43 protein-coding genes, 1 tRNA gene and 5 pseudogenes (1 of these 49 cut by a window edge) are annotated in these 52,209 nt (G+C 61.6%); 25 read left to right on the top strand and 24 right to left on the bottom strand.

Annotation, left to right across the window (positions count from 1 at the left end):
* Positions 1 to 153 precede the first annotated feature (153 nt).
* A complete protein-coding gene (locus NEI07_RS19065; protein ID WP_256036843.1) occupies positions 154 to 1,782 on the top strand; it encodes a CTP synthase in 1,629 nt (542 codons plus the stop codon).
* A gap of 260 nt (positions 1,783 to 2,042) precedes the next feature.
* Here the strand turns inward: NEI07_RS19065 and NEI07_RS19060 are convergent, their stop codons facing one another.
* Positions 2,043 to 2,441, bottom strand: coding sequence for a carboxymuconolactone decarboxylase family protein (locus NEI07_RS19060; RefSeq protein ID WP_256036841.1), 399 nt, complete (start codon positions 2,439 to 2,441; stop codon positions 2,043 to 2,045).
* Positions 2,442 to 2,971: 530 nt separating this feature from the next.
* Here NEI07_RS19060 and NEI07_RS19055 point away from each other — a divergent pair.
* The 5 genes from NEI07_RS19055 (at position 2,972) to NEI07_RS19035 (ending at position 6,976) form a co-directional block, all read left to right on the top strand.
* Positions 2,972 to 3,277, top strand: coding sequence for a hypothetical protein (locus NEI07_RS19055; RefSeq protein WP_256036839.1), 306 nt, complete (start codon positions 2,972 to 2,974; stop codon positions 3,275 to 3,277).
* Between the two features lie 205 nt (positions 3,278 to 3,482).
* Complete coding sequence (locus NEI07_RS19050; RefSeq protein WP_256036837.1) at positions 3,483 to 3,932, top strand: baeRF12 domain-containing protein; 450 nt, start codon at positions 3,483 to 3,485, stop codon at positions 3,930 to 3,932.
* Positions 3,933 to 4,175: 243 nt separating this feature from the next.
* Complete coding sequence (locus NEI07_RS19045) at positions 4,176 to 5,393, top strand: alpha/beta hydrolase (protein ID WP_256036834.1); 1,218 nt, start codon at positions 4,176 to 4,178, stop codon at positions 5,391 to 5,393.
* Positions 5,394 to 5,529: 136 nt separating this feature from the next.
* Positions 5,530 to 6,426, top strand: coding sequence for a hypothetical protein (locus tag NEI07_RS19040; protein WP_256036832.1), 897 nt, complete (start codon positions 5,530 to 5,532; stop codon positions 6,424 to 6,426).
* A gap of 49 nt (positions 6,427 to 6,475) precedes the next feature.
* Complete coding sequence (locus NEI07_RS19035) at positions 6,476 to 6,976, top strand: TspO/MBR family protein (protein WP_256036830.1); 501 nt, start codon at positions 6,476 to 6,478, stop codon at positions 6,974 to 6,976.
* On the opposite strand, the gene NEI07_RS19030 is transcribed toward NEI07_RS19035, so the two are convergent.
* The 5 genes from NEI07_RS19030 to NEI07_RS19010 form a co-directional block, all read right to left on the bottom strand.
* The gene (locus NEI07_RS19030; RefSeq protein ID WP_256036828.1) at positions 6,973 to 8,070 is read right to left on the bottom strand and encodes an alpha/beta hydrolase domain-containing protein; all 1,098 of its coding nucleotides are present in this window, start codon (positions 8,068 to 8,070) and stop codon (positions 6,973 to 6,975) included. The genes NEI07_RS19035 and NEI07_RS19030 overlap by 4 nt on opposite strands.
* A gap of 4 nt (positions 8,071 to 8,074) precedes the next feature.
* Positions 8,075 to 8,749 (bottom strand): UdgX family uracil-DNA binding protein, encoded by a 675-nt coding sequence (locus tag NEI07_RS19025; RefSeq protein WP_256036826.1) that lies wholly within the window; start codon positions 8,747 to 8,749, stop codon positions 8,075 to 8,077.
* A 134-nt stretch (positions 8,750 to 8,883) separates the two neighbouring features.
* Positions 8,884 to 10,641: a di-heme-cytochrome C peroxidase gene (locus tag NEI07_RS19020; protein WP_256036825.1), complete on the bottom strand. Its 1,758-nt coding sequence runs from the start codon at positions 10,639 to 10,641 to the stop codon at positions 8,884 to 8,886.
* Positions 10,642 to 10,776: 135 nt separating this feature from the next.
* Positions 10,777 to 11,322 (bottom strand): RBBP9/YdeN family alpha/beta hydrolase, encoded by a 546-nt coding sequence (locus NEI07_RS19015; protein WP_256036823.1) that lies wholly within the window; start codon positions 11,320 to 11,322, stop codon positions 10,777 to 10,779.
* Complete coding sequence (locus tag NEI07_RS19010) at positions 11,322 to 13,004, bottom strand: lysine--tRNA ligase (RefSeq protein WP_256036822.1); 1,683 nt, start codon at positions 13,002 to 13,004, stop codon at positions 11,322 to 11,324. The genes NEI07_RS19015 and NEI07_RS19010 overlap by 1 nt, the downstream gene beginning before the upstream one ends.
* A 226-nt stretch (positions 13,005 to 13,230) precedes the next feature.
* Between NEI07_RS19010 and NEI07_RS19005 the strand changes: the two genes are divergently transcribed.
* The 3 genes and pseudogenes from NEI07_RS19005 to NEI07_RS18995 all read left to right on the top strand — a co-directional run bounded on the left by NEI07_RS19005 (position 13,231) and on the right by NEI07_RS18995 (position 16,424).
* A complete protein-coding gene (locus NEI07_RS19005; protein WP_256036821.1) occupies positions 13,231 to 14,574 on the top strand; it encodes a carbohydrate porin in 1,344 nt (447 codons plus the stop codon).
* Positions 14,575 to 14,672: 98 nt separating this feature from the next.
* Positions 14,673 to 14,848: pseudogene (locus NEI07_RS19000) on the top strand (IS630 family transposase); the annotation flags it as partial.
* Between the two features lie 838 nt (positions 14,849 to 15,686).
* Positions 15,687 to 16,424, top strand: coding sequence for a YkgJ family cysteine cluster protein (locus tag NEI07_RS18995; RefSeq protein WP_256036820.1), 738 nt, complete (start codon positions 15,687 to 15,689; stop codon positions 16,422 to 16,424).
* Positions 16,425 to 16,459: 35 nt separating this feature from the next.
* Here the strand turns inward: NEI07_RS18995 and NEI07_RS18990 are convergent, their stop codons facing one another.
* The 5 genes from NEI07_RS18990 to NEI07_RS18970 all read right to left on the bottom strand — a co-directional run bounded on the left by NEI07_RS18990 (position 16,460) and on the right by NEI07_RS18970 (position 23,262).
* Positions 16,460 to 17,857 carry an ABC transporter ATP-binding protein gene (locus NEI07_RS18990; protein WP_256036819.1) on the bottom strand — a complete coding sequence of 466 codons (1,398 nt, stop codon included), beginning with the start codon at positions 17,855 to 17,857 and terminating at the stop codon, positions 16,460 to 16,462.
* On the bottom strand, positions 17,854 to 19,161 hold the full coding sequence (locus NEI07_RS18985; protein WP_256036818.1) for an ABC transporter permease: 1,308 nt from the start codon (positions 19,159 to 19,161) through the stop codon (positions 17,854 to 17,856). The genes NEI07_RS18990 and NEI07_RS18985 overlap by 4 nt, the downstream gene beginning before the upstream one ends.
* A 141-nt stretch (positions 19,162 to 19,302) precedes the next feature.
* Positions 19,303 to 20,955 (bottom strand): hypothetical protein, encoded by a 1,653-nt coding sequence (locus NEI07_RS18980; protein ID WP_256036817.1) that lies wholly within the window; start codon positions 20,953 to 20,955, stop codon positions 19,303 to 19,305.
* Positions 20,956 to 21,070: 115 nt separating this feature from the next.
* Complete coding sequence (gene nagA / locus NEI07_RS18975) at positions 21,071 to 22,234, bottom strand: N-acetylglucosamine-6-phosphate deacetylase (protein ID WP_256036816.1); 1,164 nt, start codon at positions 22,232 to 22,234, stop codon at positions 21,071 to 21,073.
* Complete coding sequence (locus NEI07_RS18970) at positions 22,231 to 23,262, bottom strand: SIS domain-containing protein (protein ID WP_256036814.1); 1,032 nt, start codon at positions 23,260 to 23,262, stop codon at positions 22,231 to 22,233. Before NEI07_RS18970 ends, nagA begins: the two co-directional genes overlap by 4 nt.
* A gap of 166 nt (positions 23,263 to 23,428) precedes the next feature.
* On the opposite strand from NEI07_RS18970, the gene NEI07_RS18965 reads away from it, so the two are divergent.
* Positions 23,429 to 24,388, top strand: a complete 960-nt coding sequence (locus tag NEI07_RS18965) for an N-acetylmuramic acid 6-phosphate etherase (RefSeq protein WP_256036812.1) — start codon at positions 23,429 to 23,431, stop codon at positions 24,386 to 24,388.
* A 25-nt stretch (positions 24,389 to 24,413) separates the two neighbouring features.
* On the opposite strand, the gene NEI07_RS18960 is transcribed toward NEI07_RS18965, so the two are convergent.
* Both NEI07_RS18960 and NEI07_RS18955 read right to left on the bottom strand, forming a co-directional pair.
* Entirely contained in the window at positions 24,414 to 25,058 is a 645-nt protein-coding gene (locus NEI07_RS18960) for a glycoside hydrolase family 3 N-terminal domain-containing protein (RefSeq protein WP_256036810.1), read from the bottom strand.
* Positions 25,059 to 25,530: 472 nt separating this feature from the next.
* Complete coding sequence (locus NEI07_RS18955; protein ID WP_256036807.1) at positions 25,531 to 26,688, bottom strand: DUF3047 domain-containing protein; 1,158 nt, start codon at positions 26,686 to 26,688, stop codon at positions 25,531 to 25,533.
* Positions 26,689 to 26,930: 242 nt separating this feature from the next.
* On the opposite strand from NEI07_RS18955, the gene NEI07_RS18950 reads away from it, so the two are divergent.
* From NEI07_RS18950 to NEI07_RS18925, 6 genes are all read left to right on the top strand, one after another.
* Positions 26,931 to 27,944 (top strand): AraC family transcriptional regulator, encoded by a 1,014-nt coding sequence (locus NEI07_RS18950; RefSeq protein WP_256036805.1) that lies wholly within the window; start codon positions 26,931 to 26,933, stop codon positions 27,942 to 27,944.
* A 180-nt stretch (positions 27,945 to 28,124) separates the two neighbouring features.
* Entirely contained in the window at positions 28,125 to 29,000 is an 876-nt protein-coding gene (locus NEI07_RS18945; RefSeq protein WP_256036804.1) for a phosphoribulokinase, read from the top strand.
* A gap of 98 nt (positions 29,001 to 29,098) precedes the next feature.
* Positions 29,099 to 31,021, top strand: coding sequence for a transketolase (tkt, locus tag NEI07_RS18940; RefSeq protein ID WP_407659948.1), 1,923 nt, complete (start codon positions 29,099 to 29,101; stop codon positions 31,019 to 31,021).
* An 18-nt stretch (positions 31,022 to 31,039) separates the two neighbouring features.
* Positions 31,040 to 32,122: a class II fructose-bisphosphate aldolase gene (gene fba / locus NEI07_RS18935; protein ID WP_256036802.1), complete on the top strand. Its 1,083-nt coding sequence runs from the start codon at positions 31,040 to 31,042 to the stop codon at positions 32,120 to 32,122.
* 4 nt (positions 32,123 to 32,126) lie between these two features.
* Positions 32,127 to 32,807, top strand: coding sequence for a ribulose-phosphate 3-epimerase (gene rpe / locus NEI07_RS18930; RefSeq protein ID WP_256036801.1), 681 nt, complete (start codon positions 32,127 to 32,129; stop codon positions 32,805 to 32,807).
* A 59-nt stretch (positions 32,808 to 32,866) separates the two neighbouring features.
* Positions 32,867 to 32,941 (top strand) — tRNA-Gln (locus NEI07_RS18925).
* A gap of 338 nt (positions 32,942 to 33,279) precedes the next feature.
* Here the strand turns inward: NEI07_RS18925 and NEI07_RS18920 are convergent.
* The 3 genes and pseudogenes from NEI07_RS18920 to NEI07_RS18910 all read right to left on the bottom strand — a co-directional run bounded on the left by NEI07_RS18920 (position 33,280) and on the right by NEI07_RS18910 (position 35,281).
* Positions 33,280 to 33,579 carry a hypothetical protein gene (locus NEI07_RS18920; RefSeq protein WP_256036800.1) on the bottom strand — a complete coding sequence of 100 codons (300 nt, stop codon included), beginning with the start codon at positions 33,577 to 33,579 and terminating at the stop codon, positions 33,280 to 33,282.
* Positions 33,580 to 33,703: 124 nt separating this feature from the next.
* Positions 33,704 to 34,000, bottom strand: a pseudogene (locus NEI07_RS18915) (NUMOD1 domain-containing DNA-binding protein); the annotation flags it as partial.
* Positions 34,001 to 34,678: 678 nt separating this feature from the next.
* Positions 34,679 to 35,281 (bottom strand): tetratricopeptide repeat protein, encoded by a 603-nt coding sequence (locus NEI07_RS18910; protein WP_256036799.1) that lies wholly within the window; start codon positions 35,279 to 35,281, stop codon positions 34,679 to 34,681.
* Between the two features lie 725 nt (positions 35,282 to 36,006).
* Between NEI07_RS18910 and NEI07_RS18905 the strand changes: the two genes are divergently transcribed.
* The gene (locus NEI07_RS18905) at positions 36,007 to 36,528 is read left to right on the top strand and encodes a pyridoxal-phosphate dependent enzyme (protein WP_256036798.1); all 522 of its coding nucleotides are present in this window, start codon (positions 36,007 to 36,009) and stop codon (positions 36,526 to 36,528) included.
* Between the two features lie 118 nt (positions 36,529 to 36,646).
* Positions 36,647 to 38,524 (top strand): sigma 54-interacting transcriptional regulator, encoded by a 1,878-nt coding sequence (locus tag NEI07_RS18900; protein ID WP_256036797.1) that lies wholly within the window; start codon positions 36,647 to 36,649, stop codon positions 38,522 to 38,524.
* A gap of 7 nt (positions 38,525 to 38,531) precedes the next feature.
* Here NEI07_RS18900 and NEI07_RS18895 read toward each other — a convergent pair whose 3' ends face one another.
* From NEI07_RS18895 to sfnG, 4 genes and pseudogenes are all read right to left on the bottom strand, one after another.
* Positions 38,532 to 39,386, bottom strand: coding sequence for an OmpW/AlkL family protein (locus NEI07_RS18895; RefSeq protein WP_256036794.1), 855 nt, complete (start codon positions 39,384 to 39,386; stop codon positions 38,532 to 38,534).
* 47 nt (positions 39,387 to 39,433) lie between these two features.
* Positions 39,434 to 40,000 (bottom strand): acyl-CoA dehydrogenase family protein, encoded by a 567-nt coding sequence (locus NEI07_RS18890; protein WP_407659947.1) that lies wholly within the window; start codon positions 39,998 to 40,000, stop codon positions 39,434 to 39,436.
* Positions 39,995 to 40,162: pseudogene (locus tag NEI07_RS18885) on the bottom strand (acyl-CoA dehydrogenase family protein); the annotation flags it as partial. The gene NEI07_RS18890 and the pseudogene NEI07_RS18885, both read right to left, overlap by 6 nt.
* 14 nt (positions 40,163 to 40,176) lie before the next feature.
* A pseudogene (sfnG, locus tag NEI07_RS18880) lies at positions 40,177 to 41,070 on the bottom strand (dimethylsulfone monooxygenase SfnG); the annotation flags it as partial.
* A gap of 111 nt (positions 41,071 to 41,181) precedes the next feature.
* On the opposite strand from sfnG, the gene NEI07_RS18875 reads away from it, so the two are divergent.
* The 5 genes from NEI07_RS18875 to msuE all read left to right on the top strand — a co-directional run bounded on the left by NEI07_RS18875 (position 41,182) and on the right by msuE (position 46,578).
* Positions 41,182 to 42,222 carry an amidohydrolase family protein gene (locus NEI07_RS18875; protein ID WP_256036790.1) on the top strand — a complete coding sequence of 347 codons (1,041 nt, stop codon included), beginning with the start codon at positions 41,182 to 41,184 and terminating at the stop codon, positions 42,220 to 42,222.
* Positions 42,223 to 42,375: 153 nt separating this feature from the next.
* Positions 42,376 to 43,539, top strand: coding sequence for an FMNH2-dependent alkanesulfonate monooxygenase (ssuD, locus tag NEI07_RS18870; protein WP_256036789.1), 1,164 nt, complete (start codon positions 42,376 to 42,378; stop codon positions 43,537 to 43,539).
* Positions 43,540 to 43,548: 9 nt separating this feature from the next.
* Positions 43,549 to 44,727, top strand: coding sequence for an acyl-CoA dehydrogenase family protein (locus NEI07_RS18865; protein ID WP_256036788.1), 1,179 nt, complete (start codon positions 43,549 to 43,551; stop codon positions 44,725 to 44,727).
* 19 nt (positions 44,728 to 44,746) lie between these two features.
* Positions 44,747 to 45,982: a GTP cyclohydrolase II gene (gene ribA / locus NEI07_RS18860; protein ID WP_256036787.1), complete on the top strand. Its 1,236-nt coding sequence runs from the start codon at positions 44,747 to 44,749 to the stop codon at positions 45,980 to 45,982.
* Between the two features lie 44 nt (positions 45,983 to 46,026).
* Complete coding sequence (gene msuE / locus NEI07_RS18855; RefSeq protein WP_256036786.1) at positions 46,027 to 46,578, top strand: FMN reductase; 552 nt, start codon at positions 46,027 to 46,029, stop codon at positions 46,576 to 46,578.
* Positions 46,579 to 46,661: 83 nt separating this feature from the next.
* On the opposite strand, the gene NEI07_RS18850 is transcribed toward msuE, so the two are convergent.
* From NEI07_RS18850 to NEI07_RS18840, 3 genes and pseudogenes are all read right to left on the bottom strand, one after another.
* Positions 46,662 to 47,375, bottom strand: a complete 714-nt coding sequence (locus tag NEI07_RS18850) for a spermidine synthase family protein (RefSeq protein ID WP_256036784.1) — start codon at positions 47,373 to 47,375, stop codon at positions 46,662 to 46,664.
* 102 nt (positions 47,376 to 47,477) lie between these two features.
* Positions 47,478 to 47,762 (bottom strand): annotated as a pseudogene (locus NEI07_RS18845) (TolC family protein); the annotation flags it as partial.
* A gap of 165 nt (positions 47,763 to 47,927) precedes the next feature.
* A complete protein-coding gene (locus NEI07_RS18840; RefSeq protein WP_256036782.1) occupies positions 47,928 to 48,113 on the bottom strand; it encodes a hypothetical protein in 186 nt (61 codons plus the stop codon).
* Between the two features lie 184 nt (positions 48,114 to 48,297).
* Here NEI07_RS18840 and NEI07_RS18835 point away from each other — a divergent pair, with 184 nt between their 5' ends.
* On the top strand, positions 48,298 to 50,019 hold the full coding sequence (locus tag NEI07_RS18835; protein WP_256036780.1) for a L,D-transpeptidase family protein: 1,722 nt from the start codon (positions 48,298 to 48,300) through the stop codon (positions 50,017 to 50,019).
* Between the two features lie 659 nt (positions 50,020 to 50,678).
* Here the strand turns inward: NEI07_RS18835 and NEI07_RS18830 are convergent.
* Positions 50,679 to 51,239, bottom strand: coding sequence for a cytochrome b (locus tag NEI07_RS18830; RefSeq protein ID WP_256036778.1), 561 nt, complete (start codon positions 51,237 to 51,239; stop codon positions 50,679 to 50,681).
* 513 nt (positions 51,240 to 51,752) lie between these two features.
* On the opposite strand from NEI07_RS18830, the gene NEI07_RS19650 reads away from it, so the two are divergent.
* Positions 51,753 to 52,209 carry the 5' portion of a response regulator gene (locus NEI07_RS19650; RefSeq protein ID WP_256036776.1) on the top strand. It continues 578 nt past the right edge of the window, so the window shows 457 of its 1,035 coding nt (coding positions 1-457); it begins with the start codon at positions 51,753 to 51,755; the stop codon falls past the right edge of the window.

Genomic DNA, 52,209 nt, shown 5'->3' with positions numbered 1-52,209 from the left:
GGAAACCGAGCCCGCGCCTTCGACGATCTGGAAAGCGCCGACCCAGTAGCGGGCGTCAAATCCGCCATCCGATGATCTTGGCTGGGGGCGACGCCCCCGGCCCGATAGAATCCGCTATCAGAATCGCTGGAAAGGCGTTAGGCGTTAGGTCCCATGGCGCGGTACATCTTCATCACCGGCGGCGTGGTCTCCTCACTTGGCAAGGGTTTGGCGTCGGCGGTGCTCGGCGCGCTGTTGCAAGCGCGCGGCTATACGGTCCGGCTACGCAAGCTCGATCCCTATCTCAATGTCGATCCGGGCACGATGTCGCCCTATCAGCACGGCGAGGTCTTCGTCACAGACGACGGCGCGGAGACCGATCTCGACCTTGGACATTATGAGCGCTTCACCGGCCGCCCGGCCTCGAAGCAAGATAATGTCACCACCGGCCGCATCTACCAGGACATCATCAGCAAGGAGCGGCGCGGCGATTATCTCGGCGCGACGATCCAGGTCATTCCGCATGTGACCAACGCCATCAAGGAGTTCGTCGTTGATGGCAATGAGAACGTCGATTTCGCGTTGATCGAGATCGGCGGCACGGTCGGCGATATCGAAGGCCTGCCGTTCTTCGAGGCGATCCGCCAGCTCAAGAACGATCTGCCGCCGCATCACTGCATCTATATCCATTTGACGCTGCTGCCTTACATTCCGAGCGCCGGCGAGCTGAAGACCAAGCCCACGCAGCATTCGGTGAAGGAGCTGCGCTCGATCGGCATTCAGCCCGACATTCTGCTTTGCCGCACCGATCGCGAGATCCCGCGCGAGGAGCGCCGCAAGCTCGGACTCTTCTGCAATGTGCGCGAACAGGCGGTGATCGAGGCGCGCGACGCCGCCAACATCTATGACGTGCCGCGCGCCTATCACGCCGCGGGGCTGGACGCGCAGGTGCTCGCCGCCTTCGGCATTGAGCCTGCGCCCAAGCCCGACATGAGCCGCTGGAACGCGGTGACGCAGCGCATCAACAATCCCGAAGGCGAAGTCACCATCGCGGTCGTCGGCAAATACACCGAGATGAAGGACGCCTATAAGAGCCTCATCGAGGCGCTTGCCCATGGGGGCCTGGCGAACCGCGTGAAGGTCAATCTCGACTGGATCGAATCGGAAGTCTTCGAGGGGAGCGATCCCGCCGCGCATCTTGAACATGTGCACGGCATTCTCGTTCCCGGCGGCTTCGGCCAGCGGGGCGCCGAAGGCAAGATCCTCGCGGCGCGTTTCGCGCGCGAGCGCGGCGTGCCCTATTTCGGCATCTGCTTTGGCATGCAGATGGCGGTGATCGAGGCCGCGCGCGCGCTCGCGGGAATCGAAAAAGCGAATTCGACCGAGTTCGGCCCCTGCGCGGAGCCGGTCGTCGGCCTGATGACCGAATGGCTCAAGGGCAACGAACTGGAGAAACGCGGCGTCGGCGAGGGGCTCGGCGGCACCATGCGGCTTGGCGCTTTTCCGGCGCTGTTGAAGCCGGGGTCGCGCATCGCGGGCATTTACGGCGACACGGAAATCTCCGAGCGCCACCGCCATCGCTATGAGGTGAACTTCGCCTATCGCGAGCGGCTGGAGGATTGCGGGCTGTTGTTTGCGGGCTCTTCGCCCGACGGGCTATTGCCCGAGACGGTCGAAATTCCCGAGCACCCCTGGTTCATCGGCGTGCAATATCACCCCGAATTAAAGTCGCGGCCGTTTGAGCCGCATCCGCTGTTTGCAAGTTTTATCGCCGCGGCGAAGGCGCAGAGTAGGTTGGTGTAGCTAGACGAGATAGAGCGTCCCGTTTGGCCGACCGGTCATGATGTAAGCCAGCCGGCCTGCATGGGAGCATGGTGATGGGTCGCGTCGGAGAGACAACCCGCCGTCATGGCCGGGCTTGTCCCGGCCATCCACGCCGAGAGGCTGCGCAAATGCTGCGGAGTTCGCGCAGCGGCGACAAGTGGATGCCCGCGACAAGCGCGGGCATGACGCGGTGAGGGTACTATCAGGCGAGTGAGGACAGGAGCTGTCTCCAACTCCGCTCACCCCACCTCATAATCCTCATCGATCGGCACGCCGAGCGCCGTGACGAGCCGGTTCGTCTCCGACGCCATGCCGACGATCGCCAGCAGTTCGCGATATTCCGCTTCGCTCATGCCCTTCGCGCGGGCGCTCGCCGTGTGCGAATGGATGCAATAGGGACAGGCATGGGCGATGGAGACGGCGATGTAGATCATCTCCTTGACCTTCGGGTCCAAGACGCCCGGACCCATCACCTGCTTGATGCTCTCCCAGGTGCGTTTCAGCGTCGCCGGATCATGCGCCAGCGCGCGCCAGAAATTATTGACGAAATCGCTTTTGCGCGTCGCGCGAATGTCGTCGAAGACGGCCCGCGCTTCGGGCGAGAGCTCTTCGTCGCTGAGCAGTCGAACCGTGGCCATGATTTTTTCCGTTTGATACGAAGCCAGCGAGAGGTCATTTGCTGGGAGGGTTGGCGGCTGCGGGCCATGTGCGCGGGCCCGGATTGACATGATAGTTCACGCCGCAGCCCGAGAGCGCCAAGGCGATCGTGACCCACAAGAGCATCGATTTAACGAGCGCCATCCGCATTTGTCGTCCCCAGTGGCGTTTAAGCTCCCATTTTGTCAGAAAAACTCCATCGGCGCGCGCTGAATCGCTTCGTTTTCAGCCTCGAACGATGGCGCGCGTTTTGCGTCCGCGTGGCCGCGACACGCGCGCACGTGACATGGAGACACGTGACATGGAGAAGAGACGCACGGACATAGCGACGAGCCCGCGCTGACGGCTTTTTCTGCCTCATTTCAAGGCGCTGCGACAATTTCACCGGGCCGCGCCCGATTGACGCGCGATATGCTGCAACGCACAATGTTCGCCATATGCCTGCGCTACACGATTCGACCGGCGGGGCGTGCGTCCGTCGAATTTTCCGCGCGGCGTCGAGGAGGTCACGATGGAATCGGTCAAACAGTGGTTTCAGGACTGGTCGGACGCGTGTGAATACGCGAAGGAATGCGCTCCCGACTTTTCCTTCCTGTCATCTTTCGCCTTTGGCGAACCCTACACGGCGCTCATCAGCATCGCCGGCGTCTGCTGGCTGATCTGGGCGCTCAATGAGCGCGCGATCGAACGGAAGGCCGCTGTCCTGCAGGCGAGAGCCGTAAAGGCCGAAAGCCGCTCGGGATCGCTCGACGCCGCGCTGCGGGAGATGAATCGGGCGCCTGGCAAGGCGGACAAGGAAGAAAAGCTCGCGGCGTGACGCAGCGAAGCGCGGATTGAACGCGCCCGGCCGCGCGCTATCCTTGCGTTAGAGCGCTCCTCGCAAAAGGGGGCGCGTAACGGCTGTCGGGCTTGTGACCGAACTCCCGCGAGGATACGTAGACGCTTGCATGAGGCGACGGCTTCGGCCGCCGCAACCGAGCGGCCTCGCCTGACGCCAAGAAGATGGAAGGCGAGGGAGCGTCATGAGCGGATTTTCCGTCGGCAATGGCGCCTGGGTTCTGGTCGGAGACGGCCGCCGGGCGCTTTTTTTTCAAAATCACGGCGACGCCGAGCTTCTTGACCTTCGCGTCGTCGAAACGCGCATCGACGACAATCCGCCGACGCATGAGCAGGGAACGGATCGTCCCGGCCGAAGCTTCACGTCCTTCTCGCCCGGCCGCAGCGCCGTGCAAAACGCCGACTGGCATGAACTCGAGGAGGAGCGCTTCGCCCGCGCCATAGCGGACCGCATCAATCAGGCGGCGGAGTCGGGCGAATTGAACGCGATCGCCATTGTCGCGCCGCCAAAGGCGCTCGGCGAAATTCGCAAGGAGCTGTCCGTCAAGGCGCAAAGCAAGGTCGTGGGCGAACTCGCCAAGGACCTGACCCGCCATCCGCTCAAGGATATCGAAAAGGCGCTGACCCGCGGTTGAAAGGCAGGGGAAAGTTTTTGAGGCTTTCCCCTGCGCAGTCGGAGGCGATTCGTCCCAGCCCCGCCTCCGACGCTCGCCTCTCGTGCGAGCCTGTCGATATTGCCGCATTCTTCCCAAGAAATCAGTGCGATTTTGCACAGCGCGGCGAAACCGTCGCATTTGAGCCGCAATGATGAGGGACGGAACGTGTTTGGCTTCGCCTTAGCCGCGACGCCGCGCATAACACTTGAGCACGGGCGGCGTATGGGGCGCGGGCGTATCATCTTGGCGGCGCTTCTGGCGCTTGCGTTCAGCGCTTGTTCGAGCCGGCCGCATGGCACCCTTATCGCGACCCATCAGGTCGCGCCCGGCGCCAGCGTCGTCGACCTCCTGGTCGTCACCACCCGACAGCCGGATGACTCCCAGCCCGGCGTCATGTTTTCGGGCGAACGCGGACATGGCGTTCATTTCGCCGATATCGCCGTCTCGATCCCGCCCGACGCCTCCCGCGTGATCGGGGAAGTGCAGTGGCCGGACGGGCCGACTCCCAACCCGGCCATCCAATTCGCCACCGTTCGCGCCGAGGTGTTGAGCAGGGAGGCGGCGCTCGCGGACTTCAACGCCCGCATCCGCAAGACGCCCAAGCGGCAGGTGCTTCTCTTCGTCCACGGGTTCAACACGCGTTTCGAGGAGGCGGTCTACCGCTTCGCGCAGATCGTCCATGATTCGCGCGCCGACGTCATGCCGGTGCTGTTCACCTGGCCGTCGCGCGGCCGGTTGCTGCAATATGGCTATGATCACGAGAGCGCCAGCTATTCGCGCGACGCCCTGGAGCGCGTGCTGCAGGCGCTGCAGCGTGACCGGGATGTCGGCGAGATCTCGATCCTGGCGCATTCGATGGGCAATTGGGTGACCCTCGAAGCGTTGCGCCAGATGGCGATCCGCAACGGTCAAATCGGATCGAAAATCAAGAATATCATGCTCGCCGCGCCGGACGTCGACTTCGACGTTTTCCGGCGCCAGATCGCCGAAATCGGCATACGGCCGTCCGTCTTCACGCTATTCGCCTCGCGCGACGATGACGCGCTTGCCGCGTCTCGCCGCTTCTGGGGCAATACGCGACTGGGCGCCGTCGATCCGCGCGCGCAGCCCTATCATGAAATCCTCGACCGGGATCAAGTCAGAGTCGTCGATTTAACGGGCATCGCCTCCAGCGATCCTTTGGAGCACAGCAAATTCGCCGCCTCTCCGGAGGTCGTGCGCTCGATCGGCGCCAGGCTGGCGCAGGGTCAGCCGCTGAGAGACGGACAGGCGGGCGTCGGCGATCAGCTCGGACTGGCGACGGCTGGCGCGGTTTCGGCGGTCGGCGGCGTGGCCGGGGCGGCGGTCGCCGCGCCCTTCGCCATTGTCGATCCGGCGACGCGCGAGAATTTGAGCGAACATCTGGGCTCCGCCGCTCAAAAGATTGATCCACAACACTAATTTAACTCAGCTGTGAGTTCGATGCGTCTAATGGTTCTATTTTTGGAGGGCTGTTGCCGCAATGTCACAGCCAGCGAGGCTCAAGCCCTTTAGGGTTGAGCGCTCGCGACGATCACCGCACGGGACTTTAATCGCAATGTCATACAAGCGTCAGCTTCTCGCCGTTCTGGCGGTCGCGCTCGCTGCGTCCTCAGCGCGCGCCGACAATCCGAGCTGGTGGAAGGCTCCGCTCTCGGAAAACCCCGGACCCAAGCGCGCCGTCGACGGCGTCAATGGCAAGCTCGAAGGTTTTGGCGGCGGCTCCGACTGGCTGGGCTTCGCGCGTTTGAACAACGCCTCCGCCGGCGGGATGGGGTCGATCACGGCCCCCCTCGGCGACCGTTTCGGCTTTCAGGTCGACGCGATCGCGGCGGCGCATCGCGGCTTCTTCGTGAGCGGCGGCGCCGGACACGCCTTCTGGCGGGATCCGAGCGTGGGTCTCCTCGGCGGCTATGGAGGGATCGCTCACGACAAGCGTCTCGACGACACGCGTTTCCGCGTCGGCGCTGAAGGCGCCTATTACTATGGACCGTTCTCGCTCTCCAGCATCGCTGGCTATGAGGAGAGCTCGGGCCATTTCTTCACGCCGCTGGGCTATGGACCGGGATATCTCGCCTATCAGTGGCAGCCGCGGCGCGGTCGCTTCTTCGACATGTTCGATATCAGCGTCTATCCGACCTACAACGTCAAAATCTCGGTCGGCCATCGTTACGTCGGAGGGCGGCATGCGGCCGCGCTCAGTGGCGAGGCGCTCATCTGGAATCTCGGACATTCCGCGATCACCGGCTTCATCGAAAGCCGCGTGGGCGAGAATGATTACAAGGCTGTCTGGGGCGGCATTCGCATCTATCTCGGCGAGAGCGACAAGACTCTCATCAGTCGCCATCGCGAAGATGACCTGCCCAATTGGCTGAAGGACGACATGTTCGCATCGCAGAACAGCGTTCGCGTTGGCGCGACGCCGGTCTTTTTCCCGACCCTGCAGCAGCCTTGAAGCCGCCGCGCTGCGCCCGATATGCGGGACGCAGCGTGAGGCGGCGCAAATGAGCAGCTCGACGTCTCTTTGGGGTCCACCGTCGCGGCTCGTCGCCGGAACCGCCGCCGCGGCGCCTGTGCTTGCCGCGGCACTGCTCGGCAGTTTCGCAACGACGCCGAACATCCCATGGCACGAGACGCTCGCCAAGCCGCCGTTGACGCCGCCGAATTGGGTGTTCGGCCCCGTCTGGACGGCTCTCTACATATTGATGGCCTACGCCTTCTATCGCGTTCTACGACTCGAGCCGGCGACGCCAGGCCGGCGCGCCGCGATCATCGTGTTTCTTGCGCAGCTCGTTCTGAACGGGGCTTGGTCCTTCGCCTTTTTCGACGCGCGAAGCGCGATGCTCGGACTCATCGTCATTTTGCCGATGGCGTTCCTACTCGCCGTCACGATCATCCTGTTCTGGCGGATCGACCGCGTCGCGGGATATTCTCTGGCACCCACCGCCGTCTGGGTGGCGTTCGCCACCTATCTCAACGCCGGGATTTTTATCCTCGATCGCTAGAAGGGCGCCGAACGCGCCGCGGCGACATAGGCGTCGGCGTCCTGCTGTAGCAGCAGCCGCTCCTTGACCAGCTTGTCGGCGATGACGCGCATGGTCGCGACGAAATAGGCGCGCGATCCGTAGCGCTCGACGAGCGCGGGACGCGGATCGGCGTTCTTTTCGCGATCCGACTTCGTCGCCGCGAAGGGAATCGCGGCGCCCGCGGCGCAAGGCGGGCCCTTCTTGTCCTTTTGCGCGTTGAAGCCTGTGAAGGTCGCGACAGGGAGCGCAAGGTCGGGCAGGCGCAGAGCGGCGATCTCATTGCCGTCGGCGTCGATCCTGGGAACGCGGCGCGCGCCCTCGGGCGGCGCGGGCAAGTCGGGAATTTTCGGCCATTTCAAATCCTGCGCGGGCGCTAAATCGGCGTCGAGGGGCGCGCGCGAGGCGGGCGGCGCGACACCCTTGGCCGTCCACTCGTCGAGCGCGGCGAACAGCGCGCGCAGCGCGGGGGCCGGGGGGCGGGCGTTAATCGGCGCGACGCAATTCGCCGTCGCGGTCGACGCGGCGATTCCGGCAAGATAGAAGCGCCGACCATTTGGCGGCGCGCCGCTCGCGAATTCGACGCGCGGCTTCTCGCGCCAATAGGCGTCGGCGCCCCAGGTCGCGATAAAGCGCATTGGGCCGGCGGGCTCGCGGCTCGCGTCATGGAGCAAGAGGCCGTCGAATGCAGACGAGGCGCCCGACATCGCATCGGCGTCCGAGCCCTGCGCGCGGCCGAGCGCGCGCTTTATTTTAAGCGCGCCGCGAAGATGGCCGACGACATCGCGCAGGGCCGGCTCTCTGGCTTTGTCGGGGAGCTTGCCGACATCGAGCGTCAGCACGGCGAGTCCGCGCTCGAGCGCTAGCGGTTTTACATCATCGCTCGGCTGCGTCTCGATCAGCAGCACCTTGGCGCCGCTTGGCGGCTTCGCGAGCGCTCCGGCGATTTCGTAAGACGTTCCGTCGAGCTTCACTGTCGCGGACATCGCCTCGTTCGCGCCGTCGGGGCGTGTTTCGAACTTCAGCAGTTCCGCGTGGGCCGCGCCGGCAAACGCCAAACAGGCGAGCAGCGCCACGTTCCTAGCCCAGGGCGCGCGCGTCGTCCTTTTCGATCCAGCGGGCGATCTTACGAAGATCGGCGAGGAAGCCTCGCCACGCCTCGCGCTTATCTGATTCATCCTTCAAGCGTAGCAGAGAGGAGGGGTGAACGGTCGCCAAGAATTGCGCTCCGTCATCGAGGTCAATGATGTCGCCGCGCAGACGCGACACCGCCTCCGAGCGGCCGAGCGCGCCGCGGATCGCGGTCGCGCCGAGCGCCACAATCAATCCTGGGCGGAGCAGGGCGCGCTCGCGATCGAGCCACCAGCGGCAGGCGTCGATCTCGCCGGCGTCGGGCTTTTTGTGCAGGCGGCGTTTGCCGCGCGGCTCGAATTTGAAATGCTTGACGGCATTGGTGACGAAACATTTGTCGCGAGGAACGCCGGCGCGCTGCAGCGCGATGTCGAGGAGTTTGCCGGAAGGCCCGACGAAGGGACGCCCCGACAGATCTTCCACATCGCCCGGCTGCTCGCCGATCAGCAGCACGCGGGCGCGCGCCGGCCCTTCTCCGGGAACCACCTGAGTGGCGTTTTTATAAAGCGGGCAGCGCGTGCAGCCGGCTTCTTGCGCGGCGAGCGCCGAAAGCGAAGGAGCTTCGGCGAATAGGCCGACCGCAGTTGGAGGCTTCGCCCGGAGAACGAATTCGGATTTCTCCACCTGTCCCTTCCTCGCGTCGCGTGACGCCAAGAAGGTCGATATAGGCGACCCCGTCGCGAGGAAAAGCAGACTTCGGAAAAAGCCGCCACGTCGCCAGGGAGGGGACTCGGGACACTGCGTCCCGAGCACCCCGATCATAGCGTCTTCAGATATTCGAGCAGGGCGCGCTTGTCCGTCTCGCTCAACGCCGTTCCATAGTCATGGCCGCAATGGCTGACGCCTGAGCCTCTGTTGCAATCCGTTTTCATCAGGAAGGTCGACTTCGGCTGCTCCGCGGCGAGGCCGACAGCGGAAATGTCATAGGCCGGACCGACCTTGAAATCGCTGACGCGCGCCTGCGGGGGCTTCAAGAGTTCGGCGAGCGATGGAACCGAGGCGTTGTGCAGATAGGGCGCCGCCGCCCAAATGCCTTCCAGGACGCGCGCTTCATACTTGATCTTGCCGTCGGTTTCCGGCGCGCGTCGGCAGGCCCAGCGTCCGGCGCCGGGCGTGCCCGGAATCTTGTAGACGCCCTTTAGCTCTTCAACCAAGGGCCGCAGAAGCGCGAGCGCCACGTCGGCCCTTTGACGCTCGACCGAATTCACCGTGACCGGAATGAAATGTTGCAGGATTGCGCCGCGCACCGCCGTCGCCAACACCGAGACCGGCGCGTCTTTCCTGTCGAGCGGCTCGGAAACGAAGGGGATGAAGGCGCCGGTCAGCGCGCCGGTGTCGACCTTCCAGTCCGGCGCGAAATATTGATATTCGCGCGCGTCGGTGCCGACGTCCTGAACGGGCGTGCACCAGGTGTCCGGATTGAGCAGACGCGGCTGCCCTCGGTCGATCCCGTGGCAATCGGCGCATCCGCCCTCTTCATAGGGACGCTCGTAGATGAGCTTGCCCTGGGCGGCGAGCATCCTGTCCACGGGCCACGGCCATTTCGGCGGACCGATCCGTTCGACAAGCCGCTCCAATTCGATCAGCCCTTTGAAGTCGACCGAATTGGCCTTGACGTAATTGAAGCCGAGGAGATGCGTGGCGTCTTTCTCAGGGAAGAATTCGCCGAAGACGCCATAGACCTGCCCGACGTTTCTGGCCATGGCCAGAATGCGGTCGCCATTGTCGGCGAAGCCAGGCCATTGCGTATGATCTTGCCGCGGCGCGTTCCACAGGAACGGCGGGCGCACCGGCGCGTCCGCCTTCCGAATATTTCCCAGAATGATATGCGTCGGGCCGGGTCCGATATCGAGGCCGGTGACGCGGTTGAGGATCATGCCGACGGCGTCGATGCGTCCGGCGCCCCAGGGCTTGTCTTTGGGCAGGCCCGCCTCGGTGATGGCGTGGTGGCGCGCATACCAGAGATCGACTTCGCCGCGCAGCTTGGTCTCTTTTTGCGGATCGTAGCCGCTTCCGAGAACGGCCTTGGCGAATTCAGAGAAGGACGCATTGTCCGCGCGAATCTTTCCGACCGCCGCATCGAGATCGGCCCAAAGCGCGCCTATGTCGGCGAGCGCCGGGCCGCCGTCGATGCGATAGGCCTTGCCCTCGACCTCGATCTGCCGCGTATGGCACGCGGCGCAGCTGGGTCCCAACACGCCGTCGGAGACGACGAAGCCGACCGGCAGCCCCGGCGTCGGGCTCGCGGGGTTGGCCAGATAGCCGTAGCGGGCCAGTCCATCCGCAAGAAAGGGTTGGCCGTCAGCCTGCTTGAGCGCTTTGATCCAGTCCCAGGGAATGAGGCGGGAGCCTTGGCTCGTGCCATAAAAGTCGTTCCAGGCCTTTTCGTCCCAAGGACCGGCGCCGGCAATGGAGGAGGGCTGTTCAACGCGTTCCAAGGCCAGCGAAGCCGGCGCGCTGGCGAACAGAATGGCGGCAGCAAGCGCAGCGGAGCGGAATGTCTTGGTGATGCTCATCTCAATTCTTCTCAATGAAAACGGCAGTTACAAACGCGTGGACGCATACAAAAACTCACGCGAAGCGCATCGCGGCAGGGTCGACGATCGCCAATAGCGTGTCAATACTCCGAACTGATGACGCGCCTTAGAGCTTTAGAGCTTCGCCATGAAATTGGCGAAGGCGAGCGACCCTTCCGGCCATGGCCCGTGGCCGCTGTCGACATTGATATGGCCGCTCGCGCCGGCGTCGATGAAGTGCGCGCCGATGTCCTGCGCGAGATGGCGCGCAAAGAGCAGATCGGCGTAAGGGTCGTCGCTGCTGCCGACCATCGCCGCGGGGAAGGGAAGGCGCGCGCGAGGCGCCGGCGCAAATTCGGGATCGATCGGCAGTTCCCGCATCACGCTGTCAGAGGGCGGCGCAACGAGAAAGGCGCCGGCGACTTTTTCTGCGATGCGCGGCGCCGCATGCAGCGACGTGATCACGCCGAGCGAATGGGCGATGATGACGACGGGACGCTCGGAGGCGGCGACGTCGCGCGTCAGCGTGTCAACCCATTCTGCGCGGGATAATGCGCTCCAGTCGCGCTGCGTCACGCGCCGCGCGGTGGAGAGTTTCTTCTTCCAGCGGCTGTACCAATGATCCTCCGTGCCGCCGGTGAGGCCGGGATGGATCACAATATCGGCGTCGGCTGCGCGCATCAGGCCGTTTCGCGTGCGAAGGCGCCGTTGAGCGCATCCTCGATCAGCTTGCGCGTCTCGGCGACGCCATAGAGCGCGATAAAGGAGCCAAAGCGCGGGCCCTTCTTTTCGCCGAGCAGCACTTCATAGAGCATGTTGAAGAAATCGTTGGAGACGCCGGGACGCTCCGTCGTCGCGCCTTTGGCGGCGAAATCCTGATAACGCGGCACGGCGCGCGCGACATCGTAAAGCGACGACTGAATCTCTTCGGCGCTGGCGGCGTCCATGTCGCGCAGCGTCTCGTTGATTTTTAGCAGCACCTCGCGCTCGACCTCGTCCGCGGCGCGATAGCTTTTCGCCGGCTTCACGAAATCGCGGAAATAAGCGACGGCGTAGCCGACGAGCCTGTCGAGCCGCGGGTGATTTTCGGGCGTCGCCGAGGGCGCATAGCGGCGCAGAAAGCCCCAAAGCACGGCCGGATCTTCGGCGTTGGCGACGGCGGCGAGATTGAGCAGCATCGAGAAGGAGACGCTCACGCCCTTGGCGTCGCCCTCATGCGCCAGCGTCTCGGCCTGCGGCGGGTCTCCGGCGTGGATGTGCCAGACCGGGTTGCCGAGGCGGTTCTTCCAATCCTGGCGCGGATAGGCGTCGAGGAAATTCAGATAATCGTCGACCGCGCGCGGGATCACGTCGAAATAGAGCCGCTTCGCCGCCGTGGGCTTTTGAAACATGAATTGCGCCAGGCTCTCGGGGCTAGCGTAGGTCAGCCATTCCTCGATCGTCAGCCCATTGCCCTTCGACTTGGAGATTTTCTGGCCCTTTTCGTCGAGGAAGAGTTCGTAGTTGAAGCCTTCCGGCGCACGTCCGCCAAGCGCCCGCACGATCGCGCCGGACAGCTTCACCGAATCTATGAGGTCCTTGCCCGCCATCTCGTAATCGACGTCGAGCGCATACCAGCGCATCGCCCAGTCGGGCTTCCATTGCAGCTTGCAATGGCCGCCGGTGACGGGGGTGGTGAAGGCCTCGCCCGTATCGGGATCGGTCCAGGAGATCGTGCCGGCTTCTGCGTCATATCCCGTCAGCGCGACCTGCATGACGATGCCGGTCTTCGGATGGATCGGCAGGAAGGGCGAATAGGTCGCCGCGCGCTCCTCGCGAAAGCTCGGCAGCATGATCTTCATCACCGCGTCGTAGCGCTCGAGCATATGCTTCAGCGCGGCGTCGAAGCGGCCGCTCTTATAATATTCGGTCGACGACGCGAATTCATATTCGAAGCCGAAGGCGTCGAGGAAGGCGCGCAGCCGCGCATTATTATGCGCCCCGAAACTGTCATGCGTGCCGAAAGGGTCCGGCACCTGGGTCAAGGGCTTGCCGAGATTGGCGGCGACGAGTTCCTTGTTGGGGATGTTGTCGGGGACTTTGCGCAGCCCGTCCAAGTCGTCGGAGAAGGCGATGAGGCGCGTGGCGATCCTGCCTTCGGTCATGACTTCGAACGCGCGGCGCACCATGCTGGTGCGGGCGACCTCGCCGAAGGTGCCGATATGCGGCAGGCCGGAAGGGCCGTAGCCGGTCTCGAACAGCACGCTCTTCTGACCGCTCGCCTCGACCCGTTTGACGAGCTTTCGCGCCTCTTCGAACGGCCAGGCGGGCGAGACGCGCGCGGCTTCGACGAGTTCGGGCGACAATAGGAGCGGTGCGGACATGGGGTGCGACTGGCCAATCTGAGCGGGAAGCGCGGCACAGTAGGGAGAGGGGCTTAGCGCGTCAACGAAGAAGCCTGCCGCTTTCGTCCCGGGGGCAGGCGCCGCACGTCCGCGGCGAAGCGGAAACTCGCGACTGTTGCGCGCCGTCAATAGACAAGCGCGGCGATGCCGCTAAGCTCGACAGCGCATGTGATTCACCGATCTGGCTGGCGGGAAGGCCGAAGAGATGTGGCGGCGGAGCGAATGGAGCGGGCCGGCCTCCCCGAAAGGGTTCCGCGCGGGCGCGCGCAGCCTAATCGCTGCGGCCGGCCTCCTGGTCGCGGCCCTCGAAGGCCCGGCCCTCGCCGAAGACGCGCTCGTCTCACTCGCCAAGCAAAAGTCGCTGACCGATACGCCGGGCGGCCCGAAGGAGCAGCTGCGCAAATTCGGGATCGACGTCGACGTCTGGATCACCCAGTTCGAGCAGGGCATCACCTCCGGCGCGATTAAGCGGACGGCGCGCTACGGCGGGATAATGGACACATTTCTGCGCGTCGACGGCGAGAAGCTCGGCTTTTGGAAAGGGCTCAAGTTCAACGCGCAGTACGAGCATTATTTCGGCCGCAACGTGAACCGGCAGGATTTCGCGCTGCTGCCGGTCAATGTCGCCCAGGCGTTCATCGAGCGCGACGGCTATCACTCGGCGCTGTCGATGACGCTGACGCAGGAATTCAGCGAGCAATTCTCGGTGACGGTCGGTAAATTCAACATGCTGACGCTCGCCGCGCAGACGCCGCTGGTCGGCGGCGGCGGCATCGAGACCTTCATGAACCGCTCCTTCGCCCTGCCTTCGACCGGCATCGGCGTTAGCTCGCCGGAGAGCGTCGCCGACCGTCTGATCATCGCGCCGCCTTACCTTCTGGGCGGCGTCGCGGCGCTCAAGACCAAATTTTTCGATCTCAAACTGATGGTCGCCGACCCGCGTAACGCTCTGCAGCCCCGCGTCATCCAACGGCCCTTCGAGCGCGGAATCGGCGCCGGGCTGATGCTGACCGTGCCCGTCGAGATCGGCGGACTCAAGGGCTTCCATACGGTTCGCGTCGCCTACAGCAACGCCAGGGGCTTCGATCTCGAAGATATCGACGAAACCCCGAGGATCGCTCAGCTCAAAGGAGTGACAAAAAAGGGCTATCGCTTCGTTTCCTACGCCATCCAGCAATATCTGATGCAGAGCGCTACGGACCCCAAGGTTGGCTGGGGCGTGTTCACGCTCGCGACTCTGTCGGACGGCAATCCCAACCCGGTCAGATGGAGCGTGGTCGCTGGCCTTGCCGGCAACAATCTGATGACGGGACGCGAAGATGATCGCTGGGGCGTCGGCTACTATCATTATCGACTGAGCCCGCTGCTTCTCTCCGGACTGCAAGCGCGGCGAATTAACCGCCGCAGCGAGAGCGGCGTCGAAGCCTTCTATAATTTCGCGGTGACCCGATGGCTGCGGCTCTCAGGCGACCTCCAGATCGTCGATCCGTGGAATCCGCTGCGGGCGCGGGCGAGCTATCTCGGCCTGCGTCTGCAGACGATTTTTTAGTGGATAAAATCTGACGGCCGACGTTCGTGCGAGTCCGCGCGATGCGCGCGGGACTCTCCATGACCCTGTCTCGGCCGATCGGCGGCCCGCCCTGACGTGACTACAAAAGGAACGGCGCGACCACGCTGTTCGACCATCGCCGCCATCAGGAATTTACGAGCTTTCTCAACGCCATCGAGGCGCAGACTCCCGCCGGCAAGCTCGTGCGATCCTCGGCAATTACGCCGCTCACAAGCGCCAATGGCTCCAGCGCCACGAACGCTTCACCTTCCACTCGAGGACGCGACCACCGGCGCCGTGCAATGGAACGATAATAGTCAAGAGGATTGAACAGATCAGAAATAGTATTAAATCACCGATACTTATCCAGAAAAAGCGAGAGAACTAGACCGTCGCGCCCGTTTCAGTTACAACAACTGTGGATACTGATACGGTCAGGGAATCGCCTCTTGCAATCCGACGCGGCTGATCGATACGGAGCCATCTTTTCTTTCGTGGCGGAGTTTGGCGCACGCTCTCATGGAGTGACGAAAAACAGCTGGGCCAGGGGCGCGAAGCAATAGATGCGACCGAATTGGGACCGCCTCGGCGGCGCCACCGTAGAATCCAAATGCTCGAATGGCGCAGCGATCGCTCCCGAAAGGTCAGGCGGGACATCGAGCATTCTGCGGCCAAGTCCGCATGGTGAATATGGCGGGCGCCGCGCCAAGCAGCTTCTTCCGCCAGAGCGACAACAGCTCCAATCGCAGCGCGACATTGATGACCATGCATATCAAGCAACTCGGCGACGGGTCGCAGCGACCAGCCGAGACGACGGACCTCAACTTGGTATTTTTCTTTGGGGCGCCGCAATGATCATCTTCTGGATCGCGCTTGCGTTTTGGTTTTTTTCTTGAGCGCGGCTCAAGGCTTGAGCGCCCGTCGCTATTGACATCGCAAAGTTCCGGCCGCTGCCTGCAAGATCGGAATTCTGCGAAATCGTTCCGCGGCAGCTCCAGTTCCGTGGGGTCGACGAGCGCCATCTCGGTTGGTTAGCATTGGCCGCCGCCTCTGGCATGTAGGGCCGGGGCCGCGCCGATCATCTTACCGACGTAAGGGTGGAGTAGATACGGGTGAGCGGAGATACCAGCCCTTCTGCCTTCTTCAAGGCCGCGTCGCATGCCTTCAGCGAGACGATAGGCTCTCGCGGGGCGCGCCCAGAGCTTGTCGCGCTGCTCTGCGCGCAAGCTTTTGACAGCTTCGCGCAAAATGTCGCCATCCACGCGACAGGCGCGCCAGCGCTCGCCTGTCAGGGAGAATGCGCAGCCTGTTGTCGCCTTCGAGTCGTTGCGACGGCTCCGGAAATATTTCTGCTCGCGCGATTCATTTCCGTTAACGCCGCCGCCTTTCGGGAGCGCGGCATAATGCTCCGTGAGCGCATTGCGGACGCCGATCAGGCCGTTGGCGGCCTGTCTGAAGAACAGCGGCTGACCGCCCAGCATGCCTGCCCGCTGATCGAAGGCGAATTATGCCTCGCCTATAAAATTCGTCCGCTTGCTTGCCGCGGTCATGCGGCCTTCGACAAGGCGTTATGCCTTGCGGCTGTAAGAGGCGAAGCCGTTGAAGCGCCGATCTCCACGCCGCATCTCGTTGTCCGCAGCCTCGTTCAGAACGCCCTGATGGCGGCGCTGCGGCGCGCCGGACTGGCTTGGGGACTCTACGAGGTCAACAGAGCTCTCAACTGCGCGCTCTCCGCGCCGAATGCGCTCGAACAATGGATATCGGGCGAAGATCCTTTGAAGAACGCGCGAATTCCCGACTTCGACCTTATCGAAGCAGCGGCGATTTTGGATGCTGCCGCCACCGCGTAGAGGGCGATTGCGCCGGTCAACTTGAGAGCGAGACTTCAGTGCGGCGGCATCCAGATCCAGAGCGGAGGCGGCCCGGGAAATCGGACATCTTTTGCGATCGTAGCGTCGTCGACATTGTCCGGTTTCAGATAGACATAATAATTATCGACCCGCTGAAATAACTCATTGGTGGGCGTGCTCTCGGGACTGACAAGCATGTTGTTGCTGAAGCGCACATGCATGTAGTGGGGTAATAACTCGGTGAATTTCGTGAGGCGCGCCTCAAAAATGAAGCGGTAGAGCTGCCGCCCTGTGACTTTCAGCACCGCGGCGGTCGTGTCCTCGATCGGCGTGAGCGGCGCTTCCTGCCAGCCGACACCCACCTGCACGAAACCCTGCACGCTCGGCGACATGACGTAAATGGGTTGTTCGGCTTTTGTGTTCTCCAGATAAATCGTCACCTCATAACGGCCCTCGCCAAGCCGCGTAATTGACGCGATGTCGCTCTGCAGGGTGGATGTCGCAAGTTCTTCGAGCGCGGCGAGTCGCTGCCGACCGGCGTCCAGTTCATACTGCTGGTAGCGCGCCACGCCGTAATTTGCCGCGGACGCTACGACGAACATCAGCGCCGCGGCGGCGAAGATGCGTCCCGCTGTCGCCCACAGCGTCTTGCCGAGTTTTTCGAAATCGCGCGCGCCTGCATCGGCGCCGACCGGCGCGGGCGTTTTTGGCGCGGGCGGTTCGGGGCGCCGGATCGGCGCAGCGACGAAGGCGCGCGGCGCATCGCTCGGAAGGAGAATTCCTTGCCGCATCTCGAACATGCGATCAGCGCGTTGCGCAAGCGCATGGTTGTGCGTGACGAGCGCCATTGCGAAATTTTCTTCTCGTCGCAAATTGTCGAGCAGCGCGAAGATCTCTTCTTCCGTCTCCTCGTCGAGATCACTTGTCGGTTCGTCCCCGAGAAGCAGTTGCGGCTCGTTGATCAAAGCCCGAGCGATGACGACTCGACGCTGCTCGCCGCCGGACATCTGTCCTGGGAAGGCTGTCATCCGATCGCTCAGGCCGACGCGGGCAAGAAGGCCTTGCGCGCGCGCATAGGCGCGTTCTGGCGTCACGTCCTCTCCGAGCAGCGCCGGCAAGGCGACGTTGTCGATGGCGCGAAGATTCGGGAGGAGGCTGGGAAATTGAAAGACAAAACCGATCCGCTCCCGCCTGACATCGGCAAGCTGCGCCTCGGGGAGACCCCAGATCTCGTCCCCCGCCAGTTGAACCCTGCCTTCGGTCGGCGCCGTCAGCCCGCCGACCATGGCGAGCAGCGTCGATTTACCGGAGCCAGATCGTCCCACGATCGAAACGAATTCGCCTGCGCCAACGATCAAATCGGCGGAGATCACCGCGTCCACGCCAGGATCGCCGCCGTAACGCTTGCGCAAACCCTTGGCGGAAAGAATCATCGCGCGCTTTCCATCTGGATCATCGCATAGGGTTCGAGACGCCGTGTCCGCCAAGCGGCGACAAAAGCCCCCCCGACGCCGATCGCGACGCCGCAGAGCGCGGCGGCGCTCGCGGCCATCCATATGATTGCGGCAGGCGGCGCGTCGAAGGGCACGCCAAGAGACGAGAAATAAAAGCCGAGAGAACGGGCAAAAACGAAAATCAGCGAAAAACCCGCACCGATGCCTAACAGGCCGCCAAAGCCTGTGATGAGCCCAGCCTCGATCAGGGTGATCGATATGATCTGCGCCGGCCGCGCGCCCATGGCCCGCAGCACGCCGATTTCGCGATAGCGTTCTTGGACGATGGCGGAAAACAACAACGACACGAGAAAGAATATCGCCAGCATCAGCAAGCCTGCAAAAATCGCCACGCCCCAGAAGAGACTTCCTAGCGATTGGCGCGCCGCGGTGAAGATCGGATTGCCCGTGACGATCTTGATTGCGGGAATCTGTCCGATGGCGAAACGCGCTTGCTCCGCCGAGGCGCCGGGCGACAGCTGCAAGAGAAATGCAGAGACGCGATCCTGCGCGATTGACGGAAGGCATTCGGCCCGTCCTGCGGCGTGATCATGATGCGTCGCGTCGACCCCTTCGGAGGGCGAAGACGCGGGCGGATGAACAGGAACGTTTGCAGCGCGCGTCCGGATCGCGGCGGCGACGAGTTCGTCGAGCGCGGAAAAGGTAATGAAATAAGATTCGTCAAAGGGGCCCACGCCCGTTCGGCCCAATCTTCCCATCACGACAAGCGACCGACCGCAAATCGTCAGGGCTTCGCCAGTCTTCAGCGCGACCCGCTCGCCAACAAGCAGGCCCCCCGTCGCCGCCACGGGTTTCTCGCCGGCTGGAAGCCAAGATTCGACGGTAAAATCTGTCGCCTGATCATAGGCGATCAGATTGATCGCGCGCCCCTCGACGCTCGCGCGGATGAGACGCTGCGCGGCGACCTTCGCCACGCCGGGAACGGCTCTGAGCTTGTCGCCCAGAGCGGCGTCCAGATCGAGATCCGTCGGCTGTATCGTGAGCAGCGTGCTGGTGATGTTCACCAAGGCGCCGTGCGGCACGACAATGAGATCGGCGCCCATTCGCGAAAAGGTCGTCAAGATTCCTTCCCGCAGCGACCAGCCGGTGACAAAGCCGGAGAAGACAACCCCGACAGCGATCATCACCGCCAAGCCGAGCAACAGACTCCGCAGCAGCCGGCGTCCGACGTTCTGAGCGCCGAGCCGCACCAGCAGGAAGCGCGAGCGATGGCGTTTCGTCATAGGTGGGACCGTTATCTGCAGGTCGATGCGGCCTGGCTTGCGAGGCGGGGCCGCTTCGTTGGGTAGCCGTGATCGCTTGAGAGGCTCGTCGGCGGACGCGAGCAAGACGAATGATCGTCTTTGCGGGTTCCGCCGATCCCGTCAGACCGTGGTGCAGCGGCTGTGGATCAGTTCCTGATTGTTCCGCGGAACAATAACGCAGTCGTGGTGACCGCCAAAGTTCGGGATATAACCAACGGGCTCCAGCGTATCCTGCGTGAAGATGAAGGTTCCGCCTTCGAGCCGCTGGAATCCGCTGAAGATCGCGAGCACATATTTGCCGTCATAGGTGACATGCATCGTCTGCAGGTCAACGCCCACATTCTCGAAGCGCTTGATTGTCGTCCACGTATTGGTGTCGACGACGACGATGGCGCTTTTGGCCGGCTTGCGATGCAGCTCGGAGACAAACATCTTTGAGCCGTCCATCGAATAGGTGATGTGGAACGGGCTCGGCGTCGAGCCAACCCAGTGCGAGTCTTTGAACTCGGTCACTCGCTTCCAGTTGCGCGGATCGCGGTCCGAACAATCGAACACGCCCATGCTGTTTTGTCGCGTGTTGTTCGTCATGGTGAACCATTTGCCGTGCGGTCCAAAGCCGCATTCGTGTCCCGAGGACACGACATTATCCAGCTTGATGTCCCAGATGCCGTCGGCGATCTTTTTGACGGGAATGCTTTCCTTCGTCGTGCCGTCAGGGGAGGAGATGCACGCAACCGGCTCCATCGTCGTGCGGTCGATGACGACGCCGACGGCGAACATGCGAAGCGTCACTAGCGAGAGCGGATGGATCGGATGGTGGACGCAATTATCGGCGCCGGTCAGCGTCTTCACCGAGTCGCCCGGAAGCTGTCCCGTATAGGCGAGGTACTCGCCCATGGGCACCATCTCCCAATCGAGCTTGTTTCCCTTAACGCCGCGATAATCATAGAGCCCGGTGTCAGACGCCTTTTGGAGACGGGAAACGCGGACGGTCCCTCCCTTGAACCAGTTGTCCTCGAGCACGCCGTCCGGCTCGTTTCCTCGCCAGTCGAAACGGAATGCGTCGAGCACCGCCGTCTTCTGGTTTCCGGTGGCGCGATTGAAGAAGGCGACCACATCCTTTTGCCCGTCCGCGACCGTGAAGCCGGACGCATCCGGGAAGATGACGGTGTGCACGCCAAGCCCGATCCCCGTGGTCTCGGCGACATTCTCGAGCAAATTCATCTGTTGCCCGTCGAAGCCGACGCGATAGATCTGATTGCCCTGTCCCCACAAAGGATCGAGCATTCCATGTTCCCGGATCTGAGTGGGGATGCCATAAATCAGGACGTTCTGCCCACCCTGGGTCGAGTTTACGAATTCGAAGCCTTTGTGCGGGTCGGCCGAAGGAAAGGCTGCGAGATGATGGGCGATCGGGCAGCTGTCGCCATAATTCCAATATTCGATCCAGGCCATCGTCTTGCCGGTCGCAAGATCCTGCGCCTGAGCGCCTCCGCCGAGCTTCGTCGGGGTGAGCCAGACGTAGTCGCCAAGCGTCGCCAGACGCGGCGCATTCGCCTCCGCCGCCTCCGCTGAGTTCCCGATCAGGCGTGAGAACAGCCCTGTGGCGTTGGCCGATTTGCCGCCGAAAATGCTTCCGATGATTCCGGCGGCGCCGGCGCGCAGCACCTCTCTACGTTCGATTCGACCACGCTGATCGAGAGGCCGCACAACTTGCGGCGCGGCGAGCTCCGATACCACTTTTTCCGACGGAAAGTTTTGATCGGTAGACATCGGTCTCTCCCTTAGAGCGCAGCGAGCTCGATCCAATCCATCGGATCGATAAGTCAGAAATTGTCTGCGATAGAGTTCTTCGCTCGGCAAGCACTTTTATGATTTTAACCGCCCGCTAGGCCCCAGGACGATAATCCGATCTCTCGCCGGCGACCCAGGCGTTGGAGACCGAAATATCCGTCGGGTCGAACGCTGCCATGTCGGCGCGATATCCCGGCGCGAGGCGGCCGAGCGAGCGTCCGAGACCTAAAAACTCGGCAGGGTGCCAAGAGGCGCAGCGCAGCGCTCGCTCCAGAGGAAGTCCGAGAAGCCGAACACAGTTGCGCACCGCGCTCGCCATCTCGATCGACGATCCTGCAAGCGCGCCCTCCTGCGTGCGGCAACTGCCGTCGCGGACCACGATCCGCGCGCCAAGGAGATCGAACTCTGCTTTTGTCCCGCCGACCGGCGGCATGGCGTCGCTCACCAGCATGGGACGCCCGACGCCGCGCATCGCCAATCCGAGCATAGCGGGGGCGACGTGCTCGCCGTCGACGATCATCCCGTAATAGGCGTGGGGCGATTCGAGCGCCGCTGCGACAGGTCCGGGCTCGCGCGCGGAAAGCGGACGCATTGCGTTGAACAAATGCGTGAAGCCCGTCAGGCCCTCGGCCATTGCGGCGCGGGTTTCCTCATAAGTCGCCATCGAATGACCGAGCGAGACTTTCGCTCCCGCAGCGACAAGTTCGGCGATGAAGCCTTCGGGCGCTTCCTCGGGCGCGAGCGTCACCAGCAATACGCCCGCGCGAAACGCGCCGAGCATTTGGCGATGATGGGCTTGCGGACGGCGGACAAACTCTCGCCGATGAACGCCCGGCTTTTGCGGAGACAAAAAAGGGCCCTCGAGATGAATGCCGAGAATGCCGGGCTCGCGCGCCATGACTGCGCTGACGGCGCCAAGCGCCGCGGCCATCGCTTCATCGCTATCCGTGATGAGCGTCGGCAAAAGCGACGTCACGCCGAACTTGCGATGCGCCTGCGCAATCTTCGCCAAAGCGACAGGCGTCGGATCGGCGTTGAAAAGGACGTCGCCTCCGCCGTTGACCTGAGTGTCGATAAAGCCCGGCGCGAGCCATGCGCCTTGAGGGACGTTGTAAACTTCCATCGAAGATGGAAGATCCGATCGCCGCGTCAGCGCCGCGATTTGCTGACCTTCAATCACGACGGCATAGTCGTCATGTTTTTTTTCGCCGTCGAAGACGACGTCCGCGGCCACCGCGTATCGAGAGCAGCCGTTCATCGCGTGCGCGTGATCTTGCGCAGGTGGCGCGGCCGGTCCGCGTTCCTTCCGCGCATCGCGGCCAGGCGGACGACCATGGCGTAGAAGCTCTGGATCAGACAGATCGCGTCGGTTTCGGGATGTTCAGGGGGCAATGCTGGAAGCCTGTCGGGCGTTCGCGCCTCCGAGGAGGTGATAAAGACCGCCGCGCCCTTCGCCCTGAGATCCGCGGCGAGCTGCGTCATGCCCGCGGCGGCGGCGTCCGTTGGCGCAAACATGAGCACGGGATAGTCGGGCGCCACCAGCGCCACCGGGCCGTGGAGGAATTCGGCTGAAGAAAAGCATTCGGCATGCAGATCGGAGGTTTCTTTCAGTTTCAGGGCGGCTTCGCGCGCTATGGCGAGAGTCGGCCCGCGTCCGATTGTGACCAGGCTTTCCGCGCCTGCGATCTTCTCCAGGACGCTGCTCCAGTCGAGGTCGCCGGCGGCGGCGAGGCGATCCGGCAATGCCCTCAGGGCGGTCGCGAGCGGCTTGTCCTCGGCCCAAAAGGCGACCATTCGGGCAAGCGCCGCCACCGATGCGATGAATGTCTTGGTCGCGGGGATGCTCAGTTCGGGGCCCGCCGCCATCGGCAACACGAATTCGCAGGCCTGCGCGAGTCCGCTTGCCGGGTCATTTGTGATGCAGGCGGTCACGGCCCCGCAAGAGCGCGCCGCAGCGGCCTGTTCGATGATGTCGCTGCTTTCGCCCGACTGTGAAATCGCGAGAAAGAGCTGATCCGCCAGCCGTAGAGGCTGATGATAGATCGTCGTGATGCTGGGCGCGGCAGGCGCCACCACAACGCCGAGGTATCGCTCGATCAGATGCTTGCCGAAGGTCGCGGCGTGCGCCGAACTGCCGCGCGCGCAGGTGACGACGACTTGAGGCGGCTTGCGCCGTAACCGATCGGCGAGAACTGGGAGCACCTCGGCGAGCCCGTCACCCTGCCGTCGCACGGCCGCCGGAGCCTCTCGCATATCGGAGATCATCTGCGCGTCGAGCACGGTCATTGGTTGAGGCTTCCGGTCAAACCCATCAGCACAGAGATTGAGCCGCACGCGCGGGAAAGCAAGTTCCAGCGCAGCTCCCGCGCTGGCGCGAGCTTGCGGATAGGAAGCTTCGCTTGAACTCTCCCCGCCATTTGGCCATATGCGGCTTATCAGCTGGAATGCGCCGATGTGCCCGACGGAGACCGAACGCCAAAGTCCGCGCTATGCCAAGATCGACGTCTGGGAGCCGGACGAGATCCTGGATTCCATGATCGAAGGGCAATTTTCCGCCGTCGCCGCCGTTAGAGCCGCGCGCCCCGCGATTGAACGGGCGGCGCTTGCGATTGAGCGCCGGCTGCGCGGGCCTGGACGGCTCGTTTACGTCGGCGCCGGCACATCCGGTCGCTTGGCCGCCCAGGATGGGGCGGAGCTCATGCCAACCTTCGGCTGGCCTCAAGATCGCCTTCTGCTCCTCATGGCCGGCGGACAAACTGCCCTGCTACACGCTGTTGAAGGCGCCGAAGACCAGGACCATCAGGCGGTCGAACTCGTTCGGCGGCACGAGATTGGGGCGTCGGATGTGACCATCGCGGTGGCCGCAAGCGGCACGACGCCTTTTACGCTCGCCTGTTTGCGCGAGGCGAAAAACAGGGGCTCTCTGACGATCGGCGTCGCGAACAATCGCGGGACGCCGCTTCTCCAGGAGGCCGATCATTCGATTTTTCTCGAAACCGGCGCGGAGCCGATCGCCGGCTCGACGCGGATGAAGGCGGGGACCGCCCAGCGAATCACGCTTATTCTGCTCTCGTCGCTCGTCATGATCCTGCTCGGGCGCGTCTACGACGGCCTCATGGTGGATGTGCAGGCTTCGAACAAGAAACTGGTGCGACGGAGTGAAAAAATCCTGTCGCGGCTGACCGGCCGCGCCGACGAGGAGATCCACGAAGCCTTGCAGCGCGCCGGCGGGAGCGTGAAGCTCGCCTTTCTCTTGCTGCAGGGCTACGGGCTCGCCAAGGCGGCGGCGGCGCTGGACGAGGCAGAGGGCCATTTGCGTCGCGCCATGAGCTTGATGGTCGAGCGGCCAAAGGCGGCGGACCTTCGAGAGACCGCCCAGCCGTACATTCGGGAAGATGCGACGCACGAGTAGGGCGCCAGCTTGAGCGCTCCGCGCTTCACCCAAATTTCAGCTTCCTTACGCGTTTGATGGACGCCTCGGCGTGCGCCCGCATGGACGCATCCTGCGCGCAGGCCGAGAGCAGCCGACGGGCGAATTCCACCGCGTGATCCTGCTCGTCTTTCATGTTGTTGCCGATGAGGATGAAATCCGCGCCGGCGCGGAGCGCCTGCGCGCAGGCCTCGCCCGTCGACATCAGCTTTTGCACGCCTTGCATCTGCAAATCGTCTGTCAGGATGCAGGCGTCCGGCGCCCAGGCGCGCATTTTATTCACCGCGACGGCGGAGAGGCAGACCGGCGTGTCTCTCTCCCATTGATTCACGATGCCATGGCTGAACAGGACCATCGGCACGCGTGCGATCAGCTCCTTGAACACATTCACTTGCGCATCAGTCAGGCAGTCGGAAAGATCCATGACATGGTCATGGGGATTCACCTTCGCGCCGCCGGTTCCGGGAAAGTGCTTCAAACATAGTTTCAAATTCACCGAAGCGGCGACTTCCGCCAGCGTCTCCACGCATGCCTTTACGACATGGGGATCGCTCGAGTAGCTTCGCTGGACCGACCCCACATCCGGGCTGTCGGGGTTGATGTCGAGATCGACGACCGGCGACAGGTTCACATCGATTCCGATCTGTCGCATCTGCGCATAGGAGCCGCTCCGAGGCGGTCAATCGCCCGAACTGGCGGGCGCTGGGCAGCGGAATAAAGCCGCGCTCTTCCTTCAACCGGCGGACTTTGCCGCCTTCTTGATCGATAAAAATCAACGGACGCGACGGGAGAGCGTGAAGACCCTCGCAAAGCTCCTCGAGCTGAGCCGGGTCAAAGACATTCCGTTCGTATTTTTTGTCGGTACAGTCGTAGTCGAAAAGAATGACCCCGCCCAAGCCGAAGCTACGGGCGAAATCCTGCAGCCAGCCAGGGATCAGCGGGTCGCGAAAACCCAAGATGAACAGTTCGCCGATCGGGAGATCCATGAGCGTAAAATGGTAAGGGCGAGAGGATGTCAAAGCAGTCGCTCGTCGCCATCCACCTCGATGTCGCGCTGATCAGCTGATCTAGGAGGCGGCGCATCGTCCTAGCCTACCCGGTCCGTTGAACTCGAAGCCGCGATATTAGAGTTTGCGCATAGCGCCGTCGGCCGTCTCGACTCTGATGTCGGCGAAACGGCCTGCGCCGCGGCGACGCTGGAACGGCGTAATCGCCAACAGCCAGACATGGCTGATCGCCTTGGCCGACCCGGCGATATGGGCGGCGTAGTCGGAAGCGACGTCCCGCTCCAGCTCCCGCCACGATCCGAGGTCCTTCGCGCCGGAAGCGACGATCATATGGGTCTCGATGGCGTTCCAGCCGGCCAGCGGACAGCGGAAAACCTTACCCTCGGGCAGCGCCGCGCTCCAGATATAGGTGAGGTCCTGCCCGTCGTCGAATTTAACGCCGATGGACAGATAATCGTGAACGGACGCCTGATCTTCCGCCGCCATAGACGGCAGCTGGGCGATCTTCCAACGCCAGCCGAGTTTCGGACCGGAGGCGAGAGGAAGAGTCAGCGGCCGCTCGATAATGGAAGCGGCTCCCGCGCTGTCGCAGATGATCTCGCCATTCGCGTCCCAGACGAAGCTCTCCTCTCCGCCGCCGAGCAAAAAGAGATTGGACCAGCCTTCCGGCAGCTTGCGGTTACGGCGCAGGCGCGCGAGTTCCGTCGCCACAAGAGCGCCGACGTCGCCGCTCTTGGCGGCAAGACTCGCGCGAAGGCTCGCGAGGCCGGTGGCGGCGTCGCCGCGCCACAGAAGCGCAAGGCCGGTCATTCTAACGTCATCCTTGCGATAAACATCCTGCGGAATGGTAAGCCGGCCGTCCTCGTCGGCGTATAGCGTCGCCAAGCGGGCCACCTCGACGGGACCGTCATGCGACGCGGTCATGGTGCTCGTGTCCGCGCCCGGACTAAAGATCGGCCGCCGATGCTGCGTGCGAGCGTGGAAGGCGAGACCGGGAGGGAACCACAGGTCATGTTGACGAGACAGCCACCATCGTCCGGCGACGAGAAAGGTGATCTGCTGGCCTTTCACGGCCTCGAGGCCGAGATCGATCCACGGCAGATCTGAGCCATTTATGTCGAAGACGCGATAGTCCGCGAGTTCGGGCGGATGCGCCCCGGCGAGAAGATCCTCGACGCCCTTCCTAAAATCCGCCGGCGCCGGAACGCCCTGTTCGGCGGCGAAGACGGCCTTCGACGCCTCGGCCGCGAAGGGCGCAGCGACGCCGAGAGCCATCGCGCGCCGCAATAGGTCGCGCCGCGAAACGCCGCCCCACGCCGTTCCATTCGCAGCGCGAGAAAGGTTGAGACAATAAACGCACATTGGCTTTCTTTCTGATCTCTCGTTCTGAACTGTCGCCGAAACGGCGTAACGGGCGCGGGTTCGTGATCGGTAGGCGGAATGTTATGCTTCACGCCGAAAATCTGCATGCCAGGACATGCCGAAATCCGACCGTTAGTGGCGCGCGAGGGCAATGGATGCGACGAACGGGATATACGCGCGCGAGCACGCTCGGGCCGATCGCGGACGTCGTCACCGCGAACGGTGGCTCGATCGAGCGGGTCTTTCGCCGCGCCGAGCTTCCCATCCGTTTGCTGGATTCGCCCGATACGCTTCTGCCTCTGCGCGACCATTTCCGGCTGCTCGCGATCGCCTCGCGCGAATTGCGGGACGAGGCTTTCGCGGCCCGACTCGGCCGCCAAACGTCGATCGCGGGCTTAGGAGTCTATGGCAAGTGGGTCATACAAGCGCCCACCTTATTGGACGCGATCCATCGCGCGGGAACAAGCCTGCCGCACATGATGCAGAGCGCGACGCGGCTCACCGTCCGACGAGACGGCGACGACGTGCACTGGTCATATGAGTTAGCCGACCCTGCTACGGATGGCCGTCCGCAGAACGAGATTCTCGCCCTCTGGTACATGATCGTCATGATCCGCCATTTCGTCGGCGCGGACTGGCTGCCGGATCGAATCATGGTTGGGGGTCTGCCCGCGAGCGCCCTGCGTCGTATCGACGAGCAGATGGGCGTCGATACGGCAATCTGCGACAGACCCGGCGCGATCGTTTTCGATCAACGGCTGCTAATGGCGGTCAATCCGCATCTCAATGCGAATCGAGGTCTCAGCGCCGACGAACTCGATCGCATCTTCGACATTCCGGATCCGGATGACGTGCCGGGCAATGTCGGCGCCCTGATCGATCTTGAGCTTCTCGACGGTCGTCCTGACCTTTCCCGCATTGTTCGTCGGGCGGGTTTATCGCAGCGAACGCTGCAGCGCCGGCTCGCCGAGTACGGACTGAGCTTCTCCGATCTCTTGAAGAATAAACTGCAACGACGGGCGGTGAGTCTGTTATGCCAATCCTGGTCGATCACCGAGATCGCCATGATGCTCGGCTATCGCGACCCCGCGCATTTCAGCCGCGCCTTCGAGCGCTGGAGCGGAGTGGCTCCCAGTCGATGGCGGGATCTGGCGAAGCCTGGCGGTTGAGCCTTCGAATGCGGCTGTCATAATTCTTCGCCGCGTTCGCGCCTCCCAGCGTCCCCGCCGGGAGCGGGAGCCTTTCCTTTGCCCCCGCGCCGTGCGACAAGCCGGCGGAGCCCCCGCGGTCGGCCGGCCCGCCGCAGGCCGTCCAGTTCGCCTTGCTCGTAGGGTCCGGGTCGCGCGCCCATGTCGGTCAGACATCCGATCATCTCCATCACCGGCTCGTCCGGCGCCGGCACCAGTTCGGTCAAGGCGACGTTCGAACAGATTTTCCGCCGCGAACGCATCGAGGTCGCCTATGTCGAAGGCGACAGCTTCCATCGTTACGATCGCGTGGAGATGAAGGCGAAGCTCACCGAGGCCCATGCGGTCGGCAACCAAAATTTCAGCCATTTTGGTCCCCACGCCAATCTGCTGCCCGAGCTCGAGACGCTCTTTCGCGAATATGGCGAGACGGGCTCCGGCCGCTACCGCCATTACGCCCATGACGAAAACGAGGCGGCGAGGCTAGGCGTGCCGCCCGGGACGTTTACCGATTGGGAGGAACTGCCGCCCAATACCGACGTGCTGTTCTATGAAGGGCTGCACGGCGCGGTCGTCACCGATGACGTCAATGTCGCGCGCTACGCGGATCTCAAGATCGGCGTCGTTCCGGTGATCAATCTGGAATGGACCCAGAAACTGCATCGCGACCGCCATTCGCGCGGCTACACGACCGAGGCCGTCACCGAGACGATTCTGCGGCGCATGCATGATTATGTGCATTATATTTGTCCCCAGTTCTCGGAAACGGACATAAATTTCCAGCGCGCGCCGACGGTCGACACCTCGAATCCTTTCGTCGCCCGTTCGATTCCGACGCCCGATGAATCGATCGTCGTCATTCGCTTTCGCGATCCGAGAGGGGTGGACTTCCCCTATCTTGTGGCGATGATCGCGGGAAGCTGGATGTCGCGCGCCAATTCTATCGTCATTCCAGGCAATAAGCTTGATCTCGCAATGCAGCTGATCCTTACTCCAAGGATCCTCGAACTGGTTAGACGCAGGAAAGGCGTGACGTGAACGACACTATATTGACGGCGGCCAAGGAGACCTCCGCGGCGGCGGCTGGCGCAAAATCCGATCCGACGCGCTACGCCAACGCCATTCGCGCCTTGGCGATGGACGCGGTCGAAAAGGCGAAATCCGGCCATCCCGGCATGCCGATGGGCATGGCCGACGTCGCGACTGTGCTTTTCCAGCGCTTCATGAAGTTTGACGCGAGCCAGCCGGACTGGCCTGACCGCGACCGTTTCGTGCTGTCCGCCGGCCACGGGTCGATGCTGCTTTACGCGCTGCTTTATCTGCTCGGCTATCCGGGCATGGGCCGCAAAGAACTCGAAAACTTCCGCCAGCTGGGGTCTCCGACCGCAGGCCATCCCGAATATGGCCACGCAGCCGGCATCGAGACGACCACCGGTCCCCTCGGCCAGGGGCTCGCGACCGCGGTCGGCATGGCGATCGCCGAGCGCCTCTCGGCGACGCGCTTTGGCGACGATCTCGTCGATCATTTCACCTATGTGATCGCCGGCGACGGCTGCCTGATGGAGGGCGTCAGCCATGAGGCGATCGACCTCGCCGGACATCTGAAGCTCTCAAAGCTCATCCTCTTCTGGGACGACAATTCGATCTCGATCGACGGACCCACGAGCCTCGCCACGTCGACGGACCAGATCGCGCGTTTCGCCGCCGCCGGCTGGCACGTGGCCCATGTCGACGGCCACGATCCCCAAGCGGTCGCGCAGGCGATCGCCGCGGCGCAGGCCGATCCCCGGCCTTCGCTCATCGGCTGCCGCACGCTGATCGGCTATGGCGCGCCGACCAAGCAGGGCAAGGAAAGCTGCCACGGCGCGCCGCTCGGGGCGGCGGAGATCGACGCCGCCCGTGAAGCGCTCGTCTGGCCGCACGCGCCTTTCGAGCTGCCCGATGACGTGCTGGAGGCCTGGCGCGCGGCGGGGCGCCGCGGCGCGAAGGCGCGTGAAGACTGGGAGGCGCGACGCGCCGCGTCGCCCAAAGGCGCCGCTTTCGACGCCTTCATGAAGGCCGACGTCGCGGCGGAAATCGCACAGCCTCTCGCTGAGTTCCGCGCCAAGCTCGCCGACGAAAAGCCGAAGGTCGCAACCCGCAAGTCATCGGAAATGGCGCTCGGCGTCATCAACGCCGCGACGCAGGCGACGATCGGCGGCTCGGCGGATCTCACCCATTCGAACTTCACCATCACCAAGGGCATGGGCGAGGTCGCGCCGGACGATTTTTCCGGGCGCTACATCCATTATGGCGTACGCGAATTCGGCATGGCGGCGGCGATGAACGGGATCGCGCTGCATGGCGGATTCGCGCCCTATGGCGGCACCTTCCTGGTTTTTTCGGATTACGCCCGCGGCGCGATCCGACTCTCGGCGCTTATGGGCCTGCGCGTCATTTATGTGCTCACCCATGATTCGATCGGTCTTGGCGAAGACGGGCCGACGCATCAGCCGGTCGAACATCTGGCGGCGTTGCGCGCCATGCCAAACCTCCACGTCTTCCGCCCCGCCGACGCGATCGAGACCGCCGAATGCTGGGAGCTGGCGTTGGCAAGCCGCCACACGCCGTCGGTCTTAAGCCTGTCGAGGCAGAACTTGCCGACGCTCGAGCGGCCCATTGGCGAAAACCTTTCCGCCAGGGGCGCCTATGTGCTGCGCGAAGCGGCGGGAAAGCGCGACGTCACGCTGCTCGCCACGGGATCCGAGGTTGAAATCGCCCTCGCCGCGGCCGACAATCTGGACACGCAAGGAGTGAAGGCCGCCGTGGTCTCCATGCCCTGCTGGGAGCTGTTCGAGGCGCAGTCCGAGGCCTATCGCGCCGAGGTGCTGGGCGACGCCCCGCGCGTCGCGGTCGAGGCGGCGGCTCGGCTCGGCTGGGACCGCTGGATCGGCGAGCGCGGCGCTTTCATCGGCATGAGCGGCTTTGGCGCGAGCGGACCGGCCAGCGAGCTGTATAAGCATTTCGGCGTCACGGCCGAGGCTGTGGCTGACGCGGCGCGCACACTAGTTAAGTCGTAAGACATAGCGGAGGCGACAATGGCTCTGATCACCCTGCGGCAACTGCTCGATCATGCCGCCGAGCACGACTACGGCGTTCCGGCGTTCAATATCAACAATATGGAGCAGGGCCTTGCCGTGATGGAAGCGGCGGCGGCGGTCGAAGCGCCGGTCATCATCCAGGCCTCGCGCGGCGCGCGCAGCTACGCCAACGACATCATGCTCGCCAAGATGATCGAGGCGCTCGCGGCGATCTGGCCGGACATTCCGCTCGTCATGCATCTCGACCACGGCAACGCCGAAGCGACCTGCGCCAGCGCCATCCGCTTCGGCTTCACCTCGGTGATGATGGACGGTTCGCTCAAGGCCGATGGCAAGACGCCCGCCGATTACGACTACAATGTGCGCGTCACGCGCAATGTCGTCGACATGGCGCATTGGGTCGGCGCTTCGGTCGAGGGCGAACTCGGCGTGCTCGGTTCGCTCGAAAGCGGCATGGGCGAAAAGGAAGATGGCCACGGCGCCGAAGGCAAGCTCTCGCACGACCAGCTGCTGACCGATCCGGCGCAGGCCGAGGATTTCGTCGCCCGCACCAAGGTCGATGCGCTCGCAATCGCGATGGGCACGTCGCATGGCGCCTATAAATTTTCGCGCAAGCCCGACGGCGCCATTCTGGCGATGAAAGTCGTCGAGGAAATCCATCGTCGCCTGCCCAGCACGCATCTCGTGATGCACGGCTCGTCGTCGGTGCCGCAGGACTTGCAGGACGCCTTCAACGCCGCTGGCGGCGAGATGCCGCAGACCTGGGGCGTGCCGGTCGCAGAGATTCAGCGCGGGATCAAATATGGCGTGCGCAAGATCAACATCGACACCGACAATCGCATCGCCATGACCGCGGCGATCCGCGGCGTGCTCGGCAAGAACAAGGGCGAGTTCGATCCGCGCAAATATTTGAAGCCCGCCATGGAGGCGATGCGCGCCGTCTGCAAGCAGCGTTATGAGGAATTCGGCGCCGCGGGGCAGGCCTCGAAGATCAAGCCGATCCCGCTCTCCGAAATGGCCAAGCGCTACGCCAGCGGCGCGCTCGATCCGCAATTCGCGAGCAAGAAGGCGGCGGAATAGCGTCATGACCGGCGTCGTCATCGCGCCCTCGATTCTCTCGGCCGACTTCGCGCGGCTGGGCGAGGAGACGCGCGCGATGGCCGACGCCGGCGCCGACTGGATCCACCTCGATGTGATGGACGGGCATTTCGTGCCCAACATCACTTTCGGGCCAGGCGTCGTCGCGGCGCTGCGGCCGGTGACGAAGCTCACGCTCGACGTGCATCTGATGATTTCGCCGGTCGACCCCTATATCGCCGCTTTTGCGGAAGCGGGCGCCGACGTCATCACCGTCCACGCCGAGGGCGGGCCGCATCTTCATCGCTCGCTACAGGCGATCCGCGCGCTCGGCAAAAAGGCCGGCGTGTCGCTCAATCCGGCGACGCAGGAGAGCGCGCTGCGATATGTGCTCGACGATATCGATCTCATCCTGGTGATGAGCGTCAATCCGGGTTTCGGCGGACAGAGCTTCATTCCTTCGCAGCTCGACAAAATCCGCGCCATACGCGAGATGATCGGACGACGCGCGATCCGTATCGAGGTCGACGGCGGCGTGACGCCGCTGACGGCGCCGCAGGTCGTCGAAGCCGGCGCCGATGTTCTCGTCGCGGGCTCGGCCGCTTTCCGCGGCGGGCAGCTCTGCTACGCCGACAATATCGCGGCGCTGCGGCGCGCCGCGGCGAGCGCCGGCGCGATCGCCGTGTGACCCGGCCTCCCGGCCAGTTGATTGTCGCGACGGGGCGCGCTATCGCCTCACCTGCGCATTGGGGCGTCGCCAAGCGGTAAGGCAGCGGATTTTGATTCCGCCATACGGAGGTTCGAATCCTCCCGCCCCAGCCACGCATTCCCAGAATCTCAGGCCGGACGCGGACTTTGGGGAAAGGGCCGGGAATTCGGTGCATTTGCGCGAGGAGCGGCGGCTCAGAGACTTTCTAAAGGCGGAAATCCCGGTCTCAATGGCGTGATTCCCGCCACAGTCTCAGTCGGCGATTTTTCAATGTCCGGGTTTTTTCGACGGACGCCGCCTGAGACGGGTTCGCTTTGTGAGCAGACCGGTTGGCTTCGACGCGGTTCGGTCGATGAACCCGGATGTATGTCATCCGTTCCGGATCGAGACACGACGGGGGCATGAGACGGCGCGGCGCCGGCCGCATCGGCCAAGACCGAGATTGAAGGATTTAGCCGAGGCCGAGCCGTCGCTCTTGATCCGCCCAAGCATGAGGCAGAGCCTGTGTCAGGCTGGAGACTGTTACACCTGAGGGAGCGGCGCCGTCGGCGATCGCCTGAACAACTTTTGGCGACAGGAACGCCAGGACGGCCAAGCGCCGGACATGACGTTCGGCGAGACCTTCGCTCCAGGCGATCTCGTCGAATGATGCGGCCTTACCCGAGAGGATCATCTCCATCCATCCACGTGAACGCGCAATCGCCTTCAGCAGCGCCTCTCGCGTTTCGGAATCAATCGTCTCCTGATTCATCGGCGCATGCGAGATTCCTTTCCGCGGCGCGAGTTTTCGAACAAATGGAATCATCAGCCCGATCGATCTGTTCGGCGCTCTTTCACAATCCGATAGATTTGCTTCCAGTTCCCGCCCGTGAAACGTAACCGCCGTCGTAGCCGAGCGCTCGCAGTGTTTCGAACACGCGGATCAGCGTCAACCGCTCCCGCGCCGGCTTCGTTGCGTTCGCCGCAAGCACTCGATCGATCTCAGCCTTCCAGACGCCGAGTTTGGGACGCGGCTGGACCTCCCGTTCATAGGAAAACGACGTCTCGCCCGATCGCAGAACCTTGCGAACCGTATTGCGTGATATCTTCAGATCCCGGGCAATCTCCTTGATCGACTTGCCCTTCTGAAAATGCTCCCGCCGAATCCGGCCAATCGTTTCCACAACCAGCATCCCCCACCGCCCGCTCGATGCCAAAGCGGGCAGACCTGCAAGCGGTTCTCAAGGGGGTCAATTTTGGACGCCGATCCCCCGGCTTAGGGGGTCAAAATTGCACGCCTAATCACACGCCGACGGACGACGGGTATTCGCACGCCAGACCTCAAGGAGCGCTTCTGATGCGAGGTTTCTATTCGCAGCCGCTGCTGTGGCATGCGTTACTTCCAGTTCCGCTATTGCGGAGGCGAGCCTGTCTGTCGCGGGCAATAAGCCCCTGATCGCACTATTGCGGGGCGACAGCAGCCCTTCGCAAGGGACGAGCGCTGTACAGCGCGTGAAGCAAAGCCGCGAACTGCCGATCCGTGGGTGGTTCGGAGAGGCGGGCACGAATGGCTGTCGCGCGTATCGACGGGGCGAGGACGGTTCATACGTGTTGTTCGATAAGCAAGGGGAACTGGGGAAGGCGGCGAGGGCGGATGCGATTACAGGACCATCGAGCGGCGCTCCGGCTCCGAATACGTTCTCAGCGGAACCTGCTTCGATTTGGGCGGCTCCAAGACTGCTACACGATTGACCTTGATTGTGATCAGCAACAACGAGGTGATGCCCGGCCTGTGTGGAACCGATCAAGGGGTCATCCAGCCCCGTGGGCCGTGCGCAAATCGTCCCGCTAAAGAGCCGAGGGCGACGTCATCAATGACCGCCGGCATTCGGATCGAGGCGGATTGCTTCGTTGTGGTCCGCCAGGGCGCGGGCGTCGTCGCCCTTGGCCTTATAGGCCTTGCTGCGGTCTTCGTAAGGACTTGTCCATTTCGGACTGCGTTGGATCGCCGCCGTTTGGTCCGCGATGGCGCGGTCATAGTCGCCCTTGGCGTGATAGGCCTTGCCACGCAGCAAGTAATCGAACCCTGAGTCAGTTTTTACGCTTACTTTCCCCGATTTCATGTCTGACTGGTGTAGGCGTATCGACTTTGTCAAATCGGCGATCGCGAGATCATAGTCGCCATTGCGCGTACGAAAGTCGCCACGCATCAAGTAGTGGCCAAAATATTCCGGATTGAGGCGGATCGCCTCTGTTATATCGGCAATCGCCAAGCTCCATGCTTTCTTTTTCATGTAGGCCACGGCGCGGGACGAATAGACTTGCGCATCCCCCGTTCCGCTTTCGATGACGCGCGAGCAGGCCGCAATCGTTAGGTTCGTTTTGCAATCATGCAGATCGCGATCGGCGGCATGCGCTGGCGGCGTCAGCCACGCCGAAAGAATGATCGCCGCAACAGAGAACCAATAGCGCATCGATTATCTCCCAGCCCTCGTTCAACCCCTGCGGACAGATTGCCTTGAGCAACCGCCCTGTCAACGCGGCCCTTCTCCCGTGGCGCCGATCAGTCATGCCGCTCGTGGGGAGACCGTGCGCGAATTTCAAAATCCGGCCTTCGACAGCCGCGTAGCTCGCAGGCGCGCGTTTTGTGCGCGAATGATCTCCTTGTCCATGGCCGTGACCCGCCTTTGCAATTCGTCGAAGCTCGCGTTGAAGCGGTTCGTGCTCCCGCTTCTCGCGCCACATCTCGCGTAGATCTTCGATGTTCATCGAATAATGTAATATCGCGCTCGGGTGGAGTGCCGAGCATAGTCGTGGCGGGTTCGCTAAAGCGCGTGCGGTTTTGACCGATGGTTTTGCTTTGGAGCCACGCCAACATGGCCGATCCTGGCGCTCGACGATCGAGACTCCCGCGAGCAGCGCCGGGCGCAGCCAAGGTGGTAGGATCGGGTTTCCGGGGAAGACAGAGAGATCTCACTGTACACGACGGCGTCGATTTCCAGAACAACGACGCCAAGCAGCCGGATGTTAGCGCTGCGTTTCAAATGCGTGTTCGTGGGTCGCGTCGCATCAATAGGAGGCGCGCCAGTTCCGTTGGCGCCGTCCAGGTTCGAACGCCGGGTACTGCTTCATCGTCGACCAGACTTGCAATTGATAAGTTCTATAGACTAAGTTGCCTACAGGCAAACGGGAGGCTTCGATGGCATCTTGGTTAGAAGACAATTCCCATTCGATCGAGCGCACTCCTCTGGTCCGTCTCAATAGGCTGACCGACGGCTTGCCAGCGACCCTTCTGGCGAAAATAGAGGGTCTCAATCTAGGTTACTCGGTCAAATGCCGGATCTGCGCTTCGATGATCGGGGATGCCGAGGAGCGAGGACTTCTCGGCCCCGGAAAAGAAATCATCGAACCGACGAGCGGAAACACCGACATCGAGCAGGGATATATTGCGGCTGCCCGTGGCATTCCTCTTATGCTCACCATGCCGAAAACGATGAGCCACGAGAGGCGGAAAGGCGACGAGTTCGTCCCGGGCGTGCTCGACCTGTCTTTGGTCGACGACATCGAGCAGGTCAGCAACGATGAAGCAATCCTCTTCGATATGCCTTCACACTTGTTGATCCAAACGCAGACATCGCGCTCAAGTTCTGCAGCGCATTGGCACGCTCAAAGGCGTTCTGTCCAAGCGCCTCATTCCAAAGTCGCAGGTTTCTTCGAATAGGTCGGAACCATCAGCGAGCGAGATTGAGACCATGAATTGGGCAAGAGTTCCGCGAAGTAGTTCCAGCGCCACGCCTGCGAAGACGATCGCGCAGCCGACCACCGCGCGCGCGACAGCAATGGTGTTCGTCGATCCCATATCACGGAAACTGAAAGAAGAGCTTGATACAATCGCCCGCACCGACGCTCCCGTCCTGATAACGGGTGAAACAGGCACGGGTAAGGAAATAGCCGCTCGATACGTGCATTTGAATAGCGCGCGACGGTCGGGACCATTCCTCGCCGTAAACTGCGGGGCTCTCAGCGAAAGCCTCGTCGACGCAGAACTTTTCGGGCACGAAAGGGGAGCTTTTACGGGCGCGATCACAAGTGAAGCAGGGTGGTTCGAGGCCGCCAATGGCGGCACGCTGTTACTTGATGAAATCGGCGACCTTCCGCAACGGGCCCAAGTGAAGCTCCTTCGGGTTCTTCAGGAACGAGAGGTTGTGCGCGTCGGATCGAGGCAGGCCCGCCCGATTGATATTCGGCTGATCGCGGCGACGAATGTAAATCTTGAACGCGCCGTCGAAGCCAAGACTTTCCGCCAGGATCTTCTATATCGTCTCAACGTCTTAACGGTGAAACTGGCGCCGCTGCGCAAGCGCAAGGGAGACATCGCGCCACTTGCGGAATTTTTTTTGAATCATTATGGCGCGCGGTTCGGATGGCCCGATGCGTCGCTTTCTGAGAGCGCCTTGAGGAAACTGCTGGACTATAGCTGGCCTGGGAACATCCGCGAGCTGCAAAATGTCATACACAATGCGCTGCTGCTTGCGCAGGACGCGGAGGTAACGGACGTCCCGCTTGTCGAAACGATCGCGCATGAGGACGATACGATCGATTTCGAAACAAATTTGCGTAAAACTATCAACGAAGCTTTGGCTCGCAATGAGCGAGACGTTTTGAAGCGCGTGACGCAATGCGCGATAATTTGCGCCTTCGAACGCGAAAAGGCCAACCAGGTGCGCGCGGCCGAGGCGCTTGGCGTGACTCGCAATGAATTTCGCACGCATCTTTCGCATATGGGCCTGATTGCCCAACGCAAAACCGCGGCCTCTCCACAGAAAACGACGACGGAACCGCGCGGAGCGACCGGCCTCGGAGTCGTGCGTATCGGCTATCAGCATTTTGGGACGCTTGCGGCGCTCCACGTGCTTGGATCTTTGGACGAGCGACTTCGCCCGCTCGGATTTCGTTCGAGATGGAGCGAATTCAGTTCCGGCCCAGCAATTCTTGACGCCATTGGTAAAGGCGAAATTGATTTTGGAGTTACGGGCGAGGCCGCCACAGTTTTTGCGTTAGGCACCGGCGTCCCTTTTTATTACATCGGACACGAGCCACCTGCACCCTGCGACGTTGGAATCGTCGTGACGAACCGCACGATCGTGTCGGTCGATGATCTCCGCGGAAAGCGAGTTGCGTTTAGCAAATGGTCGAATGCCGACCATTTGCTAATGTCGCTTTTGAAAGGTCGTGGCTTATCGCCGACCGATATTGAGCCGGTTTACATTTCGCCCAGTCTGGACCTTGTCGCTGAACTCGAAAAAGGCGTGATCGATGCATGGGCGATATGGGCCCCCATGCTCAGCATCGCAGGCGCCCGGCATGGCGCGCGGCTCTTAGTTGACGGCGTTGGTCAAGTCCAAAACCGTCAATTCTACGTCGCGCGGCGCGCCTTTGCGATCGGCTACCCGAACGTCATCGACGCCCTCCTAAAAGAGGTGGAGTCGGTTCGGGACCGGCGCCCTGTTTCCCTTGCCCCGCGATTAGCTGAAACCCGTGGGCTGAATTTGGATCCAGCAGCTGCGCAGCGCTATTTCGATAGTCTCGAGTTTCAGCCTCGCGCGATGGACGAAAACGTCATATCGGAACAACAGGAAATTGCCGATGCTTATTTCAGCGCGCGGCATTTGCCGAGCCGCGTGCTGGTGTCTTCCGCCGTATGGCGCAGCTCCTGAGGTCTATTTAAAACCTGGCGAGAACGGGCGCGATCACGTCCGCTCCAAACCGGAACGTCACGCCAACGCTCGCGAGCCACGGATCGATATTCGAACTGACGCGAACGTATATGTTTTTGTTGAGCGCGGAATTATAGATCGTGGCGTAAGACGTTGGTTCCGCCATGATGCGCTTGAGATCAACGTTTACGCCAAAATTTGACGTGAACATGTAGTCGAACCCCACTTGCCCCGCCACGCCGACTGACTGGCCGACATGCAGTTCGCGTACGGAATTGAGACCCGTGACGCCCAGCGCCGTTATCAGCGGCGTCCAGCTGTTTCCTGGCGTGTACGCGTAAGGAACGGCCCAAGTGACGCCAACGCCAATGTAAGGCTGAAATGAGCCGAAATTCGTGAAGTGATATTGCGCGAGCAGCGAAACCGGTAACAGGTTGGTCGACCCGACCGGAATCTCCGCAAGCGTGCCTGTCGCCGTGAGCTTGTGCCGCGTATATCCGGCGATAGTTTCCACCGCGAAGTTACGGGTAAAATAATATGCGAGATCGATCTCGGGAATAACCGAATTCGAGACATTGACGCCCGCGCCGAAAATCTGGCTACCCGGCAAACCGGTTGTCAGGCCGCTCACCGAACCAACCGCTCCAAAGCGATCGTAGATGGAGAAATGCCCGTCGGGGACGATGGCCGTCGCACGCAACCGGACCTGGAAGGGTTGATAGTCCTCCACAACAGCAAAGGCCGGCGACGGCGCAAAGCGATTGGGCGGCAGATCCGCAGCGAGTGTCGTCCCAGCGCTCAGCGCCAATATGCTCGTGGTCGCGAAGCGTTTCAGTTTCATAGGAGAGGATGTCGGCTTCATGAGGATTGCTCGTTGTGGGGCGTGAATTGCGGCGGGAGACGGCGAACCTATTCGCCGCCCTCGTAGAAGAGCTCGAGCGGCAAACCGACAGACGTCTTGCCGATCCAGTCGCGTGCAATGATATTCGACGGCCCCATTCCGATGCCGGCTCGGGCGTCGCGAAAATAGCGCTCCAGCGCGCCCTTCTTGTAGCCGTAGCCCCCAGTGACAGTGAGCGCCGCAGCAGCGGCGACATTTGCGGTTTCGGAGGCGTGCACTTTGAATTCAGTCAGAGCGATGAGCAGCTCCGCCTGCGGCGAATTTGAGCGCCACAACGTGTCGAGACGAGACGCCAATTCGCGCCGCCACGCGCCGAGCGACTCGATGTGGACCTTGGCTTTCGCCAATTCCTGGCGAATTGCCTGATAATCGGCGAGACGCTTGTTGGTGTCCTGATGAATGGAGTTCTTGATGTGATTAACGGCGGTATCATATACGCCTCGGGCCACACCTTCCCACACGGCGCCAAGCCCAACCAGATAGATCGGGGACACGCCGTTATAGATAATTTCCTTACCCTGATTTTCCTCGCCGAGACGATCACGCTTTGGAACCTTGACGCCATCATAACGAATGGGTCCCGAGTGATTGCCGCGCACCCCGAGCGCGTTCCACGGTCCGGGCGTGATGCCAGGTGAGCCGCCGTCGACGATAAAGAACGAGATGTCCGATTGGTCGCGGGCGCCAGGCGTACGCGTTTGCGTGATGTAGTAATCCGCTTTGCCTGCCGATGTCGTAAATGACTTTTCGGCGACTTAGCCCAATTGCCTTCGTGCTCCGGCGAAGCGTTACCCGCGTTCTGAACTTCTTGATGGAAGCTGCGGACCGCCGCTGGATCTGCATGCGCGAGGATTTCGTCGAGCTCTTTTTTTGCGTCATCGTGAGCGGCGCGGACAATCGCAAAGGCATTAATGCCGATCTTCACCTTGTGGCCGGCGTGCGCCGCTTTTTCGCTAATGTCGTCGATCTGCTTCTTTATGCCGTCTGGCGTATTGCCATTGGTAAAATACCAGTCCGACACGCTCGCCGCCATGTCACGCGCGGCGCGCGAGCTTCCGCCCTGGAAGATTTCCGGCCGCGCGATGGGCTTCGGTTTCAGCGTGTAGTCATGGAAGCGATAGAAGTCGCCGGAGAAACTGAAATTGTCCTCCGACCAAATGCCGCGAAGAGCTCGAATGAATTCTTCGGAGCGACGGTATCGCTCGTCATGGTCGAGCCAGGGTTCGCCGATGGCGTGAAACTCGCCTCTGAACCATCCCGACACAATGTTAACGGCGATTCGTCCTCTCGTGTAATGGCTGATCGATGCAACTTGCTTCGCCAAAAGCGCCGGCGTCCATGGACCCGGAAGAACCGCGGCAATCACATTGAGCTTCCGCGTCGCGGCGAGTAGCGCATGCGAAAAGCTGACTGATTCATGCTGATATTCTGCGCCATAACCCGCCGTGAAGCGGATTTGCGTCAGCGCGTATTCAAAACCCGATGCTTCGGCGATCTGCGCGAGCTTCACATTATATTCCAGATCCCAGCTCGTTCGCTGCGGAATTTTGCTGATCACGAGTCCGCCGGAAACGTTTGGCGCCCAGTAGGCGAATTTGATCGGCTCGTTGCGATTGCGCTCAACAGGCAAATTAGCGCCGCTCATCCCTGAACTCCCTTGTCACGTCGACCGCCCGAATGCAGGCGCAACCAACGTACCGATGGCTCAGGCTCCCCGGAGCAAGCGCTTTGCCAATTCATTTTGTGCATAAAATCAATGGCTTCAGCGCAGCGCCGCGCCAACGCCTTTGCAAATGAAGCAATCGCAAGCCATGCGGTGCTACATATGCAGCATGCTCACCACCGCTCGCCATTTCTAAAAAAAGAGTCGGTCCGCGCTTTGCGAGCAGGCCGACGCACAGCCCTTGCATCACATGGAGCGATGATGACCGAACGTAGAGCGAAGCACATTATCGATATGCGCGCGCGCCCATCTTTCCTGCACTCCTTTTTCGGCGCCGACTGCCAGTCGGATGATTATGAGACGGTGCGGTGGATCAACAGCCGTCTCGGCGCGAGAGATGTCGATCATTTCACTCGAGCCAAGGATCTAACAGGATTGGTCGAGGAACTCGCCGCCGCGCACATTGACGTCGCCGTGATGGTCGGCAGAAGCACCCCGGCCGTACGCATATCGAATGATGAACTTGCAGCTCTCGTAGGCGCTTCAGAGGGTCGGCTGCTCGGCGTCGGCTCGGTCGATCCACAGCTTTTCGCGGGGGGTGCGGCTGAAGTCGAGGCCTATCGCTGCCTGTCAGACCTCAAGCTTGCCGGCGTTAACGTCGATCCGGGCTTCTATAACGAACCCATTTCGCACGACCACGAGTCTTTGACGCCCATTTACGCTGCGTGCGACGCGGCCAACAAACCCGTGTTCCTTATGTCCGGTCCCACCACCCCTGATCTTAGGCACAATGACCCGCTGGCGGTCGACCGTGTCGCCAAGCGCTTTCCTTCACTACGAATCGTCTGCTGTCATGGATTCTATCCCAGGATTGATGACATGATTGGCGTGGCCTTCCGCAACGAAAACGTCTTCGTCTCGCCGGACATGTATCTCTTTGCGCCGGGCGGCGAGCGTTACGCGGCGGCAGCTAAAGGATTCCTTTCCACCCAACTGCTCTTTGGCACATCCTATCCGTTTCGCCCCATTCTACAGAGCGTCAAAGATTTTTTTGCCCTCGAGCTCGATGAGGACGCCCTCGAAAATGTTGCATGGCGGAACGCCGCGCGTTTGTTACACATAAACCTAAACTGATGCTGCTGCAGAGGCCACAGTACGTCAATCAGATGCTGCAAATGCAACACTTAGGACCGAGGGTCGCCAGCATTTCCAGCCAGAAGATGCTGGCCCGGGACTTGCCCTCGTTCAAACGTAAGAAGATGTCTCACTATCGTATGGAATGGCGCGATGGATATTTTTTGGTATATCCCTACGCACGGCGACTCACGCTATCTGGGCGCGGAAGAAGGCGCCCGTGCTGCGAATTTCGACTATATTCAACAAATCGGAATCGCGGCTGATAGTCTCGGCTATCATGGCGTTCTGATCCCAACAGGCCGGTCCTGCGAAGACCCGTGGATTGTCGCCGCAAGTCTGATCAACTCGACAAAGCGGCTGCGCTTCCTTGTTGCGCTGCGGCCAGGCCTTACGCAGCCGGCGCTCGCCGCGCGCATGACGGCGACGCTCGACCGCCTGTCGGAAGGGCGACTTCTCATTAACCTTGTCGCGGGCGGCGATGCGCAAGAGCTCGCCGGCGACGGCGTTTTTTTGGATCATGCGGAGCGCTATGCCGTTTCTGAAGAGTTCGTGCGTGTCTGGGAGGCCTTATTGCGCGCGAGTCGAAGCGGTGAAGCCGTGGACTACGAGGGGCGCCATTTTCGTCTTTCCGGCGGAAGGCTGCTGTTCCCGCCGTTCCAGTCGCCGCGCCCGCCGCTTTATTTCGGCGGCTCCTCTGACGCAGCGCACGATCTTGCGGCGCGCGCAGTTGACACGTATCTGACCTGGGGCGAACCACCCTCTGCCGTCGGCGAAAAATTCGCCGACATCAAAGCGCGCGCTGCGCATTGCGGGCGCAACCTCCGCCTCGGCGTTCGCCTGCATGTCATCGTCCGTCCGACGGAGAAGGAGGCCTGGGACGCTGCGGAAAGCCTCATAAGTCGCCTTGACGATCGGATGATCGAAAATGCGCAGGCGACTTTCTCGAAAATGGATTCAATCGGCCAGCAACGCATGATCAGCCTCAGAAAGAGCAACGGGCGCAGCCGCGACGATCTAGAAGTAAGTCCCAATCTTTGGACCGGCGTTGGCCTGACGCGCGGGGGCGCCGGAACCGCGCTCGTCGGCGATCCGGATCAGATCGAGGCGCGCATCAGAGAATACGAAGCGCTTGGCGCGGACAGTTTTGTGCTTTCGGGCTACCCACATCTGGAAGAAGCATATCGCTTTGCGGAATTGATGTTTCCGCGCCTTGGAATTGACGGACATGGCGTCCTGCCGGGAGAAAAGATAACAGGGCCTTTCGGCAGCGTTGCGGTGACGCCCGCATCTTCAAGTCCTTCGGCAGCGGCCTGAGCTGGAGCAATGAGCGCCATAACGTCGCTGCCCACTTCAGCTGCGCCAACGGGCGCGCCGTCACTCGAACAGCTTCTTGCTTTGCTTGCGGCGACAGCGCCGGAACGCGATCGGCAAGGCGGCACGGCAAAAAGAGAACGCGATTTGATTCGCGCGAGCGACTTGCTGCTTTTATCAACGCCCAAAGAGCTGGGCGGCGTCGACGCCGACTGGATCGACATTTTCGGCGTCATTCGGAAAATCGCGACCGTCGACAGCTCTCTCGCGCATCTCTTTGCGTTTCATCATCTCATGATCGCAACGCTGCAGTTCTTTGGACCGAGACAGCAGGCATATGAGCTAATGGCGCGCAGCGTTGTCCAACGCTGGTTTTGGGGCAATGCGCTCAACCCGAAGGACCGGCGCCTACGCATAAATGCCGCCGGCGACGACTTTCGGCTCGATGGGGAAAAGAGCTTCTGTTCAGGCGCCAGCGACTCCGACATGCTGGTGGTCTCGGCGGTCGACTGCGCGGATAAACTCATCATCGCCGCGATACCGACCCGGCGCGCGGGCATATGTATTCACGACGACTGGGACAATATGGGGCAGAGACAGACTGATAGCGGGACCGTGTCATTTTCTGAAGTTCTCGTCAGTCAAGACGAGTTGCTCGTTTCTCCTGGTCCGCTTGGCTCGCCCTTTGCAACGCTTCGCCCTTGCCTCGCGCAGCTGATCCTCGTCAACATCTATGCTGGGCTTGCCCAGGGCGCGGTGGAAGAGGCGCGGGCCTATGTGTCGGCGTTACCCGTCGAAGAGTCGAAACGCATTCGCTTAGATCCGTTCAGATTACGCACGATTGGCGAGCTTTGGGCGCAAAGCGCTGCGGCGAATGCGATTGTCGATAACGTTGCGCGCCAATTCGATGACGCTTGGCGGCTCGGGGACGACATCACTCCGGAGCAAAGAGGAGCGTTGGCCATCAACATTGCGAGCGCCAAGGCGATCAGCGCTCGCGCCGCGCTCGAGGCCAGCTCGCGAATTTTTGACGTGATGGGCGCGCGCGCAACGGCGGCGCGTTTTCGTCTCGACCGCTTCTGGCGGAACGCACGGACGCACACGCTGCACGATCCACTAGATGAGAAACTCCGCGAGATCGGAGACTGGGCGATAAACGGCGTCTATCCACAGCCGTCCTTTTACTCTTGACGTAGCGAAAGCTCTCTAAATGAACTTTTCCACCATCGAAGAAGCGATCGCTGCTCAGCAACGTGGCGGCTTTGTTGTCGTCGTCGATGACGAATGCCGTGAAAATGAAGGCGATCTTATCTTGCCTGCCGAAAAGATGACGCCAGAGGCGATGGCCTTCATGGTGCGGCATACAAGCGGCGTTGTTTGCGTCGCCCTTCCCGATGAGATTGCAGATCGCCTGTCCTTACCGCTCATGGACCCGCATGGAGGGCACGCTCAGGGAACCGCTTTCACTGTCACGGTGGACTGCCGCCATGGGCTCACGACGGGCATCTCCGCGCGGGAGCGAAGCGCAACGGCGCGCGCTCTGGCGGACCCGAAATCCAGCGCTGACGACTTTGTGAGGCCAGGCCACATATTTCCCCTGCGGCGCCATTGGCGTGGAATTTTGGGACGACGCGGCCACACCGAAGCAGCGTCCGAACTTGCAGCGCGCGCCGGTTGCGCGCCCGTAGGCGTGCTGTGCGAGATCATACGCGAAGACGGCGAAATGGCGCGTCGCGATGACCTCTTCGCATTTGCGAAGACGCATGACCTGCCGATTGTGCAGATCGCCGATCTCGTGGATTACGCTCAACGCCGCGTCGAGCCCTTGACGCTCCTTGCGAAGTCTCGCCTGCCGACGCGGCACGGCGAATTTGCCGCCCACGTTTTGCGCGCGAACGACGGCGCCGAACACGTCGCCTTTGTGATGGGCGACCTCCGCGGCGCGAAAAATGTGCTCACGCGTGTGCATTCGGAATGTCTCACAGGCGATCTTTTGGGTTCGCTAAGGTGCGATTGCGGCGCACAGCTCGATCTTGCGCTTCGGCGCATCGCGCAGGAAAGACGCGGCATCCTAATTTATCTACGCGGCCACGAGGGGCGAGGCGTTGGATTGACGCAAAAGCTCCGCGCCTATGAGCTCCAGGACCAAGGCGCCGACACAGTCGACGCCAATCTACGCCTGGGGTTGCCTGTTGACGCCAGAAACTACCACGCCGCAGGAGCCATTCTGTCCCAGCTCGGAGTGAGAGGAATAAGGTTGATGAGCAACAACCCCCACAAGGCGGCCGAATTGGCGCGTTCAGGCGTCTCGATAGAAGAAATCGTAGCGCTCCATACCGCGCCGAACGGAGAGAACATAAGATATTTGGAAACGAAGCGCAGCAGAATGGGGCATCAAATCGGTCAGCTGGACGCTTCGCGGACCTTTGAAGCCGTCATCCCGTAAAGCGCGTTCAGCCACGCAACTGCAATAGTCCAGAGGAGCAAGCTATGAGTAAGCTGAAAGTTGTCGCCGTGTCAGGCGGTCTTTCGAAGCCATCGAAATCCGCGGCGTTAGCCTCTGCGATTGTCGAACAGATCGCACGAATAGTTCCCGTGGAGACGACCTACATAGAAGTCGCCAGTCTCCTCGCCGATCTGCCAGCTGTCTCGTCCGCTTCCCATGCGCCCAGCGAAGTCATCAAAGCAATCCAAGCGATCGAAACGGCTGACGCCCTCGTGGTGTCGACTCCCGTGTATCGAGCATCCTATACGGGCTTGTTCAAACATCTCTTCGATCTCGTGCATTACGAAGCACTGATCGATAAACCCGTCCTTCTTGCGGCGACCGGCGGCAGCGAGAGGCATGCTCTGGTCCTGGAGCATCAGCTTCGACCGCTATTTAGTTTTTTTCAGGCGTTAACTTTGCCCGTTGGCGTTTTCGCCAATGATCGCGATTTTGAAAACTACCAAATCGTCAACGAGAACTTGAAGGACAGGATATCTCTGGCGGCAGGAGGCGCTGCAAAATATTTTACGAAGCACGACTCTTACGCGCTATAGGCACATTCGTATCGGGCTAACGACTCAGCTAGTCATCTGGAACTGAAGTTCGAAAAAAGGCCGGGACCCTTCGATTTCGGTTTTCAATTGGGATTGGCTTTCTGTTGCATCTGAGGTGTCGAATCGAGACTTGTCGCGATCCAGATGATGTGCCGGGCGCCACCACGTTGGCGATTGGCGCGCACCCTGACTTCATCCACACGGAACCCGGCCTTGCGAAGGCGCGATGTGAAAGTCCGATCCGGCCCCGATGACCAGACGGCCAACACCCCATCACGGCGCAGCGCCTTGCGGGCCGCCCTCAATCCTTCAATAGCGTAAAGTCCGTCATTGGCTTCGCGAGTCAGGCCCTCGGGGCCGTTATCAACATCGAGAAGGATTGCGTCATAAGTCGAGCGGCCAGACCGGATCAGGCGTGCAACGTCATCTTCCTCGATGCTGACGCGCGGATCCGTCAGGCTGGCGCCGAAGACTTCCGCCATCGGACCGCGCGCCCAGGCCACGACCGCTGGAATGAGTTCGGCGACAACGATCCGCGCGTTCTCGCCGAGGACAGTGAGCGCGGCGCGCAGTGTGAAGCCCATCCCCAGCCCGCCGATCAGAACGCGCGGCTGTGGGCGCGCCTGAATTCTCTCGCAGGAGAGCGTGGCGAGCGCCTCCTCCGAGCCACTGAGGCGACTGTTCATCAATTCGATATTGCCCAACATGATGGAGAATTCTGCGCCGCGACGCTTGAGGCGGAGTTCGCCCTCGCTGCCGGGTATCGGCGCTGTGTCGAGCAGGGTCCAGGGAATCACTGATAACCCTCGTTTAGTTGGGAAGCGCTTCATGTGACGACATGCGGTGACCTCAATAGGCTGCGGGGATGCGCAGCGCCTTCACGCAATCCATATCAACACCTAGTGACGAATGTCCGAAGCGCCATTCCACCAACCGCCGCCGAGCGCCATGAAAAGCGCGGCGGTGTCGGCGAGACGCGTCGCCTCGGCCTGCACGCGCAACAACGAGGCGCTGAAGTAGATCCGCTGTGCGGTAAACACGGCGATCTGTGAGACCTGGCCATACTTCAATTGCATGCGCACGATATCGAGGCTGCGCTTCGCGGCGTCCTCGCTCTTGCGAGCGGTTTCGACCGCCCTGGCGTCGACCTGCAGGGAACGCAGCGCGTCGGCGACGTTCTGAAAGAACATTGAGCTCATCAATTCGTTCGTGCAGCGCCCTCAAAACGACCGCGGCGTTCTCGCCTTTCAGCATCTGCACGACGCCCTGAATGGCGTTCGAGTTGTAGTCCTTGCCCAGCATGCCCTCGCGTTCTTGAGCGCTATACCGCGGCGTCCCAATGTCGCGGGTCAACACAGGGAGCCGCCATGCTCGGCGATGACGATATTTCCCAGGCCCTCCTTGGTGCGGACGAGGCCAATGCTGCGGATGACATAAGCTTGTTCGCCGCGCGTGATGCGACTGCCGCCGGCTCTGGCGCTGTTTGCAGCGATGGAGTTGGTGACGTCGGTCAGGCCGAGCCCGTAGCGCTGCATTGCAACGGGAGCGACAGACTCCCGTCCGTTCGCGGTCGATTATCCAGCGCACGATCAAAAATTGTAAAACGTTCGATGCCCTCGGGAGCCAAATTATCGCCGACGGTCCATTAGCCACAATTTTTCTATCATTCAGAATAATACTGCAAATTCAGATCGCTCGATCGCAATCTGGAGGCGCCGCGTGCGATTGCCAAGCCGCTTTGGCGGCAAGAAAATCTTGAGAGCGGCTCTCACCGCCAGCGCTATTGTGGCGACCCTTGGTTTTGAGACGACGCCGGGTCAGGCGCAGGGCTTCTTTCGCTGGTTCGACAGCCTGTTTCCGACCGGACCAAACCGAGCTTGGAGAGGCTCTCCAAGATCCCACCCTCGGGCCGCCAGAAATGCCTTCCGTCGTGGGTTGAACACATCCGGCGCACCATCTGAGCCCGAAACCAAGTCTATCGAATCCGCTAACCCTGAGCGACCGCTACTTGTAATTGCTTCAATCGCCGACCAGCGTGTCTCCCTGTACAATCACCAAGGGCTCGTCGCCCGCTCGGCGATTTCTACCGGCATCGCCGGCCACCCGACGCCCAAGGGCATCTTCACCATCATCGGCCGCGAAAGATTTCATCGGTCGAATATCTACTCCGCCGCGCCAATGCCGTTCATGCAGCGCATTACCTGGTCTGGCATCGCCATGCATCTCGGCGTCGTTCCTCGCCATCCAGCCTCGCACGGCTGCATCCGGCTCCCGGCGGAATTTGCCGCCAAGCTTTGGGGGTGGACGAAAATCGGCGAGCGCGTCGTGATCTCGCCGCAAGACGTGACGCCAGCCGAATTCGCGCACCCGCTGTTGCCAGCGCCAAAGATGCGGGTTCTGGCGGAAGCCGACAAAGCGCCTAGCCTCGAGGCTCCCGGGGCATCGGTCGTTGTCGCCCCACCGCAGCGGGTCAATCCGCTTCAGTACGCTGAACTGCTTAAGGTGAAAGTCGCGGCGGCAGTCAAGAGTGTGAAGGAGATATCAGCGGCCATCAGCCTTAAGCGGCAAGAAGTCGCCCGTGCGGCGACAGAACTCAAATCCGTCGCAAGAGCCCACGCTTCAGCTAGCTCGAAAGCTGACGCCGCAGCCAGAGCAAAGAAGATCGCCGAGGCCGACGCGAGCGCCAAGCAACAGAAATCGGCGCTAGCTGCGGCGCAGTTTAGTGCGTCCGAAGGCGACGCCTCGAGCAGGGCCAAGGTCGATCGTCTCGCCAAGGCATACGAGGATGCAACGGCAGCCAAGGATGCGGCGGCATTAGCCAAATTGAACGCCGATGCGACGCTCGCCGAGTCTGCGGCTAAGCTAGCAATTGCAAAAGCGACTTCGGCGGCCAAGGTCGCAGAAGCAGCGGACGCGATCCGCCGCTTGGGCGAAGCAAGAGTGGTTCTTAACGCTGTGACTAATGCTGAGAAGGAAGCGCGGCGGCGAGCGATGCCTGTATCCGTGCTGGTTAGTAAGAAGGATCAGCGAATTTACGTGCGCCAGGGGTTGGCTCCAGTTTTCGATGCGCCGGCAAGCGTACGCGACCCAGAGAGGCTGCTCGGTTCGCACCTTTATATCGCGACTGCGGCGAAAGATGACGGGACTTCGCTCAAGTGGTCGGTCGTGTCGATGCCAATTCAGAACGCTGAAGAGCTCAATGATCGGAGGGTGAAAACAGGCTTGTTTGACGAACTGGTAGACGCGACGGCGGATCCTCGCAGGCCTCCTTCAGGTCCGGCCGAGGCGCTCGAGCGTATCGAGATCGCACAGGAAGTTCGTGATCGCATTGCGGAGCGTCTTTGGATTGGCGGCTCGCTGATTATATCTGACCTGCCACTCAGCAGCGAGACCGGCAACATCGGAACCGACCTTACGGTGAAAATCCACGAGAAGGACTGATGAGAAAACGTGGTTGCGTTGCCCAACGCAATTGGTGCGCTTCCGGCCTTTTTCCCAATTACCGAAACCCTTGTCCGCCTTGCGCCAGAAGCAGTCATTATCACTCGGACGATCGACGATCGGACTCAGCGAGAAGCAAAAATAAGACAGGAGTTCCAGCGGCCGTGCTGCCGCTGAGTCAGACTAGGGTCGTGCATCGGAGGAACGAGCCAACGTAGTTTTCATCAAAACCACCTGATATGGATTCCTCATCGGCATAGCGCCCGCAACCGAAACGATCTTACCCTGGTATGAAGACATCTCGCCCGTGAGTTCGGCCGCGGTTACATCGGCCATCGGGAGCAATGTAACGAGAACAAGCACCATTAGCGCACACAAGCGCCAAAGCATCTCCTTTGAGTGGAAACTGCAACCGTTTCTGGCGAATAGCAAAGGCAAGCGAAACATAGCATTTCCCAATCGTTCTCGGCCCACTCGTTGGCCCAAGAGCTTAGGTTAGCATGTCGAAGCAGGCTAACAACCTTCCTCTTGGCAGCGCGTTCAATTCAGCAACGGTTGCTCAATGGAAGGACTGCTTGGGGTCAGGAATAGCCATTCGCGGACGGCCGCTTCTCGCCATAAGCGGACGCTGCAGGGTCGATTTGAGTTGTCGTTCTCGCTTAGCGAGACTTCGAGAAACCTGGCGCCATTCGGCGCAGAGTGCGATCACGAAAAACGAAGTGATGGATCAATGCCGAACTGGCATGGATCGTGGCGAGGATGATAAGCCCATTCGCTAGAGCTTCATGAATTTCCTTCATGTTGTGCGCAAAGCCTTTGTCTTTGATCCATGGCGACGCGATATCGACAATCCCAAGCAAGGAAAGCGCATGTCCATCCGCGAATTGCGTCGCGACGCCAAGGACGATCACAGCGGCCAGCAACGCATATAGCGCAACATGGACGACCTTGGCGGCAATATCGCCCAGGCTTCCCAAGGGCGTCGATTCCGGCGGCGGCGGCGGGTCGATGAGACGCCAGCCGATACGAACGACCAATAGGATGGCGATCAACTCACCTGCAAAAACATGAATAAATTCTCCGAGATCCCGGGTGCTCCCCCGAGGAAGATCTTCGCCCACGGTCCCAAGGACCCAAGCGAGGGCCACAAGGAGCACCGAAAGCCAATGAACTAGTTGCACGGCTGCGCCATAGCCATGCTGAGAATTGCGCCATTGCATTGAGGGCCTCCCCGAGCGTTCCGCAGAACTCTATCAAACGACTTGGTCCTCACCTCGGCAAATTTGAGTCGAATGGCGACAGTCGATACGGCAAATTGTGTCAGCAATCGGCGAACGGAGATGCCGCGAACAGGACACGAGACGTGTCAGGCGAATGTTCCCGCAAAGCGTTAAGAGCGGCCGTCCCCCGGGAAATGAGTCCACGACCAACTGCGATATGCGTCGCTTCGATTAAATGCTCCCGAGCGCAACCGGACGGTCGGTGATGGCCATTCTTGAGAAGCGCGGCAGCTGATTACCCGGCTGGACGGTGTTCTACTTCGATGAGGCCAGGGCGTGCGTCGTTCCCTTGGACGGGAAGCGCCGGCTACGGAGCACCGTTGAATACGAAATTCTGCTCGACGACGGATCTTGCGACTAAGAAAAGATTTTGCCCTCGGAGAGCGCCAAAAGAATCTCGCCGCCCTCTGAAAAAATTTGTCGCACTGTGGCGCCGCTTACGTTCAAGAAGATGTGCGAGCGCTACCCGACCATGCGAGCAAAATCAATTTTGCCGTCGCGCGGCGCGCATCGTCATTGGCTGCGCCCGCTGGCCAGCAGATTGATATTGCAATAGTATTTTCAACTTGGCCGTCCCTGGAAAGACCGATCGATGATAATTATCAAAAGATTACGAGAGGCAAGGCTGCCATGACGCAGCTCGGGCGGAAGGCGAATTTCGGACTTAAGGCCGCCCATGAGGAACGGGCGCGGCGCAATGAACTTGCGCTGCGCCTAGCGCTAGGCGCGGTTCCCATGATCAGCTTTGAGTGGGACATCGTGCGGGATATCGTGCGGCGGTTTGATCCGTTTGATTCCGACATTTCCTCGAGCACAGGCATGTTCAGCCGTTTTGCGGCTGTCCGGGATGCTGTCCATCCAGAAGATCGAGCGCAATTTTGCGCAGATATCGAAGCAGCGCTGCTCGGTG

Source organism: Methylocystis suflitae (assembly GCF_024448135.1).
In the GTDB taxonomy this organism is placed as follows: Bacteria; Pseudomonadota; Alphaproteobacteria; order Rhizobiales; family Beijerinckiaceae; genus Methylocystis; species Methylocystis suflitae.
Note: the sequence above shows the minus strand (reverse complement) of the source record. Positions and strands in the feature narration are given on the sequence as shown.

Excerpts from the sequence above, each read along its gene's own strand:
- NEI07_RS19065 (WP_256036843.1), top strand. The coding sequence starts at position 154 with ATGGCGCGGTACATCTTCATCACCGGCGGCGTGGTCTCCTCACTTGGC.
- NEI07_RS19060 (WP_256036841.1), bottom strand. The coding sequence starts at position 2,441 with ATGGCCACGGTTCGACTGCTCAGCGACGAAGAGCTCTCGCCCGAAGCG.
- NEI07_RS19055 (WP_256036839.1), top strand. The coding sequence starts at position 2,972 with ATGGAATCGGTCAAACAGTGGTTTCAGGACTGGTCGGACGCGTGTGAA.
- NEI07_RS19050 (WP_256036837.1), top strand. The coding sequence starts at position 3,483 with ATGAGCGGATTTTCCGTCGGCAATGGCGCCTGGGTTCTGGTCGGAGAC.
- NEI07_RS19045 (WP_256036834.1), top strand. The coding sequence starts at position 4,176 with ATGGGGCGCGGGCGTATCATCTTGGCGGCGCTTCTGGCGCTTGCGTTC.
- NEI07_RS19040 (WP_256036832.1), top strand. The coding sequence starts at position 5,530 with ATGTCATACAAGCGTCAGCTTCTCGCCGTTCTGGCGGTCGCGCTCGCT.
- NEI07_RS19035 (WP_256036830.1), top strand. The coding sequence starts at position 6,476 with ATGAGCAGCTCGACGTCTCTTTGGGGTCCACCGTCGCGGCTCGTCGCC.
- NEI07_RS19020 (WP_256036825.1), bottom strand. The coding sequence starts at position 10,641 with ATGAGCATCACCAAGACATTCCGCTCCGCTGCGCTTGCTGCCGCCATT.
- NEI07_RS19015 (WP_256036823.1), bottom strand. The coding sequence starts at position 11,322 with ATGCGCGCAGCCGACGCCGATATTGTGATCCATCCCGGCCTCACCGGC.
- NEI07_RS19010 (WP_256036822.1), bottom strand. The coding sequence starts at position 13,004 with ATGTCCGCACCGCTCCTATTGTCGCCCGAACTCGTCGAAGCCGCGCGC.
- NEI07_RS19005 (WP_256036821.1), top strand. The coding sequence starts at position 13,231 with ATGTGGCGGCGGAGCGAATGGAGCGGGCCGGCCTCCCCGAAAGGGTTC.
- NEI07_RS18990 (WP_256036819.1), bottom strand. The coding sequence starts at position 17,857 with ATGATTCTTTCCGCCAAGGGTTTGCGCAAGCGTTACGGCGGCGATCCT.
- NEI07_RS18985 (WP_256036818.1), bottom strand. The coding sequence starts at position 19,161 with ATGACGAAACGCCATCGCTCGCGCTTCCTGCTGGTGCGGCTCGGCGCT.
- NEI07_RS18980 (WP_256036817.1), bottom strand. The coding sequence starts at position 20,955 with ATGTCTACCGATCAAAACTTTCCGTCGGAAAAAGTGGTATCGGAGCTC.
- nagA (WP_256036816.1), bottom strand. The coding sequence starts at position 22,234 with ATGAACGGCTGCTCTCGATACGCGGTGGCCGCGGACGTCGTCTTCGAC.
- NEI07_RS18970 (WP_256036814.1), bottom strand. The coding sequence starts at position 23,262 with ATGACCGTGCTCGACGCGCAGATGATCTCCGATATGCGAGAGGCTCCG.
- NEI07_RS18965 (WP_256036812.1), top strand. The coding sequence starts at position 23,429 with ATGTGCCCGACGGAGACCGAACGCCAAAGTCCGCGCTATGCCAAGATC.
- NEI07_RS18960 (WP_256036810.1), bottom strand. The coding sequence starts at position 25,058 with ATGCGACAGATCGGAATCGATGTGAACCTGTCGCCGGTCGTCGATCTC.
- NEI07_RS18955 (WP_256036807.1), bottom strand. The coding sequence starts at position 26,688 with ATGGCTCTCGGCGTCGCTGCGCCCTTCGCGGCCGAGGCGTCGAAGGCC.
- NEI07_RS18950 (WP_256036805.1), top strand. The coding sequence starts at position 26,931 with ATGCGACGAACGGGATATACGCGCGCGAGCACGCTCGGGCCGATCGCG.
- NEI07_RS18945 (WP_256036804.1), top strand. The coding sequence starts at position 28,125 with ATGTCGGTCAGACATCCGATCATCTCCATCACCGGCTCGTCCGGCGCC.
- tkt (WP_407659948.1), top strand. The coding sequence starts at position 29,099 with ATGGACGCGGTCGAAAAGGCGAAATCCGGCCATCCCGGCATGCCGATG.
- fba (WP_256036802.1), top strand. The coding sequence starts at position 31,040 with ATGGCTCTGATCACCCTGCGGCAACTGCTCGATCATGCCGCCGAGCAC.
- rpe (WP_256036801.1), top strand. The coding sequence starts at position 32,127 with ATGACCGGCGTCGTCATCGCGCCCTCGATTCTCTCGGCCGACTTCGCG.
- NEI07_RS18920 (WP_256036800.1), bottom strand. The coding sequence starts at position 33,579 with ATGAATCAGGAGACGATTGATTCCGAAACGCGAGAGGCGCTGCTGAAG.
- NEI07_RS18910 (WP_256036799.1), bottom strand. The coding sequence starts at position 35,281 with ATGCGCTATTGGTTCTCTGTTGCGGCGATCATTCTTTCGGCGTGGCTG.
- NEI07_RS18905 (WP_256036798.1), top strand. The coding sequence starts at position 36,007 with ATGGCATCTTGGTTAGAAGACAATTCCCATTCGATCGAGCGCACTCCT.
- NEI07_RS18900 (WP_256036797.1), top strand. The coding sequence starts at position 36,647 with ATGGTGTTCGTCGATCCCATATCACGGAAACTGAAAGAAGAGCTTGAT.
- NEI07_RS18895 (WP_256036794.1), bottom strand. The coding sequence starts at position 39,386 with ATGAAGCCGACATCCTCTCCTATGAAACTGAAACGCTTCGCGACCACG.
- NEI07_RS18875 (WP_256036790.1), top strand. The coding sequence starts at position 41,182 with ATGGCTTCAGCGCAGCGCCGCGCCAACGCCTTTGCAAATGAAGCAATC.
- ssuD (WP_256036789.1), top strand. The coding sequence starts at position 42,376 with ATGGATATTTTTTGGTATATCCCTACGCACGGCGACTCACGCTATCTG.
- NEI07_RS18865 (WP_256036788.1), top strand. The coding sequence starts at position 43,549 with ATGAGCGCCATAACGTCGCTGCCCACTTCAGCTGCGCCAACGGGCGCG.
- ribA (WP_256036787.1), top strand. The coding sequence starts at position 44,747 with ATGAACTTTTCCACCATCGAAGAAGCGATCGCTGCTCAGCAACGTGGC.
- msuE (WP_256036786.1), top strand. The coding sequence starts at position 46,027 with ATGAGTAAGCTGAAAGTTGTCGCCGTGTCAGGCGGTCTTTCGAAGCCA.
- NEI07_RS18840 (WP_256036782.1), bottom strand. The coding sequence starts at position 48,113 with ATGCAGCGCTACGGGCTCGGCCTGACCGACGTCACCAACTCCATCGCT.
- NEI07_RS18830 (WP_256036778.1), bottom strand. The coding sequence starts at position 51,239 with ATGCAATGGCGCAATTCTCAGCATGGCTATGGCGCAGCCGTGCAACTA.